Source organism: Dokdonia sinensis, assembly GCF_003688895.1.
Lineage (GTDB): Bacteria > Bacteroidota > Bacteroidia > Flavobacteriales > Flavobacteriaceae > Dokdonia > Dokdonia sinensis.
Genome location: NZ_REFV01000010.1, coordinates 57,672 through 115,342 on the forward strand (window position 1 = coordinate 57,672; position 57,671 = coordinate 115,342).

The window sequence follows — 57,671 nt, forward strand, 5'->3', positions numbered from 1 at the left end:
TTTTGTGAGCTTGAGCGCTAAGCACTAAAGTTTCGGCGGCGAGCTTTGTTTCTCCATAATGTGAGGCTGGTCTAGGGACTTCAACTTCTGTAGATGTTGCATGCAGTCCATAAACTGATGAAGTTGATATATTTACAAATAGTTTAAGGTCAGGTTGACAATCTGTAACCCATTTAATTAAATTTTTTGTAGCCTCAATATTATTGCGCTCATAATCTTCTAAAGGGGTATCTGCAGAAATTCCAGGTTGAGCTGCAAAATGATATAATACATCTATCTTCTCTGGAAGAATCTGGGACAGATTATCTAGTAAATCTCCTTCTATTAACCGCACTCCCTTATTGGTAATATCCTGAGCATTTATGCGCTTGAGATTGACATCGTAATAAGATGAAAAATTATCTATTCCAAAAACCTGATGCCCTAATTCTTGAAGTTTTTCAGAAAGGTGAGATCCTATAAAGCCAGCCGCCCCGGTTATAAGAATTTTCATAATTCGCCTGCGTTTTTATCTATACCATAGTAGGTAAAGGCGTATTGTTTTTTTCGGGTGTGTTTACGGATAGCTGTATTTTTTCTAAGTGCTTCTTCATTTACATAACTACGTAAATGGTCTAAATGTATACAGAGAGCGCTGTAGCGTATTTGTTTAGATTTAATCCCAAGATTAATCAATCGCTCTCCCATTTCTCGGTCTTCACCGCCATACTGCATACGTTCGTCAAAACCGTTTACAGCAAGAATATCTTTTTTCCAACCACTAGCATTGTGCCCGTTCCAACTTGCCGTTGTCGGTGTAAGTGCGTTTAAAACTTCTGCCCCTTTACCCGCTGTCAATTTATGATTTTTATAGGAGGACTTTAAACCTTTAGACTTAAGCCAATTTATTTCAAAACAGCGTTGAGAAATGATATCCTCGTTTGTAATGGCAGTTGATATATCTAGCGGTAATTTAAAATAGCCACCAGAGAGAAAATATCCCTCTTCCCTATAGTTCATATGCTGCTCTACAAAATCATTTTTTGGGATACAATCGCCATCACTAGTGATGATATATTTGGCATTGCAAGATTGAATAGCTTTATTAAGTATCCTGGTTTTTTGAAAACCATCGTCCTCCTGCCACACGTGAATAATAGGTACAGGAAAATTTTCTGAAATATTATCTAATAATGTTTTCGTTTCAGGACCGGACCCATCATCTGCAATAACAATTTCAAAGTCAAAGGTGGTTTGCACCGCATATCCCCAAAGCGTTTTTTTTAACCACTCTACAGCGTTATACGTACTTATTATTACTGATATGGATGGTTTAGATTGCATTGTATAGGCAACAAAATTACACTTTTATTCTTAAAAAAGTTAGTAGCTTTGTCATCCAATATATTCTATGGAGAAACTAACCGCCATCGTTCCTACAGGAAACGAGGAACATAACATTCGCGAGGTACTGGAGTCCGTCGCTTTTGCAGATGAGATCATGGTGGTAGACTCATATAGTACCGATAAAACTGTGGAGATTGCACGAGAATTTACGGACACTATTCTCTCTCGCAAATACGGATACTCTGCCTCGCAAAAGAACTGGGCTATACCGCAAGCAACACACGAGTGGATTTTACTCGTAGATGCCGATGAACGTGTTACTCCAGAGCTTCAAAATGAAATTAAGGAAATTTTAAAAAACCCACCAACCGATGGCACAGTAGCCTACTGGATTTACAGAATGAACCATTTTATGGGAAAACGTGTAAAGTATAGTGGATGGAAAAACGATAAAGTAATACGCCTTTTTAGAAAGAGCTACTGTCGTTATGAAGATAAGATGGTACACGCAGAAATTATCGCCGATGGAAAAGTTGGGTATTTAAAAAACAAGTTTAGCCACAACACTTACATATCACTAGATCATCATATCGAAAAGCTAAATCGTTATGCTGCGTGGCAAGCCCGGGACTATGACAAGAAAACTAACAGACTCACCGTATTTCATTTTATAATAAAACCCTTTTGGGGCTTCTTCAAGCATTATATAGTACAAATGGGTTTTAGAGACGGTGTCGTGGGACTCGTAATAAGTTACCTACAAGCATACGCCATCTGGATGCGCTATGCTAAATTATGGCTCTATAGAAGAGGTTTAAAATAATTTAACTACCCGCGTTTTCTCTTTTAACTAAATTCTCAATATGTGCATAATGATGATTACTGTGCCAAGCATATTGTCCCACGTTTTGTCGTAGGCTTATTGTAGATTTTCCCTCTGGATGTCTAAAAGTGCGTTCAAACTGCGCATTCGTCATGCCTTTGAGCAAGCGCACTAATTTGAAATGTACAACCTCGATGTGCTTTAAGGACCATTCTATGGGAGCATATTTAGCATCATCGAGTTCTGCCCACTCTTTTTCCAGGTATGGCTTTATGAGTGGGTTATCCTCAGTAAGTGCCCACTTAAATCTGATATAACTATGATGATGGCTATCTGAAATATGATGAACGAGCTGTCGCACGGTCCAGCCACCATCCCTGTATGGAGTGTCGAGTTGCTCATCTGACATATCACTTACTAGAGTGCTCAATCGTACAGGAAGAAGTTCCAGTGTAGTTATCCACTCTTGTAATTTTTCTTCAGAAATTTCAGTAGGAATAGATGCTTTTCCTATAGGGTATTGAAGATGAGTGATGTCAGACATAATGTTTATATTGTGGATACTCTTCAAAATTATAAGATTGAACATCCTCACCCCATCTCGAGCCTCATTTTTAATTAAAAAGATGTCAACAAAAAAGTGCTGTGATTTGACTCACAGCACTTCTAATTTTTATGCTTTCGCGAAATTTACTCTAAACTTGTTTCGCAAGCGAAAAAGATCTACTTCACCGCAACTAGCTCTACATCAAAAATCAATGTAGCATCTGGAGGGATCACGCCACCAGCACCAGCGCTACCATAAGCTAGGTCCGAAGGAATAACAAGACGTGCCTTGTCGCCCTCTTTCATAAGACCAATACCTTCATCCCAGCCTGGAATTACCTGCCCCACGCCTAGTTGAAAATCAATAGGTGCGTTGCGCTTGTATGAACTGTCAAATACAGTCCCATCAGAAAGCTGTCCTTTATAATGTACAGAAACCGTTTTTCCTTTCTCGGCAGCTTTTCCAGTTCCTTTTTGGATGATTTGGTAACGTAAACCGCTATCAGTCTCATCAAATCCAGTCGCGAGCTTATCAAGCTCTGCTTTTTGAGCCTCTTTAATTGCTGCTATTCTCTTCTCTCTTGCTCCTTCAAAAGTACGGAAGGCCTCAACAGCATTCCAATTTTGAGCTTCGTCACCTATTCTAACAATCTCCACTTTGTCCATCGTGTCTCCCTGTGCAACGGCATCTACAACATCCTGTCCATCTACCACTTTACCAAAAACGGTGTGCTTCCCATCTAACCAGTCTGTAGGAATATGTGTGATAAAAAACTGACTCCCATTTGTTCCTGGACCAGCATTTGCCATACTTAAAACTCCAGGCGCATCGTGCTTTAAATCTGGATGAATCTCATCGTCAAATTTATATCCAGCATCTCCAGTTCCTGTTCCCTGAGGACAACCTCCCTGAATCATGAAGTCTGGAATTACACGGTGGAATTTAAGTCCATCATAGTATGGTGTTCCCTGTGGTTTTACCGAGTTTTCTAAATCCCCTTCGGCTAAGGCTACAAAGTTACCTACTGTTCCAGGTGTTTTTTCGTGTTCTAGTTTTACTGTTATTTCGCCTTTTGGCGTATGAAATTTTGCGTAAATCCCGTCTTGCATTGTTGTCTATTTTAATGAGCCGCAAAGATACCATATAGTAAGAAGTTAGACGAATGAGTGTGGAGATTTTTCGGCTCTTGAAATGAGTTCTGAGTCAATTTCGCGAAAGCGAACCCCTATCCACTATATAGAACTGATTTTTTGTAGTATTTTTAAAATCCGACGTTTAACCAAACACTATTACACAATGCGATTACTACTTTCTCTATGTCTTTCTCTTCTATTTGCTACCGCCTATGCTCAAACCGGTGAGGTCGATATGGAGTACTATTTGCCAAAAGATATTACCTATAACCCCAACATCCCGACACCAGAAAGTGTGATAGGCTATACCCCTGGAGAATGGCACGTAAGCCACGACAAGCTCTCGGAATATATGCGCACGCTTGCGGCTGCGAGTGACCGTATGACCATAGAAAATAGAGGGACAACTTTTGAAGGGCGACCTATCCTACTGCTCACGGTTACATCACCATCAAACCACGCAAACATAGACAACATTAAAAAAGAGCACCTAAAACTTGTGGAAGATGGTAGCGCTTCTCTCAATACTGAGAATATGCCCATTGTTGTGTATCAAGGACTTTCTATACACGGAAACGAGCCTAGTGGCGCAAATGCTGGACTCGTAGCCGCCTACTACCTTGCCGCTGCTCAAGGTCAGAAAATAGATGAATTACTTAAAAATACGGTCATCCTTTTTGACCCCTCATTTAATCCTGATGGCTTACAACGCTTTGCATATTGGGCAAACACTAACAAAAGCATAAACATAAACCCAGATCCTCAGGATAGAGAATATGATGAAGTATGGCCTGGTGGTCGTACAAACCACTATTGGTTTGATATGAATCGTGACTGGTTACCGGTACAGTTGCCAGAATCGCGTGCGCGCATTGCAACATTTCACGATTGGTACCCAAACATTTTGACAGACCATCACGAGATGGGAAGCAATTCCAGCTTTTTCTTCCAGCCCGGGATACAGTCTCGCACGCACCCACTTACTCCTGCTCTCAATCAAGAACTTACAAAACAAATAGGTAATTATCACGCAAAGGCGCTGGATAAAATAGGAAGCTTTTATTATACGGAGGAAAGCTTTGACGATTTTTACTATGGAAAAGGGTCTACGTTTCCAGATATTAATGGTGGTATCGGGATTTTATTTGAGCAAGGAAGTAGTCGCGGGCACGCTCAAGAGACGGTAAACGGTCTTCTTGAATTTCCGTTTACCATACGCAATCAGTTTACCGCCATACTCTCTACGCTAGATGCTGCTCAGGGTATGAGAAAGCAATTGCTGGACTATCAACGCGACTTCTTTAAAAATGCTCGTGGTGAAGAAAAAGGTGGTGCATATGTTTTTGGCAATGAAAAAGATGCGGCAACAGCCTATCATCTAGCCGAAGTACTTAAACGTCATAAAATAAAAGTGCACGATGTAAAAGGCAGCTTTCGCGAAAGCGGTAAAAATTTTAAAAGCGGTTATTCCTACATAGTTCCCAAAAACCAGAGACAAAGCAGACTCATCAAGGCGATGTTTGAAAAGCGCACAAAGTTTCAGGACAGCTTGTTTTATGATATAAGTGCCTGGTCTTTCCCGCTGGCCTTTGGATTGGATTTTTCTGAAAATGCCTCATTAAGCAATGCTGGAAACGAAATTCAAGATTTGAAAATGCGCACGCCTAAAAATGTATCTCAAAGTAACTACGCCTACTTAATGGAATGGCACGAATACTATGCCCCAAAGGCGCTGAATATGATTCTGGAAAAAGGACTGCGAGCAAAAGTGGCGATGGAAACATTCTCGCTCGCAGGTACTTCCTATGATTATGGGACAATTATGATTCCTGTTCAAAACCAAGAACTCTCGGCTTCAGAAATGGGAGCCTTTCTTAACAAAGTAGCTCAAGAAGCACATATTGATATCACAGCTGTGGCTACTGGACTTACTGAGGGTATCGATTTAGGAAGTAATCAATTTAGACCACTCTCGCCAGCAAAAGTGGCTATTCTCGTAGGAGAGGGTACAAATAGTTATGATGCTGGAGAAATCTGGCATTTATTTGATACTCGATATCAAATGAAAATTACAAAACTCGACGTGAAGGATTTTAATCGGGCTGACATAAGTAAGTATACTGATATTATCCTGCCAGCTTCTTACGGAGCTTATGATAAAACTATAGCCGATAAATTAAAGGGCTGGGTGCGCAATGGTGGAACATTAATAGGCTACCGCAATGTTGCAAACTGGCTGGAGAATAACAAAATGCTCAATATCGACTTTGTCAAAACTGAAAATCCTGCTAAAAATGTAACTTTTGAGCAGCGCAGGGATTTTAGCGGTGCGCAGGTTATAGGAGGAGCGATTTTTGAAGCAAATCAGGACAGATCACATCCTATTAATTTTGGGTACACTAATGACAAAATTTCTTTATTTAGGAATACCACAATATTTGTAAAAGCCGATTCTACGAGTTATAAAAACCCTATAAGATATACTAAGAACCCATTACAAGCAGGATATATCTCTACAATCAATCTGGAAGCAATTCCAGAAACCCGCCCTTTTGTACATCAAAGTTCTGGACGAGGAGAGGTCATTTTATTTACAGATAATACCAACTTTAGAGCGTTCTGGTATGGTACAAACAAGTTGCTTATGAATGCTATTTTCTTTGGAGATCAAATGTAATTACCTGTGAGCACAGACTTTATCTGGTTATCAAAGCTTCTTGTTGATTTTGGGCTGGTTGTACTTATCCTTATGGTACAGCTCATTGTTTACCCTAGTTTTAAGTTTTATGACCGCGAGTCCCTGCTGTATTGGCACAAGTTATATAAGACACGATTAGCAGTTATAGTAATTCCTTTAATGTTTGCGCAAGTCATCCTGAGTGTTATTATAGTATGGAACTTGAGCACATACGCTATAATTAATGGAATTCTCGTCGTAGGTGTTTGGGTTTCTACCTTTATACAGTTTGTGCCTATTCATAACCGTATAACTAACGAGAGCTATAAGGAACTAGACTTAGAATTACTTGTAAAACGTAATTGGGTGCGTGTTGCAATTTGGGTTGCAATATTCTCAGTTTCACTATTGCAGTACAATACGATTTAGGATTGTCGTAAAGACTATTTTAGAGCTTGTTGCGCCACTACTTGCGACAGTACGATTTGCGTTTTACTTTCACCATAACTTATGATCTTATCTATAAACTCTTCAAGGTGCTTCTGATTGCGCAGGACGACTTCCATCACGATATTTTCATTTCCGGTAATGCGATAGCAGTTTACAACTTCTTCCCACTTTACAACTTCTGAGAGGAAGGGTTTCAGTTTTCCCATAAATGCGCGCAACGTGATAATAGCTTTGAGCTGATAATCTAACTGCAAATGAGAGACTTGAGCCTTATAACCCAAGATTACCCCAGTATCCTCCAACTTTCTGATACGCTCTGCTACCGCCGGTGATGAAATCCCTACCTCACGAGCTATCGCTGCATTAGTCATTCGGGCGTTTTGCTGAAGGCAGCTCAAGACTTTAATATTGATAGAATCTTTCATTTATTAAGTTTATAACAATAATTCTTTACATTATAAATAAAATTAACGTATTAACCTTATTTATTAAATTATCAAAACCTTAAAGGTAATTACATTTGCTATAATTATGCGGTCAAATTTGCAACCTTTTACAATTCATAACGAGCCTTTTTTTAAAAAGGCGTTAGAGATTAATGGACTGGTGAGATCTATCGTAAAGAACCTAGCAAGCTCTGCATCTATATTTGATCTTAGGGATTCTGTACATTTATCAGAGCGCTGCCTTGACGCCTTACAGATCTCTGCATTACAACTCCCTTCTGCAATTGCTGAAGCAGAAGTCGCAGCAGATTATCACAAAAAAATCAGATTTCAGGAGTATATATTTCAGATGACAGAAGATTTAGAAGTTTATTGTAGTGTCATAAAGGGAAATAGAAAAAAGACAAAAGGTCTTAATAAGCTAATTAAAGCCGTAGGGGACTTTAGAAATCTCCGTCACCATTGGGAATTAAAAATTACTCAACAAAACTAACTTTCCTAAACGTATTGTGTTATTAGAAATCATTAGCGATAATGTGCTGGGTTAAAGTCTGTTAATTTATACAGTTTTGAAAAATGGGTTCCTATATTTAGTACTCTAATCAAAACTATACTATTATGAGAGACATTATTTCACTCCTTATTGTATTACTTATTATCGGGTGGCTCGTAGGCTTTTTTGGATTTGGGGACGCCGTGGGAAGTTTAATTCACATACTTTTAGTTCTCGCTGTGATTGGTATACTATACAGACTTGCAACTGGAAAGAAACTATAATTAACAATAAACGAAATATTAAAACCAATTATTATGACAAAGAAATTTTTTACACTAGCCGCAGTAGCACTTTTTGCCGTTTCAATTAGCAGTTGTAGAGAAAAAACTGCAGGAGAAAAAGCTGGAGATGCTATAGAAGACGTAGCAGACGATGTGGAAGATGCTGTAGATTAACAAATATGAATCACAAAATTATTTCAAAAGGCCTCCTTAAGGGAGGCTTTTTCTGTTTGTAACAGAGTGATGTTCCATTTTCATTCTCATTATTCATAGTATCTTTGATCGTTTACAAATTTTAAATTCTATGTTATTGAATTACAGAATTCTTTTTATACTCTTTTGCGCATTTTCAATAAGTAAATCTGTTTATTCGCAAACTGCGATTCCTTCTAATGTACAAGACACATTAAGCATTTGGCAACTTGCAAAATATGATGCTAAAGCAGCAGTTTTAGGCGTAGGCCACGCCTACTCAAGACCATTATACTGGGATGGAAAAGACTGGACCACGTTTGGAATAGTCGCTGGTGGTACTGCACTACTCTATTTTGTAGACGATGAAACAAGCTCCTATTTTAGACGACAACGCGATAGACTCCCGAGACCTCTTAGAGAGTTTGGTGATAGATTTGGGAGTCCACAAGTGGCCTATGGCTTGACAAGTTCCGTATATCTTTTTGGCCTTTTTACTAAAAATCAAAAGGTAAGAGAAACAGGGGTACTGATGATATCCTCAGCAACAGCGGCCGGGTTTCTACAAACGGTTCTTAAAGCAAGTGTAGGAAGGTCAAGACCTCAGAATGGTCAAGGTAAATTTGATTTTAAACCATTTAGCGGGCAAGCGGGATGGCGTTCTTTTCCTTCTGGACATACAATTCTGGCTTTTACAGCTGCATACTCTATTGCAAAACAATTTGATAATCCTTGGGTAAAAGCAGGCATCTACGCCGTAGGTTTAATCTCACCATTATCTCGCGTTTGGGATGGCGCCCATTATCTTACAGACGTTGCACTCAGTATGGCGATAAGCATCGCAACAGTAGATGCTATAGATAATTATCTGAATAAAAATAATCTATATCCAGACGGTCGGAAAAAACCCGGGATTTCTTGGAATCTTCACCTCGGCTTAGGCAGAGTGGGCATTGTCGGTTCATTTTAAAATTATGACCTCTTACGATTTTATCATTGACCTTCTTTATCCCCTCGAGTTACGGCAGCGTAAGATGTTCGGTGTAGATGCATACTATATAGAGGATAAAATGGTGTTTGCCTTGCGCGAAAAAAACCACAATATCATCGATAATGGTATTTGGATAGCTACAACAAAGCAGCATCATCAAAAACTTAAACATACGTTTAAAACCATAAAACCGATTGAAACTATCGGAATCAAGAGCTGGTTAATGCTCCCCGCCTCTAGCGACATTTTTGAATATGAAGTACAATTGCTTGTTCATCTGATTCGAATGAGAAGTCCACTCATAGGCATTATACCAAAGTCTCAAATTTCTAAAAAATAACCTTCTTCACTCTTCTTGCTTCTAATATTTAAGTTTACGCTTTCGCGAAAGCGTAAAAAGAACCACGCAACATACTGTATTTAAGAATATTAAGTGTTTGGCACGTTCATTGGTTTCTTTAAACCAAATCGTACGCCGAAAGTCGGTAACGTAATAACCCTAATATTTTTATTATGAAAAAGCTATTAGCACTCGCCGTAATTCTTCTAGGAGGAATCACCGCACAAGCAAACCAAGTGACGGATCTCGATCACAACAAAAAACCAGGGATACGTTACAACCACTCACAGCCTATAACTTTTGTACAAAAAGGTATCCGTTTTTTTGTTTACACAAATGGGACCTTTGACTTTGAACTACCACAGCATTTTAATAGCGGTCGTCGAGGGTATGGAAATTATAATGCTCCGGGCACAACTTATGGTGTGCGATATCCTTATAGATCTAATAGACTCGTACGCCACGACATTTATGGTAATATCACTCAAGTAGGTAGAAATGTAGTTTTTTACAACCGCCGAGGTGCTGTTAGGCAGATAGGTAGTGTCGCAATCAGATACCACAAAGGGCGTCTAGATCGTATTGGGAATATGCACGTAAATTATGATAGATGGGGTCGTATAAATGAGCTTTCTGGACGTATCTATCACGATCATACATCTTGCGGTATATGCGGAATAAATGGGTGTACTGCAAATCATTTTGATTACGGATATAACCAAGGCTCATACCAGAACTGGGATTACCACGGGAATCTAGGTGAATGGGGACGAAGAGACGCGCATCACAACGATGATAAAAAGAATAAAAAGAACCGTCGTGGTGATTAGGATTATGACGCCTCAGAAGATTAGTTAGTTATTAGAACCCTCAGAAAAAAACGCTGAGGGTTTTTTCTGGGATAAAAATGGAGGCTCGTCTTGTACAATTTCTAAAATAACTTGTACAATTAAAAATGGTCTTCCATTTATTCTTCTATTTGACCGTTTACAACGTCCAATTATATAACGTACTGATATAGAGTGATATTTGCGTAATACAAACAGTACTATATGGAGGTTTTACCGAAGAACGCACGCATTTTCCAAGGTATTCTTGGAATCTTAATGATAACTCACGCTGGCTATACAGTCTTACATTATACGCGATTTTTATCAGATGTAAATAAGAGTTTAATAAGTGCGGATTTAGAAAGCTATAATATTTTGGGGATTTTTCTTTCTCTGTTTCCTTTTATAGAATTTTTCCTTGGAGCACTGCTCATACTAGCACTTTACATAAGAAAAACGTTATGGTGCTCTATATTGCTATTTGGACTGATCGTTGCTTTTCTTGCTCTTGCAGATGCCTACACGAGCTTAATTATATGTTCAATCTTTTTTCTTTCACTAGTCTACTTACTCGTAAATAGTAAAGGGATCCAGCGGCCAAGATTTCCTAAAGATACTTTTTACTTATAAAATGGCATTCAAGGAGATTAGCCTCATTGAAACTTGTTATTAAGATACCTGCTGCTGTATAATTTCTGAAGTAATCGTTTTTATTTAGTGAAAATGGCTAGAAACTCCGAACAAAATATAAGTATTCCCACTTATACTTGTAAGCATCCGTTTATTACTTGGGATTATATAATGTACGATTTGTAACGCACCTTTGTACTATTAAAAAATATTGGTTTTAGAGAGGCTCTGAGAATGTCCCCCAATTTATTCCCCCAAGAGTAACAGAGCCTCTTTTTAATAGAAGAATTTTCATAATAGATTGGTTTTAATAAATAGTTTGATTTTTATCTAAAATGCGCGGAGTGGTTACCGCGCATTTTTTTTGTCTCACTATTTTAAAAGAGCAAGCGCAGCTTTATAATCTTCCTCGGTATCTATCCCCACGGTAGCTTTATCTGTCTCTACCATCTTAATACGGTCTCCGTTTTCTAAAAAACGAAGTTGTTCCAGTTTTTCGGCGATTTCTAGGGTGGTTTGGGGCAAGGATGAAAATCGTATCAAAGCTTCCTTATCATAACCATAAATGCCCAAGTGACGATACACATTGACTTCTTCCGGTAATTTATCCTCTGCTTGCCACGCTATCATTTCATCTCTGTAATAAGGAATGGGAGCTCTGGAGAAATAGAGCGCTTCATTATTTTTGTCGATAACTACCTTTACGGCATTGGGATTCAGTAATTCAGAAACCTCTTTTATACGAAACATACCACTCACTACGGCAATTCCCTTCTGATAGCCCGCTATGATGTCCTCAATGAGGTTTGGGTCTATAAAAGGTTCATCGCCCTGTACATTTACAATGAAGTCGGTTTCCATTTGTCTCGCCACCTCAGCGATCCTATCTGTACCAGATTGGTGACTTTTACTGGTCATCATTACGCTCTCCATAAATTGTTTGCAGTGTGAGAGAACTTTATCATCGTCTACCGCGATGATTATGGTATTCACTCCACGTACCTTTAGGCATTGTTCATACACACGTTGCACCACACTCTTTCCTTTTAAATCTAAAAGGATTTTATTAGGCAATCTAGAGCTATTGAGCCTTGCGGGAATAACAATGGTAGTGTGCATTTCCTAAATTTTTATGTCGTGCAACTGGATGACTCCCTTTAGATCTGTCGCGGTCCCTACGAGCAATGAGGTTATCTTGCGCTCTACCATCATTTTTTGAGCAGTGTCCAGTCTTTCTGTGTGGTCAATAAACTTCGGCATTTTCGTCATTATTTCGGCAGGGTTAAGGTCAAAGAAATGCTTCTGATGTTTCTCCATTGCACGGCGCAGGTCACCGTCAGTAATGATGCCTTCCACATTATCTTGCGTACCTACAACACATAATCCTATCCTTCCATTATTTATTTTGTAAATACAATCCGTCATCGATGCATTACTTGCAACTAGCGGGACACCTTCGGAAGACATAAAGTCGACTACTTTAGAGAGTAAACGTTTTCCTAAACTTCCGCCAGGGTGATATTGTGCATAATGTTCTTCTTTAAAACCACGACCTTCCATTAATGCTACTGTAAGTGCATCTCCTAATGCTAGTGTGAGCGTAGTAGATGTAGTAGGTGCTAACCGTAGCGGACAAGCTTCTGTAAGCGGTCCTATATTAAGGTGCACGGTACTATTTCGCGCAAGCGTAGAATTAGGATTACTCGTTATGGATACGATATCAATCTCATTGTCAATTAAATAAGGCAATAATCTCAAAATCTCATCTGTCTCGCCAGAGTTTGCAATGGCGAGGACGCTATCTTCTTTTGTAATCATTCCTAAATCCCCGTGAAATGCTTCTGAAGGATGCACAAAAAAGCTGGAAGTACCTGTACTGGCAAAAGACGCCGCAATCTTGGTTCCGATGTGTCCCGATTTTCCCATACCCGTGACAATCACTTTCCCAGGCGCTTTTAAGAGAATCTCTACGGCCTTTGTGAAGCTCTCATCTATGTTATCCTTTAATTGCGCAAGTGCTTTTGCCTCAATATCCAGTACGCTTTGTGCAATCTTAATGTAATCCATTTTAGGCTTTCAGTTTTGCTATAAGACCTTCTAATTCATCTATTTGTAACATATTGGGGCCATCACTTTTAGCAATATCTGGATTAGGGTGGGTTTCTATAAAATAACCATCGGCGCCCCAAGCCTTTGCGGCCATTGCCATATACGGCACAAATTCGCGGTTGCCCCCAGTCTTCCCTCCTGCTCCACCTGGGCGTTGCACGGCGTGCGTACAATCCATCACGATAGGCACGTCAAAGGCTTTCATATCCCGAATGTTTCTAAAATCAACCACAAGATTATTGTAGCCGAACATATTGCCGCGTTCCGTGAGCACTACTTTATCGTTTCCAGACCCACGAACTTTCTCCACAGGGAACTGCATATCTTCTCCAGAAAGGAATTGCGCTTTCTTTATGTTTACAATCCGACCTGTTTTTGCAGCTTCTACGAGTAAATCTGTCTGACGACAAAGAAATGCCGGAATCTGTAAAATATCAATGACCTCGCCAGCGACTGTAGCTTGATGTGGTTCGTGTATGTCGGTCGTAACTGGGAGATTGTATTTGTCCTTAATGACTTTAATCATCTCCAGTCCTTTCTCAAGTCCTGGCCCTCTAAAAGCGCCCAGAGAAGTTCTATTTGCCTTATCAAAAGAAGCTTTAAATATCACCTCAACACCCAAATTCTCTCGTATCTCAACCAATCGTCGTGCAACGGTATCCAGCAGTTCTGGAGATTCAATCACGCAAGGTCCAGCGATGAAAAAGGGTTCGGTTTGAAATTTTTTATATAGATCCATAGTATTTATTGCCATTGTTCGAGGTACCAGTCAATGGTTTTCTCGATACCTGATTCAAAATTTTCGGCGGCTTGCCAGCCTAGACGGCTCTCGATTTTTGATGCGTCTATTGCATACCTCCTATCGTGCCCCGCTCTGTCTTTTACAAAGGTAATGTATTGTTTATAGCTTGCTCCTTCGGCGAGCGGGTGCTTTTTATCGAGGAGCTCACAGATGTGATTTACGATAAAGAGATTATCCTTCTCATTGCGACCGCCTATGTTATAGGTTTCTCCTGAGTCCGCTTTCGCGAAAGCGGTATCTACCCCCACACAATGATCCTTTACATACAACCAGTCACGTATATTCTTGCCATCACCATAAATGGGGATAGGTTCCTGCGCCAAAGCTTTGCGCAGTATCGTCGGGATGAGCTTCTCTTTGTGCTGTTTGGGTCCATAATTGTTTGAGCAATTTGTAATGATCGTATTCATCCCGTAGGTGTGATGGTAACTGCGCACAATCATATCGCTCGCTGCTTTTGAGGCGCTGTACGGTGAGTTAGGTGCATAAGGGGTTTCTTCGGTAAAAAGCCCTGTTTCCCCTAGTGTACCGTAAACTTCGTCTGTACTCACGTGCAGGAAACGCGCATTTTCAAAACCATCCTTATATGTAAATGGTGCTTTCATCCAAAATTTATAAGCTACATCCAGCAACGTAAAAGTCCCGTTTACATTAGTCTGTATAAAAACCTCCGGACCTGTTATGGAATTATCCACGTGTGACTCCGCTGCAAAGTGAATAACGCCAGATATGTTGTGCTTTTTAAATAGATTCTCAATGAGTTTTCTATCATTTATGGAACCTTCAATAAATGTGTATCGCTCGTTTTTAGTAATCTCAGAAAGATTTTCCAAGTCGCCCGCATAAGTAAGCGCATCTAGATTAATAATGTGCACATCTGGGTGGGCTTCCAGATAATAAGGTATAAAATTAGAACCTATAAAACCAGCACCGCCGGTAACGAGTATATTTTTCATTAGGATTGTATTCTAGATAACGCTTCTTGTAACGCAACGTCCCATAGACGTATTGTGATTTTGAAATCGGTTTCGGTTTTAGTGGTGTCTAGCACGCTATATTTTGGTCTTTTGACTTTAGTTGGGTATGCAGAGGATGGAACGGGTTGTACGCTACAGTTGGGGTGGGTTGTTTTAAGTATCGCTTTCGCGAAAGCGTACCAACTCACTTCCCCATTATTTGCATAATGATAAATCCCGGTTTTACCGTCCTTCATTTGAGGAATCATTTCCAAAATCGCCATCGCCAAATCCCGTGCATAGGTAGGTGATCCTACTTGATCCTCTACCACAGAAATCGAATTTAGTTCCTCACCCAACCTGAGCATTGTTTTTACAAAATTATGTCCAAACTCAGAATACAACCAAGAAGTACGGATGATCAAACTGTTTTCTGGATGTATCTCCATAATTGCCTCCTCACCTTTGCGCTTGCTTCTGCCATAGTTTCCCAACGGTTCTGTAGGAAAATCTGTTTTGTACGGTTTTTCTCCTTTGCCGTTAAAAACATAGTCTGTAGAAATATGTATGAGACCAATATCTTTCTGAGCACATATACTTGCTAGGTTTCTTACGGCAACTGTGTTAATCAAATTTGCTTTAGGGCCTTCGTCCTCGGCTTTATCTACATTAGTGTATGCGGCGCAATTAATGATGTAATCGCAGTCGTTTACTTTAAAAAACTCTTCTAAAGCTGTAGCATTAACTAGGTCTAACTTTGCTCGCTCAACAAATACAAATTCAAAACTCGTATAAAGTGATGCAATCGCCTGAAACTCTTGCCCCAGCTGCCCACCTGCGCCTAGAACTACAATATTTCCTATCATAAAGTATTGTATTCAAAGACATCTGCATCTTGCAATAATGGAAGCATCTTATCTTTTTCTGACAGAATAAAGGTTTCTTGATCTCCCCATTTTAAATGGAGTGCAGGATCGTTAAAAATGATACCTCTTTCACTCGATGCATCGTAATAATTATCGCATTTGTATGAGAATATGGCTATGTCGCTCAGAACAAGAAAACCGTGTGCAAATCCTCTAGGCACTAGCATTTGGTGCTTGTTTTCTGATGATAAAACGGCTGTTACGTGCTTGCCGAATGTCGGGCTTCCCTTCCTAATGTCTACTGCAACATCCAGCACTTCGCCCTGAAGAACCTGAACTAGCTTTGCCTGTGCCCGCTCTCCTATCTGATAATGTAATCCTCGAAGCACGCCTCGAGTTGACTGTGATTGATTATCCTGAACGAAATTATAGTTTCCTACAAGTTCTGTAAATCGCCTCTTATTAAAAGATTCAAAAAAATAACCACGTTCATCCTTAAATACTCGAGGAGCAATGATCTTTACGTCCGGAATAGCTGTTTGTATAATTTCCATTATTTTACTCCTGCGCGTTTAAGTAAGTAAGTCCCATAACCGCTCTTCTTAAGCTTGTTTCCGTGTTCTATAAGTTTCTCCTTTGTTATGTAGCCCATTTCGTAAGCTATTTCCTCAAGGCAAGCTACTTTAAGACCTTGGCGTTTTTCGATGGTTTCTATGAACGTTCCTGCTTCTAGCAGAGACTCAAAGGTTCCAGTATCTAGCCACGCATAACCACGTCCCATTGTGACCACTTTAAGGTCACCTTGTTCTAGGTACACTTGATTTACGCTTGTGATTTCGAGTTCACCACGTTTTGAAGGCTTTATATTCTTTGCAATTTGCACCACTTCATTAGTATAGAAATATAAGCCTGTAACAGCATAATTTGATTTTGGCTTCTCTGGTTTCTCTTCTATCGAAGTAACATTTCCTTTGTCATCGAAACCTGCAACACCGTAGCGCTCAGGGTCTGAGACATAATAGCCAAAAACCGTTGCCTTCTTCTCCTCTTGTGCATTCTGTCTTGCATTGCGGAGCATCTGTGGGAGTCCGTGACCGTAAAATATGTTGTCTCCTAAGACCAAACATACATCGTCATTACCGATAAAATCTTCACCTATAATAAACGCCTGTGCTAGTCCGTCTGGACTCGGCTGTGTCTCAAAAGAAAGTGACAGTCCTAAATCCGACCCGTCACCTAATAATTTTTTAAAATTTTCTTTATCTTCTGGGGTTGAGATAATAAGCACTTCCCGTATTCCTGACAGCATCAGTACTGACAAGGGGTAATAAATCATAGGCTTGTCATACACTGGGAGCAGTTGCTTAGAAACTCCTTTCGTTATGGGATATAATCGTGTGCCGCTGCCTCCAGCAAGGATAATTCCTTTCATAGTTATCTTCTATATGCACAAAGAAACGAAAAAACTAAGAGTCTTATCGACTAACTCCCTCTGATTCCCGACGATCGCTAGATTCTAACTAAAAACACTAGTGTTAGCATAAGTTTATAATCAAATAAATTTCTAGATTGTATATTTAACGTAATAACCTTAAAACAATAAAATTATGGTAAAGTCAAAATATCAGAATGTTCTCGAACTAGGAGAGCAATTAAACATTCAGAATGGAGATGTTAAAGAGGAGAATGGAAAACTTCACATCACCGGGACTGCAAGCAATCAATATGAGAAAAACCAACTTTGGGATGCAATAAAGGCATCTGGAGGTGAAAATCCTCAGGACATTATGGCCGACATTAAAGTTGCAGATACTTCGTATTATGCAAAGCATACCGTACAGAGTGGTGAAAGTCTGAGTAGAATTGCAAAGCATTACTATGGAGACCCGATGAAGTATAATGCTATTTTTGAGGCTAACAAAAACATTCTTAAAAACCCAGATGTCATTCATCCAGATCAGGAATTAGTGATTCCAAATATCTAAAATTAGGTGTTCGCTTTCTTGAGTCAAGCTCAGGATGTATCGCGAAAGCGCACTATCAAAAAAGCCCTCAATTATGAGGGCTTTTTTATTTTTAGTTGAATCTAAATATTTAAAATAATTCTATCTAAATCAACTACTTATAATCACAAATTAATCCAATAATTTAAATTAACCTAATCCAGAAATATAGCTTCCATAAAGGTCGTTAAATCTCATTCCAGTAGTCAATTTGTACTTGGAAAGCTTCTTGTACTCCACTAATCCAAACAGCACAAACTCCATTAAAAAGTAACGATCTTCCTCTGGAATTTCTGGTTGATATTTGGCAACTAGATCAACTAATGGCGTGATACTATCCAGCATTCTTTTGTACTCATTATCGGTTAGGTTATCCTCTAGTTCAAAACCGCTTTGTTCAAAAAACCAAGCGAGCACATTTTCATAAGGATCTTTATCCTCCTCTTTTTTGAGTTTCTCAATTTTTGGGAAGTAATCGTCAAAGAGAGATTTTGTAGCATCGCCTATTAATATTTTGGCAACTTCATCTGCTCCCTCCTGCTCTCCTTCATATACTAACTCTACTTTTCCTGTAATGGCAGGAATGATTCCCATAAGGTCAGAATAGCGAACAGAAGTCTTCTTATCTCCGTTAAGCAACATTCTACGCTCAGCCGTACTCATTAAGTTTTCAAAAGCCGTAATGCTCATACGTGCTGAAATTCCACTCTTTTCATCTATAAATTCGCTCTCACGTGCTACAAAGCTTATTTCTTCAAGTAAATCTCTTACTAAGTTAGGTACATGAACCTTTTCTTTCTGACGTTCGTCTAGTTTTGCTTCTTGCTCTGTAATTGTTCGAGCTATTTCTATCGTTTCTGGGTAATGTGTAAGTATTTGAGAACCTATTCTATCCTTAAGTGGTGTTACGATGCTTCCACGATTTGTATAATCCTCGGGGTTTGCAGTAAACACAAACTGCATATCAAGTGGTAAGCGCAGTTTGAATCCGCGAATTTGGATATCACCTTCCTGAAGGATATTGAACAATGCCACTTGTATTCTCGCCTGTAAATCTGGAAGCTCATTAATCACAAATATGGATCTATTTGCCCGCGGAATCATTCCGTAATGAATTACACGGTCGTCTGCGTAGCTCAATTTAAGGTTTGCGGCCTTGATGGGGTCCACATCACCTATAATATCTGCCACAGTAACATCTGGTGTTGCCAGTTTCTCTGCAAAACGTTCTGAGCGGTGAACCCAAGCAATTGGGGTTTCAGCTCCCTTTTCTTCGATAAGCTCCGTGGCATATCGTGATATGGGATTGAGTGGATCATCATTAATCTCGGAGCCCTCTATTACGGGCATCCACTCATCTAAAAGATTTACCATCTGACGAGCCAATCTAGTCTTTGCTTGTCCCCTTAAACCTAAGAGGTTGATATTATGTTTCGATAAAATAGCGCGCTCTAATTCTGGAATAACCGTGTGTTCGTACCCGTGGATTCCAGTAAAAGATGGTTCTTCCTTCTCGAGTTTTGAGATAAGATGTTCTCGTAGCTCGTCTTTAATACTTCTAGATTTCCAACCCGAATTTTTGAGTTGGCTTAAGGTGTTTATTTCTTTGTAGTTCATAGTTTTTATTTCGTTTCCGCCGTGGCGGATTGTTCTGCAATTTCTTTTAGTATATATGCGATTACCTTACCCGTTTCTTTCGATTCACTTCATAATCCTGAAAAATCATTTCGCCCAGTCCTTTCAGGCCAGTGTAAAAAGCTTTTCCTTGATTTGCTTCGGTAAAATGGTCTACAAACTGCTGTAAATATGGGTCGTTTGCAATCATAAAAGTGGTAATGGGGATGCGTAGCTTTCGCGCTTGACGCGCCCTACTGTAACATTTATTTACAATGTGCTCGTCTAGACCATTGGGATTCTTATAATATCTTCCATCCTTAAGTTTGAGGCAGGATGGTTTTCCATCGGTTATATTAAAAATTTGTTTATTGGTATTGCGCTGGCGTCTTAAAATATCCATTGCGAGATCGAGTCCCGCGACAGTATTTGTATGATAGGGTCCAACTTGTAAATACGGTAAATCTTTAATTTTTATAGGCCAGGCGTCGTTTCCGTAAACAATAATATCTAGTGTATCCTTCGGATAACGGGTAGTAATCAATTGAGCGAGCGCCATTGCAACTTTTTTGGCAGGTGTGATTCGGTCTTCTCCATAAAGAATCATACTGTGAGAGATGTCAATCATCAGTACGGTACTCATCTGTGCTTTAAAGTGGGTTTCTTCGATAACCAGGTCACTTTCGCGCAAGCGGAAATCTTCTGCACCATTATTTATTTGAGCATTCCTAAGACTCTCCGTCATCGAAATACGTTCCAGCGGATCCCCAAAACGATATTCCCGATAATCGCCCGTATGCTCATCACCACGTCCAGTTTCCTTAGACCTGTGGTTTCCCTGTGCACTTTTCTTGAGCTTCCCAAAAATCTGATCTAATGCACGCTTACGGATAGCACGTTCTGTTTTCTCTGTAATAGAAGTACCCTTATTTCCGTCTGGAAGCACTTCCTCACGAATGTATCCCTTATCCTTTAATTCTTGTATAAAATCATCTAAGGTATAGTCCTCATTTGTGAGTTTATACTCATTATCCAATTGTTTGAGCCAGTCCATAGCCTCATCAAAATCTCCCGAGGTATGGGTTATCAATTCTTGAAAAATATCTAGTAATTGGTCAAACAGTGATTGTTCTGGAGCGTCGTATGTTTTAAAAACGAAACCACTCCTTTGTTGTTCTCTTCTCATAGCATTTTAAAAATACGGAGGATATATGCGATAACAAAAAAAAAGCCTCCCAAATGGGAGACTTTAATATTCTATTATGAAAAATTTATCCTTTCGGCATTATTACAGTATCGATAGCGTGTATCACACCATTTGATGCCGCTACATCTGTCATAATAATTACTGATTTTCCACCCTTAGCATCCTGAATCACGACATTCTCTCCATCCATCATTAATGTGATCCCTTCGCCCATTACTGTGTTTGTCATAAACTTGCCATTATTAGCTTTTATAGCTGCAACAACATCACCAGCCATATATTTTCCAGCTACCACGTGATATGTAAGAATATCTGTAAGCATCGCTTTGTTTTCAGCTTTTAGTAAGGTATCTACTGTTCCCGCTGGCAATTTATCAAAAGCTGCGTTTGTGGGTGCAAATACTGTAAAAGGTCCAGTACTACTTAATGTGTTTACTAGATCAGCTGCCTTAACAGCGGCTACTAGTGTTGAGAAATTTTCATTCCCTGCCGCTACACCTACAATATTAGGTGTTTGCACTTCTACTACTTCTGGAGCCTCTACTTCCATTGTAGATTCGGCATATACCTCTTCCGTTGCGTTAGTATCTTTTTTTTCTTGTCCACAAGAAGCAAGAACTAATCCAGCTCCTGTGATTAACATTAAAATCTTTTTCATAGCAATTCTTTTTATTAATTAGTTTGTTCAAAAATAATGTCAAATGATTAAACAAAATGCCAATTGATTGCTAATTCTAAGTTAATTATAATACAATTAGCTTTTTGTAGTATCGGTATTACGCTTTCGCGAAAGCGTAACATATTTAATTTCCTACCGCATCCCTTAACACCATTTTAAGAAATCACATTTCACATTTAGTTAACTTTAGCTTTTCCAAAAAATTAAGTCAAATAATCCGCCGAAAGTTAAACTGAAACAAATGAAAAAATTTCTCTCCTTATTCCTATTGTGTGCCTGCACCATCGCGAGCGCTCAAAAACTCGATATGTCCTTGCTCAAGGATATGGAACCTCGTAACATAGGTCCTGGTGGTATGTCTGGCCGTGTGACGGCTATAGATGTGGTGACAGATAATCCAGATGTAATGTATGTAGGAACAGCTTCTGGAGGTTTATGGAAATCCACTTCTGGTGGGATAAAATGGGATCCTATTTTTGATAACGAGCTTACCGCTTCCATAGGTGCGGTGGCGATACAGCAGTCTAATCCGTCTGTAATTTGGGTAGGAACGGGAGAAGGAAATCCTCGTAACTCTTTAAATGGAGGTTTTGGCGTTTATAAATCATTAGACGGCGGGAAAACCTGGAAGTCTATGGGGCTGGAGAAAACACGCCACATACATCGTGTGATTATAGACCCTACAAATCCAGATGTGGTTTATGTGGGTGCTATAGGTTCGCCTTGGGGAGAGCATCCAGAACGTGGTTTATATAAAACGACAGATGGTGGAGCCACTTGGAACAAAATCCTATTTGCAAACAATAAAACTGGAGTCGCAGACCTTGTTATGGACCCAACAAATCCTAACAAACTCCTCGTCGCAATGTGGGAACATAAGCGTGACCCGTGGTTCTTCAAGTCTGGTGGAGAAGGCTCTAGCCTTCAAATGACGCACAACGGCGGGAAAACTTGGAAAAAACTAACCGATAAAGACGGTTTGCCCAAAGGTGACCTAGGCCGTATAGGTCTTGCAATTGCTCCCGGAAGTCCAAATATCGTTTACGCACTTATAGAATCGAAAAAGAATGCCCTTTACAAATCTGAAGATGGCGGTTTTACTTGGAAAAATATTAACTCAAACGACGACATAGGAAACCGTCCATTTTACTACTCAGACATTCACGTAGATCCAGACAATGAAAACCGCGTGTTTTCTGTCTTTACTTATGTAAACGTGTCTGAAGATGGAGGGAAGAAATTTAACCAACTTATGGGCGCTTACGGTGTCGATAATGGTGTACACCCGGACCACCACGCCTGGTGGATTCATCCTAATAATGGAAAGTTTATGATGGATGGAAATGATGGCGGTCTCAACATTACAAAAGATGGTGGAAAAACGTGGCGTTTTATCGGGAATCTTCCCGTGGCGCAGTTCTATCATATTAATGTAGATAATGAGTTTCCTTACAATGTGTACGGAGGGATGCAAGATAATGGTTCTTGGAGAGGCCCAGCCTACGTTTGGAGAGCGCAAGGAATACGAAACGATTACTGGCAGGAAATCTCTTTTGGAGATGGTTTTGATGTAGTGCCAGATCCGGACGATAGTCAGTACGGTTGGACGATGAGTCAGCAGGGATATGTAAGTCGTTATGACTGGAAAACTGGGAATAACTATGGCGTGCGTCCTACGCATCCCGACCCAGATGTTTATTTACGATTTAACTGGAATAGTGCAATAAACATTGATCCATTTGACAGTAGTACGATTTATTTTGGGAGTCAGTTTGTACACAAGAGTACAGATAAGGGGCTCACTTGGGACGTGATTTCTCCAGATCTCACGACTAACGACCCAGAAAAGCAAAAACAAAGTGAATCTGGCGGACTCACAATGGACGCCACAGGAGCCGAAAACCATACGACTATCCTTGTGATTGAACCTTCGCCCGTAGAGCGCAATATGTTTTGGGTAGGAACAGATGACGGCCGTGTGCATTACACACAAAATGGTGGAGAATCCTATACCGAAGTCTCAAACAACCTTAAAGGTTTGCCCAAGGGAAGCTGGGTAGCACAAATTAAAGCCAGCAACAAGAATAAAGGAGAAGCGTTGCTTATAGCAAATGACTACAGACGATTTAACTACACACCGTATGCTTACCGCACCACAAACTACGGTAAAACGTGGACCCGTATTGTAGATGAGAACGATGTACAGAGCTACACTCTTTCCATTATCGAAGATCCAGAGGAGAAAAACCTCCTTTTCTTAGGAACTGATGATGGACTCTACGTTTCTGTGGATGCTGGGGATAACTGGCAAAAATGGACCAAAGGTTTTCCTACCACTTCGGTTAAGGACCTTGTGATTCACCCTAGAGAGCACGATTTGGTCATTGGTACTTTTGGCCGTGCCGCTTGGGTGCTGGATGACATCAGACCATTACGCGCAATTGCAAAGGATAGAAGTACGCTTTCGCGAAAGCTTACCCTCTTCCAACCTCCTACGGCTTACGATGCCGCTTATCAACAACCTACGGGTAGTCGTTTTGGTGGAGATGCACTTTACAATGGGGATAACCGTAGTGGTGGTGCTCCGATTGCATATTTTTTCACGAAAGTGGAAGAGTCAAAAAAATCAAAAGGTAGAGACGATGATGAGAGTGCTTCGCAGACTCGCAATAAGGAAGAAGAGACTGAAGATGAAGCTCCAGACGCCGACAATGAAAAAGATGACGACACACCGAAATGGGATTCCATACACTTAAAAATTTATGATGGAACACGCCAAATTCGTCATTTAAAATGGAAAACTCCAGACAGTACAGGATTGCACAAAACCACATGGTATATGCGCGAGGCTGGTGGAGACCGCCCTTCCAGAAGCACACGAGAACGTAAAAATGAGCCAGGTGGAGTTTCGGTGAAGCCAGGGACTTATAAACTGGTGATGGAGTATGGCGACCAGTCTAGTGAATCTTCTATTACGGTAAAAAGTGATCCGAGATTTGAAACTCCGCAGAAAGCTATAAACGATGCTTACGACGCTGGAAAGAAACTCGAGGGTTACACACAAACCGCCGCAGATGCCGTAAAACAACTTGTCAAAAGCAAAACCATTGCCGAGGATTATAAGAAAATGATCAAAAAGCTAGATGATGATAAAAAATATAAAGATGATTTAAAGGAGATAGGGAAAATGACGAAGAAAATTGATTCTGTCATTGCGCTCTATCTCGGTACCGAAGACAAGCGTCAAGGTATTACTCGTAATCCAGAAATTACTGTAATGAACCGCATAGGCCTTGCAAGTCAGTACGCGCGCAGTCGTCCTAATGGCCTTACAGCTACAGAAAACACATTACTTATGCACGCCAAAAATGAGCTTGAGAGTGCGTTAGAAAAAACTAATACTTTCTTTATGGAAGATTGGAAACCTTTTCAGGCAAAATTGGAAGGAATGGAATTAAGTCCTTTTGACGAGATTAAGACTTTTAAATTAGACTAAGATTTTAAACCCATTGCGTCCCATATTTTGGGACGCTTTTTTATAGCCTATTATGAAAAAAATAACACTGCTTATTTCAGTATTTCTAATGACCATTACTATCTCTGCCCAAGAAACAGGAGAAGATAAGTGGGGTTCGTGGGCAATGATTTTCACAAATAACCGTATTTCAGACAAACTCAGCATACACGCGGAGGCCCAGTATCGAAATTATGAATTTGGAAATAATTTCAATCAGCTATTATTGCGTACCGCCCTTAACTACGACATATCGGAGAATGCGATGATTTCCTTTGGGTACGGAAATATAACTACAGACCCAACTTTTATTGATGAGGACATTGACGGCATTGGCAATTTTAATGAACACCGTATTTATCAGCAGCTCGTGTTGCGCAATTCCGTAGGAAAGTTAAAGTTTAGTCATCGTTACCGATTGGAACAGCGATTTATCGAAGATTTAGATACGCAACACAGAGCGCGATATTTTCTGAGAGTCACCTATCCTCTTAACGAGAAGTGGTTTTTAACGGCTTATGACGAAGTATTTATTAACTTACAAGAACCTTTATTTGGCCAGAACCGTTTGTACGGAGCCGTGGGCTATAATGTAAATGCAAATATTAATTTTCAAGTGGGTTATCTAAAGAATCACTTTACGGGTGCAAATTTTGACCGTTTTCAAGCGGCTTTGTTTATTAAAACAGATTTGAGGAAGAAAGGCCGTGATGATGTGAACTAAGTACTTATTGACCTTTTTAGGACAGTCAAGAGTAAAAGTATGCAATAACAAATATTATAGGTGCGGCATGAATTCCGAGCCTATGATTTGCATAAGGCCTACTTTAAAATAAAGTTTCATTTATGGGAAGTATATGTCTAAAATCTGAACGCTTGACTTTACGGCTAATCATTGGCTCAGACCTATACAACATCCACAACCTACACTCCTGTCCTGAAGTTGATGCTTACAATACTCTCGGAATCCCTAAAGACATTGACGAAACAAAAGCAATCATTGAGCCTTGGATAGTAGAGAATGAACAGGAGATTATCAAGAACTATGTATTTGCCATTGAAAGGACGGAAGACGCTCTGTTTTTAGGCTTATTTGGTTTAAAACTCAATCATCCCAAAACTAAGCGTGGCGAGATTTGGTACAAGATACATCCTGACTTTTGGGGTAAGGGATATGCAACAGAGTCCACAAACCTAGTCTTAGACTATGCGTTTGACAAGTTAGAACTGCATAGACTTGAAGCAGGATGTGCCGTTGAAAATACAGGCTCCATAAAAGTGCTCGAAAAAGTAGGAATGACCCAAGAAGGCAGATGCCGGAAAATCCTCCCTTTAAAAAGTGGCTGGTCAGACAACTTTCAATATGCAATTCTTGAGACTGATAAGCGTATGTGATAAGAAAAACAATCTCTTACCCTTCTCAAATTTTAACCTCTACCTTAACACCAAATACTATTTTCTATATTTCTCAAACCAAGCTAGGGTATGCGCCACCTTTGTAATAAGGTTACTTGGTCTTGAAGCGATGCCGTGAGAAGCATCTGGAATCTCAACCAACACAGTTTCTATTTTCCTGATTTTTAGAGCGTGATACATTTGCTTTGCTTCAGATGGTGGGGTTCTTAAATCGTTCATTCCCACCATTACCATCGTAGGAGTTTCAATATTACCAACTAATGAAATCGGGGAAAATTTCCAGTAGGTTTCAAAATTCTCCCACGGTTGGCCTGGATATCTTGAGTTTGCATAGCCATAATAATTATCTGCGACAAGAGTTTTACTTATCCAGTTCATTACGGGTTTTGCGACTACGGCCGCTTCAAAGCGATTATTCTTTCCTATCATCCAGGCAGTCATAATACCTCCTGCGCTTCCTCCTGTGACGTAGAGTTGGTCTTCGGAGGTGATACCTTTTGCTAGGCAGGCATCTACACCGTCCATCACATCATTATAATCTTCTCCGGGATAGTTGTTATATAACAGGTTTCCAAATTCCTCCCCATAACTCGTGCTCCCGCGCGGATTTGGATAAAAAACCACATAGCCAGCAGAAGCATATAACTGAATCTCAGCACTAAAACGGTCTCCGTAATTCAAAATAGGTCCTCCGTGATTTTCTACTAAAAGTGGGTATTGCTTTCCTGTTTCATAATTAGGTGGATACACAATCCACCCTTGAATATCACGACCATCTACAGAGGATTTATACCATATCTCTTCTACTTTTCCTAAGGTGCGATAGTCTAATAAATCGCTATTTAATGCAGTAAGAACTGCCAGTCCCTCTTGCGACTCGGTTTTTCCTTCTATTCTGTTTTGAAAGGTTCGCTTGGGGATTTTCGTTTTTACTCCTTTTCCTATCACGGTAACTTCGGCGGGGCGGTCGGGTTGTGAGTATGTAAATGCTATGGTCCCATCTTTTGATACGCTGTAACTTCCGCTGGCGTATGGACGGCCTAGTGTGGTTCCTCCCATATCATCTGCCAGCTTAGTCACTTTTCCCGAAAGGGAAACCTTCCCAATTTTTGAATTGCCTTTGTCATCATAAGTAAAATACAAATCATTGCTGTTACTCGCCCACTCGATGTTGTCTATGCTTCGGTCAAGATTTGTAATTATTTCTTTTTTATCTGAGCCATCTAGATTCATTACATACAACCTGGTTACTTGGTACGTTTGCACCTTGTCGTCAAAACCTAAATAAGCAATTTTCTTTCCATCTGGAGAAACTATTGGGTTTCGATCTGGGCCGTTTCTGTCTGTTAATGCGGTAATTGCTCCACTTTTGGTATGAACACTATAGATCTCGCTATTGCGAAAGTCATACTCCCACGCTTCACTCCTATTTCCAGAAAAATAAATGTGTCGTCCATCTTGCGACCAACTCAAATTCCCACCGTGATTAAAATCACCACTGGTCATCTTGCGTGGTGAACCGCCATCTGAAGGAATGACATAGATGTGTCTGAAACCTGGTTTTAAGTAGCCCTGGCCGTCTGCTTCGTGTTTAAAGCGGTCTGTGATTCTAGGTGCGTCTGCCCACTTTGCACCTTTCGGTTTTTTGGGCATTTTGGCGATTACTGGCGGTGCGGTATATTCCATTGCAGAGAATGCAATCCACTTTCCGTCGGGCGACCAGCTCAGATTGCTGGGGCTGTTTTCGAGTTGGCTCAACTTTGCCGTCGCTCCCGTATTCATCCAGCGCACAAAGAGTTCGCTACCCTCTTCTGTGCTTGCCGTATAAGCAATTCTATCACCGCTGGGCGACCAGCGAGCGCTACTTTCATTGCCCTCGTTTACCGTCAACTTTTGGTGCAAGGAGCCATCTGTTTTTACCATCCAGAGATTGCCTTTGGACTTATCTTCCATAATATCAAAACCCGTTCGGCGATAGATGACGGTGCTTCCATCTGGAGAAATTTGGGGATCGCTAGCGTATTCTAATTGAAAGACATCTAGCGTTTCAAAATTTCGTTGCGATAGACTAATGAATGTAGTCAGACAGGCTATAACGAGAGTAAGTAAGCGCATAATTCTAGGTTTTACTGTGAAAATAAGGATAAATACGCTTTCGCGAAAGCGTAAAAATTCCTGTTAACCTAAACCAAAAAAATCCTTGCATTAAAAACCTTTTCCCGAAATTGTAGGCTTATGAATAAACTTTACACCCAACTGAGATTATTATATAGTCGCATTACTGGCAATATTGCTTTTTACCCGAGTGTAATTGCGCTTTTAGGGCTATTCTTTGCGCTATTTATGCTTTATGCAGAGGAGCGTGGTATTTCAAAATACCTCATTGAAAACACGCCGTGGCTCGTAATAAATGATGCAGATACGGCACGTACGCTTCTCAGTACGTTTATAGGAGGGATTATTTCTCTTATGGTTTTTAGCTTTTCTATGGTGATGCTGTTGCTTAATCAAGCATCAAGTAATTATTCCCCGCGTATTTTACCAGGATTAATTTCCAATAAAAAACATCAGTACGTACTTGGTTTTTACATCGCTGTTATCATTTATTGTATCATCGTTTTATTGAGTATTGAGCCTACGGAAAATAAGTATCAACTTCCTGGATTTGCTGTGTTAATAGGCATTATTCTTGGGATTCACGTTCTGGGTGCTTTTATTTATTTTATACACTCTATCTCGCAAGCCATACAAATTAATAATATAACAGACCGCATCTTTGAAGTTGCCCGTAAGCGTTTACAGACACTTATAGAGAAAGAAAAAGAAGTTTCTGGAATTGAAAATTTTGAAGATATAGACGGCTGGCACGGCTATAAAAGTACGGAGTCCGGTCACCTGAATGATATTGCCTTTGACTCCCTAGCTAAGCTTGCTACAGATTGCGATGTGAAGGTAAAAATGCTGGTTGCCAAAGGTGAATTTGTCCTTGCAGACGTCCCAATAGTGAAAGTGAGCAAGGAGCTTAATGAGGAAAATCAAGAATTGTTGCAGTCGTGTTTTGGCTTTTCTCGTAGTGAGATTGTAAGGCTTAATTATGTTTTGGGCTTTAAACAACTTACGGAGATTGCCCTAAAAGCAATGAGTCCTGGAATAAATGACCCCGGGACAGCAATCACATGCATAGATTATCTTACTGAACTTTTTGCACTGAGAATGCTTAAAAGAGACAAGAGTTATATCTTGAATAAAAATAAGGTTGCTTTGGTTTCTCTAGATACAGTAGATTTTGACCAACTGCTCTACTTTATTTTTGCCAGCCTCCGTCAGTATTGTAAAGCAGACTTTGTGATGATGCACAAAATGTTGATTTCGCTCTATTATCTTAAAAATGTCGATTGTGTGGATGATACTTATAAAAAGGAAATCGCTGAGCAGGCCCATCTTATTCTGGATGATGCACGTGCCTACATAAAAAATGAATCTGATTTAAAAAAGTTGGAAGAATTTACAGATAAGTTTGATGCTTAGATTTTAAGTGATTTCAGTTTCCCATTTCTTATTTTTAGAATTCAAACTAGTGGTATGAAAATATTTAAAAAACTCTCTGTCTTCCTATTTTTCTTCTGGACAATTATAATCGCAGCTCAAACCGACACTCGCTGGCAAATAGCCGATAACAATTCTATAGAGTGGATTATTGAAGGTTCTGCCCTTCCCCACTCCGATAATATTGAGATGGCAGGTCGCAAAGTCGCTGGTATCGTACATTACAAAGTAGACAGTCTTGGGATATTAAGCGTTGAGCGTGAAGTTATCTTCCCACAATTGCATCCATTTATCAAAGAAACCGACCCGTGGTGGCAAAAATATAGAGCCTACCTAAGAGAAACATTTACAGATGATATCTTGCCAAAATTCTACATAAACGACAAGCAGTTTGTTCCCGGAAAACTCAAGAAAGTAACCATAGATGGTATGATAACCTTTGAACACGAACCTAGTTTGAGTGGGATTACGCTTTCGCGAAAGTTTTATCCTTCGACGAGTAACCGTCTATTTGTAGAAGAGTTAATTTTTAAAAATGAAACTCAAAATATAATTGATATTAGTGAAACTCACAGCGGAGTTGGGATTGAGGCTCTAGGAAAAAAGGGTACTTTTAACATACAAATCATTCCACAGACTGGTTTAAATAAATTTGATGGATTTACGTTAAAATCGAACGAAAAACAATCTATTAATGTTTATTTTTTGGCAGGTCTAAATCAGGAAGACCCTTTAGAATATAACACTCAAACTAAGGTAAGATTAGATCGACAATCCTTCCTCAAAGAAATGTCCTCAAACCTAATCCTAGAAACCCCAAACCCAGTTCTAAATCAGCTCTTTGAATTTTCAAAAATCAGGGCGTCCGAAAGTATTTTTGATTCTAAGCTTGGGCCTATTCACTCCCCAGGTGGAGGACGTTACTACGTAGGAACTTGGGCAAATGACCAAGCGGAATATGTGAGTCCTTTCTTTCCTTATCTTGGTTATGAGCTGGGGAATGAAAGCGCGATGAATACCTACAAAGCCTTTGATAGCGTAAAGTCGCCCGATTATGAAAAAATCCAATATGCCTTTGAGGTAGAAGAACTCGCACCGCCTGCTAAACTCGACCGTGGTGACGCCTCAATGATAGCTTATGGAGCCAGCCAGTACGCTCTCGCCAGAGGAAATCGTGAGGAAGCCGAAAGAATATGGGAGCTTATAGAATGGTGCCTGGAATACAACCATCGTAATTTAAATGATGAAGGTGTCGTAAAATCTGAAAGTGACGAGATGGAAGGCCGCATTGAAACCGGAACGGCAAATCTCTCTACTTCATCCTTGTATTACGGAGCCCTCACAAATGCAAGGTATCTTGCCAAAACCCTAGGCAAATCAAACAGACTCATCAAGACTTACGAAAAGCGTCAAAAAAACCTTTACAAATCCATCGAGAGCTATTTCGGTACAAATGTGGAAGGACTGAATACGTATAAATATTTTAAAGAACATAAAAACTTGCGCCATTGGATCTGTCTCCCGCTCGTAATGGATATTGATGAGCGCAGGGATGAAACGGTTGAGGCGCTTTTTGACAAACTCTGGGGAGACAATGGAGTATATGTAGAACGCTCGCATCCCGATCCTGCAAACTCAGAAATCTTTTGGGACCGAGGAACTCTGTATGCCTTGCGAGGAACTTTTAGAACTGGTGCGACAGAAAAATCCTTACAACGCCTAGAAGAATTCTCTAAAACAAGATTATTAGGTGAACGCGTTCCCTATGTGGTAGAAGCCTACCCTGAAGGCGCGATGGCACACCTTTCTGCAGAGAGTGGCTTGTATTGCCGTGTTTTTACAGAAGGTCTCTTCGCTATAACACCCACAAGCTTTAACAGCTTCACAATGCAACCCAGATTACCCAATGATTGGAATGCGATGGCATTGCGCAAGATCAGATTATTTGGGAAGGATTTTGATATTGAAGTAAAACGTATCGGAGATAAATATAACATCAAGGTTCTGGATAATACTACGGGAACTCTCCTAATGGATAAGAATGATGATCTGGAGAAAGCAATTTCTTTTAAATTTTAGAACGAAATAGAAGAGTCGTACGTGTTAAGATTATGAATAAACAACCTGAATTTGCATATTTAATAACGATTTTTGCACAATGGAAAAAAACGAATTTTTAACGCAACATCTATTTACCGATTTAAAGAACCTCAATGAAACGGCAGAAAATGCAGAAGACTACCGTTTTTCTGAAGAGGACTTCAGTACTATCATTGAGCGGGCAGAGCATTTGGGTATAGGATTTTATACCATCGAAACTAAACTGGACGGGGAAAAATATGCCAGCACCACCCACGAAGACCTAAAAAAGAAAGCTACAGATCCGAGCTGGTACAAAAAGGCATTCTTAACCTTTAAATCGGGAAACCCAGAACTTACCTACTCTGGGACGTACAAAATTTCTATGAAGCTATTGGCAAAGGATATATTTAAGGATGAGGAAGAGTAGTTAGTAAATTTTAAAACACATTACAAAAAATAAAAGCCTATTAGAATTAAGATTCTAATAGGCTTTTTTTGATACTGCTTTCTGAAGCTTTAATCCCTACTCATCCAAATTCCCAACGTGCTCTTGTCAAAAGAATAGCCGAGACTAAAGCTATTCTTATCCATCACAATCGTTTTTCCCGGAGCAGGAATTACACCTTCTTTATGCAATACAGTGTTCCAACGTTTAGTTTCTGCTTCAGATAGTTTTTTACCATTTTCAACCACAGATGTGCCGTTGATTTGGATAACAAACTTTGATTTTGTGATTTCAATCAAACCTTCATCCTCTAGTTCTTCTAGCAGATCCTCGAGGTCATCTGGACCATCTAGGACGACGATGTGGTTTCCTTGTTTGTAAAAACTGATATCCCCTATGCGACCAAAATCATACTTGCGAAAGAGATTGTTATACTTAGACCACATTGCTGGCCCCATTTTTTCCCCATTTACATAAATTCCATTATCTTCTTTTACAAAGACAATATCCTCCCCTTCACTTACAAGCCCATTTTTTACAAGCTCCGTAATTAGGGCATTTTGCATAGCGGGCCATTTCCATCCATTGTTACTCGAAGTATTCATATCATACTTTGTAGACGGCTCACGCAACACATCGCGCACATACCCATCTATACCGCCACTTCTTTTAGAAACCCGTGAGAGTTTCTCTGCTTCTCGTTCTAGCAATGACGCTTCTCGAGAAAGACGCTCTGCGTCCCTTACAGACATTGCTCTTAATCGCTCTGCCTCACGTTGCATACGCTCTGCATCACGACGTGCGCGGTCTGCATCGCGCTCTAATCGCTGAATCTCCTGACGCTCATTACCTCCAGAAATCAACGTTCTTAAGATATTCCCCATATCCTCAAATTTTGCAATCATATCCGGAGACGCAATGGTTTTGTCCAGTTCTATGTTTAGTTTACTCTCGCTCAACTCAATTTCATAAACCGTGTCATCGTCTCCCTCAAGGCTCCACGCGATCGATTTTCCGTTTGCCTGCATATGTTTAGTACCCATTTCAGCCATTAAAAAGTCTTTTACCGCAGGGTAGCGGTTATCAGGATAACGCGATTTCACACGATATTCATTGTTAGAATTACTTACCGAAAATGAGGTATTTCCCCCTTTCCCATAATTTCCACTCTGTGTAATTACAGACGTATTACTAGAAGTGGAACTCGATGTTGTATTACTAGGAGGTGCTGGTGGCTTTGGCGGTTTAGTCTGTGCTATTGCTGTTGTAACTCCTGCTAATATCGCTACTTTTAGTATGTTTTTTAGTGTTTTCATTTTAATAAAATTTCCGCGAACCTGCCTGCCGGCAGGCAGGGGCGGATCCCGATAGCTATCGGAACATCCAGCCATTCGCAATTGTTAATACTTGATTTTGTCCTCCCGCTTACGCAAAAGGTTTTGATTGTTCGTTTTTTGATATTAATGTTGATTCTTACGCTCCTGCCTGCCGGCAGGCAGGTTCGCAAAAGCGTAAAAAAATTCCTAATAATTAGTAGATCTCTCTCAGAAGATTAGACAAATACATAAGTATTTACATTTTTCCGAAGAGATACCTGCCTACGCAGGTAGTAATTTAAAAGTCAACCCCACGCCTCTCGTGCTAGCAATCGAGATGGCTGGATCGTCCTTAAAATATTTCCGAAGCCGACTGATGAAGACGTCCATACTGCGACCTGAGAAAAAGTCGTCGTTTCCCCAGATTTTAGTAAGTATATCCTCTCTTCGGAGCATTTGATTCTTATTTTCATAGAAAAAATGAATCAGTAACGCTTCCTTTTCTGTGAGGGATTGTACGGTCTCTCCCAGGGTAAGCGTATGGTTTTGAGCGTCAAAGTGATAGTTCCCTATCGCATAAACGCTAGTACTTTTATTATTTGCAACAGTGACAATCTGCCTGTCACGCTGTGACCTTTTTAAAATATTATTCAACCGCAATACGAGAATATCTGCCTCAAAGGGTTTTACGATATAATCGTCTGCTCCCAGTTTTAATCCTTGTATTCTGTCCTCCTTCATTTTACGGGCAGTGAGGAAAATAAATGGAACTTCAGGATCAATCTCGATGACTTTTTCGGCGAGGGTAAATCCGTCCATTTTGGGCATCATTACGTCTAAAACACAGATATCGAATAGGTTTCCGTCTGAGTAAGCTTTCGCGAAAGCGTCCCTTGCCTCCTCCCCATCTTTACACCACGTCACATCAAAATTGTGAATCTCCAGATATTGTTTGAGAATGCTCCCAAAATCAAAATCGTCTTCGGCCAGAAGTACCTGATGATTTTTCATAATTAAATAGGTAGTTTTATGCTAAATGTTGTGCCCTTTCCTTCTTTGCTCTGTAACCTAATTGTCCCATCGTGAGCTGTGATGATTTGGTGCGTAAAATACAACCCCAATCCTAAACCTTTTACATTGTGAACGTTACTATCTCCCGCGCGATAAAATTTATCAAAAATCGCCTTCTGATCTTTCTCTGAAATTCCGATACCATTATCTGAAATCGTAATCGTGTACTGACCGTTTTGTACAGCCGTTTCCACCTTTATCTCCACCGATTCTTTTCCGTATTTGACCGCATTTTCTAAGATATTAAGCAATGCCGTCGTGAGATGAAAACGGTCTATGCGCAACAAAACCTCTGGTTCATAAACCGCATTTATAACTTTTAAATCCGAATGTTGAGTGGCAGTTTCAAAGTCAAAAAGTAGATCCTTAAAGAACGTATTATCAGAAACCTGTTCTTTGTTAAGCTGTAACTCCTCTGCACTCAGACTGTTTGTGAGCACTTGGTCTATGAGTTTTTGCAGTCGACTATTTTGACGCTCTACAATACCCAAAGTGTTGTCAAAGGCTTCTGGATTGTTCTTTATCGCCTCATTCCTTAAGCTCTTTGTGGCGATTCCCAAGGTTGCGAGCGGAGTTTTAAGTTCGTGAGTCACATTGTTTATAAAATCAGTTTTTACTTCGGCGATTTTCTTTTGGGTGATTAGGTTTTTTATGGAATAATAGAGCAGTCCAATCACAAATAGAAACAAGATGATACTCCCCACAATAAGCACCCACATCCTTTTAAGTACGATGGTTTTCCAGCCAGGCACTTGTATGAGTTGGCGCGAGCGAACCTCAAAGTCGTAGGAGCTGGTTGTGATTTCGTCTCCGTTAGTTTTAATATATTGGTTGGTATCGTACGTGCGCGAACTGTTAATCACCCTAGCCTCACCGTTTTCCATACGCTCGCCAAACATTTGTTTACGCTCCCCTTCCCGTCGCGCAAAAATAGTGTCAGTTTCTGGAAAATCTATGAGTACAATACGCTCTAGGTCATAACTATAATTGAGCTCATAACTTAAATCCAAATCACTTACTAATTCCTTAAATCGCGGTAAGAATTGCTCATTAAGCGCATCTGCCTTTCTAAAAAAACGTTCTACCGCTTGACGTTTTGTTATTCTGTTATTAAGATAATCTACAAGGTGATTTTCGAGATCTTCCTCAATGAGCTCATCATATAAAGAATCCAAAATCCGCTCATTACTTAGCTCAGACACCGCACGGTCTGCCTCTTCCATAAAAGCAGTTTTCTTAAGCTCGTACGTGTTCCCTATTAAATACGCCTGTATACCACACAGCGCCAGCAACGCAAGTGCTGATATTAAGATTAATAAGGAGAATTTGCTTTTCATTTTGTTGGTTCGTTCGGGTTCGGAGGTTTCGATAAAATTTTCTTTTTTCACTTTCGTGAAAAAGGAAAATCACTCAACCACCTTGGCTTAGGCTTTTGTATTTTCGTTTTCGATTTCGATTTGTTGAGGGTAAAAGTAATTGTAAAGTCCATTGTCACATAATTTTATGGAATCGTTAACCGAGCATTAACCTTGAGAGCTTCCGTAGCCTTTGTTATACTTGGTTTTGTGGTTTATGTTAATGAGGGGAGTTTTGTTTGCACGAAAATGACATTAACCTTGATCTAAGGTATTCTTCTTGTGTATTGAATCATATTTAAAAGAACGTACACTTTGTAACAAATTCGATATTTCTATCACTAACTAGGTACATGTATAAAACCATTTTTAAGAACATTGCAAATCAAGAAAACGGTACGTCTTACTTCACAGATAATGATATAAGCATAGGTATGGGTGTACGAAGTCCTCACGTGGTTTATCTTTTAAAGATTCCGCACAAGGAATTTGAGATTATTGTATACAACACAACGGGAACTCAATTTACAGGCGAAATCTATGTAGTTCTTCCAAAGCAAATACAGAACAACAATTTTAAAATTGAAACGATTTCCCATTGGAAAAGCTTATTCTTTCCTAAGTCAAAACGTTTTAAAATAGAAACAAAAAATAAGAATTTGGAGTACTTCATTCAAAATGATATTGGTCTAGAATATCTTTCAAAAATTGCAGATAGAGATAAATTTCAACCTAGAATTACAGGGCTAAACGAAAAAGACCAGTATAGACTAGAAATGAAATATCATTTAGAATTTTCTGATTGGACAGACCCAATTTTGCCGGCAATCCAATTCTTTAGGAACCTCATAGATGAATTTGCACAACTCAATGGCAATATTCCTATTAAGAGTTACATCAAGCTATTTGATGAATCTAGCGTTGTGAATAAATAGATTTATCTTTAAAAATATGAAAACACTAGCTACAATAATACTATTCCTCCTCCCACTCCTTATGACCGCCCAAACGCCATCCCCAAACCCAGAACCCATCGTTCAAGCAAATCTAGACGCATACAACGCCCACGATATCGAGGCGTTTATGTCCTATTTTTCAGAAGACGTGATGATGTACAATTTTAATGACGGGAAACAAACAGCAAATGGTATAGAAGAAGTTCGCGCTATTTATGAACCTTATTTTGAGGCATCGCCAGATTTACATTCCAAAATTTTAAAGCGTACCGTGTTTGACAATAAAGTCATAGACCACGAATATATCACAGGTGCTCGTGGTGGTGCACCCTTTGAAATAGTCCTTATATATGAGGTTGAGGATGAAAAGATCGTCAAGATGACGGCCATAAGAAAACGCTCCTAATTCTCCCAACACAATCACAAACTCAGCTATAAACTTAAATAGATACTATAGCTTTGATAAATGAACCAACCCACCAAACACCTCGCCATCGTAGGCGGAGGACCGCGCGGACTTTACGCGCTGGAGAGTCTTTATCTCGCACTCCACAATAGCGATACTCACAAAAAACTTAAAATCACGCTTTTTGAGCCATTCCGCCATCGTGGTTCTGGCTGGGTATGGAGTCCCTCGCAGGTAGATACAAATTGGCTCAATATTACGGAGCGTGCGCTTCAAAACTTACCTGGTAGACCTGAAATGCGTATAGGGGAAACGATTATCCCGAGCTTCCCATCTTATACAGAATGGCTTCCTAAAGAAGAACAAAACCCGCCCGCGACGCATCCTGACCAATTTCCGCCACGGGCAAAAATGGGAACTTACCTCAACGCACGGTTTGAGACGATAGCTCAAACACTTATGGGTTCTGGATGGCTGGAAATAATAGAAGGTGGAGTGACGAAGCTGGATTATGATGGGAGGTTTTTTACCGCTTGCGCGAAAGCGAACAACACCCCAATCCACAATAACGACAATCAAGATGCCGAACATTTTGAAATATCTCATATAGACGAAGTCGTCTTAACCATAGGTCATCAAGACACCGAACTATCCGACCAACTAAAATCGTGGAAAGCACACGTCGCAAAAGCCAAAACCCCACTCCTATTTACGGAAGCCTACCCAATCGAAAAGATTTTGGAGGCAAAAATAGATGCAGAAAATACCGTTGCTTTCAGAGGGTTTGGACTAGCCATGATTGATCAGATTAGGGCGCTTACCTTAAAGAAAGGTGGTCGTTTTGAGGTCATAAATGAAGAAACTCAAGAGCTTACATATTATTCTTCGGCTGAGCATCCACAACAATTTGTGGCGTTTTCTCTAGATGGACTCCCGATGGTTCCCAAACCACTCAATGAAGCAATAGATAATCAATTTATGCCGAGTGATGAAGCATTGAAAACTTTCGCGAAAGCGGTACATCAAGGCGCCTGTGGAAAGCATTCGGCAGAACATCATTACTTTTTAATGGAAGAGATAGCGACGGTGGTCGTTCCAGTTTTTCAGAAATTGGGAGACAGCGCTTGGTCCCACGACCTAACTGACGAAGAGTTGTATTACCTCATCATCAATTATCTGAACGATCAAAGTTTAGAACACGAGCTCTTGCTCTTGCACAAAATACCCGTCATCGAGATGATGGAAATGCAGGTAGCAATGGCCACGAGCAACGGTAAAATAAGTCTGGATTATTGCGTGGGACAAGTTTGGCGTCATTGCCAGCCCTCGATTTACAGCGAGTTCTCTTATCCCGATCTTCGCGACAATGTCATCGCCGAGGTCATTGCTCTGGACGAAGCCTCAAAACGCTATTCCTACGGTCCACCGGTAGAAAGCATACAGCAATTAATAGCACTTCATAAAGCTGGGTTTTTAAATTTGGATTTTGTGAATAATCCTGATATCACGTTAGTAGATGATGGCTGGCAATTAGAGAGCAATGGTAAAAAAATCATTGTAGATGTGATGCTAAACGCGGTACTAGATCCGCCAAAATTAGTCACAGTTACCGCTCCTATCATAAAAAATTTGATGGAAAGTGACGTGATTGAAGCGTTGCACACGGACTTGGGCATACGCACAGATGATTACGGCTATGTGGAAACTCCAGAAGGAAAAAGTTTTATCCCGCTTGCGGTTTTGGGAAGGCTTTCTAAAGGGAGCGTCATAGGTGTAGATGCTATTTTAGAATGTTTCGGGGAGCGTATTAGGAATTGGGCGGAGCGGTCTGTTGCTCAAATGATAGATACTAAGAAAACGGATGGATAGAACGTTTTAAGCTACTGGGATCAACTTGATATATGCTTTCGCGCCTGCCTGCCGGACAGGCAGGAAAGCGTTAATATAAAATTAAACACGCTAAAATACTGAACTTTAGTTCTTACTTTTAAGACTAAGAATTTATCGTATGAAAACATTAGAATCACTCACCTTAAAGAACAATACGGAGAAGAAGCAATTTGAACTTTTGGTTGAAAATAATTTGGCCCGTATAGAATATATTAAAACACAGGATAAGATATACCTCACGCATACCGAGGTTCCGTCAGAATTAGAAGGAAAAGGTGTAGGCACCGCTATGGTTCATAAGACATTAGAATGGGTAAAAAATAATGATCTCACACTTATACCCTTGTGCCCCTTTGTTGCACTTTATATTAAAAAGAATCCTGAGTACAAATCCCTTGTACTTAAAGGAATAAACATCGCATAATTATGAGCAAGATAAAGGACTACAGCAACGGAGAGATTACAGTACATTGGGAGCCCAGTAAATGCTGGCATTTTGGTGCCTGTGTTAGAATGCTTCCTGACGTATATGACCCAGAGAAAAAACCGTGGATCACCCCAGAAGACGCGACCACAGAAGCACTTAAAAATCAAATTGCACAATGTCCGTCTGGAGCCCTCTCCTATTCTATGGACTCACAAACCATCACCAGCGCAGAAGAAGGAATACGACATTTGAACATCCTTAAGGATGGACCTATACTGAGTAAAAAAGAAGTCCTTGTGACGTATGAAGACGGTACGAAGGAAACCAAGTTTACCCGCAGGTCTTACTGTCGTTGTGGTGCGTCAGATAATCTGCCCTTCTGCAACGGAAATCATAATAAAAACAACTTTAAAGCAGAAGCGCACAATCCAGAATAATTTATGAAAACAGAAATCTATAAAGCAGACTCCCGTGGCCACGTAGACCACGGCTGGCTCACGAGTTACCACACCTTTAGTTTTGCAAATTACCACAATCCTGAGCGTATGAACTTTGGCGCAATGCGCGTGCTTAATGATGATAGGGTTGCTCCTGGACGGGGTTTTGATACCCATCGGCATCTCAATATGGAGATTGTTTCTATCCCGCTTTCGGGAGATCTTGAGCATAAGGATAGTATGGGGAATGAGACCATTATACGAGAGGGTGATATCCAAGTGATGAGCGCAGGTACTGGGATTAATCACAGCGAGTACAACAAAAATGACGACCAAGAAGTCAAGTTTCTACAGATTTGGATAATGCCTAATGCACGTCCCGTAGCACCTCGCTACGACCAGATGCGCATCAATGAGAATGGTGTAAAAAATGAATTTGTTCAAATTTTATCTCCAGATAAAGATGATGAAGGCGTGTGGATTTATCAAAAAGCGTGGTTTCATATAGGAGAATTTACCGAGGAGACGACTGCAATATACACACTCAAGAATGAAAATGACGGTCTTTTTGTTTTTGTGCTAGAAGGAACCATACAGATTGCTGGAGAGATACTGCGCAAGCGTGACGCGATAGGTATCTCTGACATTACCGAAGCAGAAATCTCGGCTCAGTCTGGCTCAAAAGTGTTGCTTATTGAAGTTCCGATGGATTTTTAATCGTTGGTCGATAGTTTAGGATTCAAATCTTCAAGGCTTGCCTTACAAAAGGCATTTCGATTAATACCTCAATGGTTTCATTGAGGTTTTCTTTTTCTGCTTTCGCGAAAGCGTAATAAACCCTATTTTCACAAGAGAAAAACAAAACAATGATTTTATCCACTACTGATACTATTCAAGGAAAGGAGATTCATACCTACTTAGGTTTAGTTTCTGCGACTATCTATACGAGTTCATTTAAGACAAAAGGGCTCTCGTTTAAAGACCAATTCAATAGCGAAAAGACCTATGAGAATTATGAGAAAGGTCTGGAAGCGGCAAAAGAAGAAGCTTTTATACGCTTAAGAGAGAATGCAAAGGCAATGCAAGCAAATGCTATTGTAGGTATTAGTATGGACGTTGAAACGATGGGACAAGTAAATCTAACAACGATATCTGTTATGGGGACGGCAGTCGCCCTTAAGTAATGAAAATAGAACGTACTTCATCTCAAAACCCAGCATTTCAAGGTCTTGTGGAACTGCTGGACAGCTATCTTGCTGAAATAGATGGCGATGAGAACAAATTTTATGCGCAATTCAATACCACAGCAACTTTAGATAATTGCCTTGTACTATATGATAATGGTGTTGCTGTAGGTTGCGGAGCCATACGTGAAATGGATAACCAAGCGTTTGAGATAAAACGAATGTTTGTGCATCCAACGGCACGAGGAAACGGTTTTGGAAAAGCCATCGTAAAAGCGCTAGAAGATTGGGCACGCGAGCTGGGCGTCACAAGATGCCTACTGGAAACTGGAAAACGTATGCCAGATGCCGTTGCGCTGTACAAGAAATTAGGATACACCCAGATAGAAAATTATGAACCTTACGTGGGTGTTGAAAATAGTGTTTGTTTCGAAAAACCCATATGTTAGAATACTCACATTTGTGAAGGAGTTAAGAAACTGGTCTTGCGTTAGATTGTATTTTGCAATGAACTAACCAAACCATTTACAACTTTGAAACTCAAGCATTTTTTACAAGGTTTTGGCATCCTTGCCGTAATCCTCACGCTATTACCACTCATTGCCATAGACTACTGGTGGATTCGGATTTTTGATTTCCCCCACGCACAACTCACTACCCTTACCCTTATAGCCATTGTAACTTATTTTATCAAGTTTGACATAAAATACTATAAAGACTACCTGTTTGTGTCTGTGCTTATCGCCTGCTTCGCATTTCAACTCACAAAAATTTACTCCTACACTCCTTTTTCAGGTAAAGAAGCTTTAGATAGTACTATCACCTCTCAAGATAGTTCCTTGACTATTTATAGCGCTAACGTTCTCCAAAAAAACGAGGAATACCAGCTAGTTCTCGACCAGATTGAGCAAAGAAACCCGGATATCGTTTTGTTAATGGAGACGGATACAAAGTGGAAAGATGGGGTAAATGGTACGCTTTCGCAAAAATATCCACACCACCTACTACAGCCATTTGATAATACCTACGGGATGCTACTTTACTCAAAACTCCCAATGACCGATGCAAAAATCAAATTCTTGGTAGACAAGGAAATTCCTTCAATGGAAGCGAAGGTCACTTTGCGTAATGGTGATAAATTTCAGCTTTATGCCATTCACCCCACACCGCCTATGCCACAGCATAATCCAATGAGTTCTGACAGAGATACAGAAATGATGAAAACAGCTTTTAGTGCAAATGAACGAACAATGCCGGTAATTGTAATAGGCGATTTTAACGATGTAGCCTGGTCAAACACTACTTCTCTTTTCAGAAAAATAAGTCGCTTACTGGACCCACGCATAGGTCGCGGATTTTATAATACGTTCAATGCAAAAAATATAATGTTGCGCTGGCCACTAGATCACTTATTCATATCTGAGGAATTTCGTGTACAAAGTCTGGAGCGTACAGATCATATAAAATCAGACCACTTTCCTGTATTCACAGAACTAACTTTTGAGCCCGAAAAGGCAAGTGAACAGAAAGCAGATGAGCCAAGTCCTGCACAAATAAAGAATGCAGAAGAACAGCTTAAAGAGCAAAATCTTTTAGATATGCAAATAAAATACTGAAAATAGACGCTTCCTATGTTACTGCTATTTTATAGATAAATATGTGACATAGCACTCAAATTCTGAATTTCCTCGGACAACTAATTTTTTTTATGCTTTCGCGATTCATCCTGAGCTTGTCTCAGGAAAGCGTACCCATTTCTAAAAAATACATCTATTTACATTTAGGTAACAGTAGTCGTAGTGACAAATAGTATTTTTGCAGTATCAATACAGTCTTATGAAAAAGTCCTTAGTTTTTGCTTTCCTATTATTATTTAGTGCCACCCTTTTTGCACAAGTAACTATAAATGAACTGGATTCAGACACTCCCAGTACAGATAGACTGGAAATCATAGAGCTTCTCACCGAGACCCCAGAAATGTCTTTAGATGGTTTTGTCCTAGTGCTGTTCAACGGTTCGGACAGCGGCGGGGATAGTAGTTATTTTGTACTGGATCTTGATGGGCTCGTGTCTGACGTAAATGGTATTGTACTTATAGGAAATAACGATGTATCTCCTGTTCCTGACTTTATCCTCTTTGACAGTACTATTCAAAATGGAGCAGATGCCGTGGCTATATACGCTGGCGACGATACTGATTTTCCTGAATTTACGGTGGCTACGACCACAAATCTTATAGACGCCTTAGTCTATGATACTAATGATAGCGACGATACTGATCTTCTGGCATTACTAGGAGAAACCGAACAAATAAATGAAGGCGGTAACGGTCCTTCTGACACCAATTCTATTCAAGCAGATGGTACCGGAGGATACAATGTGACATTACCAACACCAGGCGCGTTAAATGACGGAAGTGGTGTAATTTTTAATCTTGTGGGGTACACCGTTGCTCAGGAGCAATATGACGAAGGGGATGCCATAGACATTGTATTTACTACTACAGAAAATGTAACTGAGGATACCACATTTACCTTTACACTAGATAATGAAGGATTTGATACAGATGACTTTACTGGTGCTACGGAAATTATAATCCTAAGTGGGGAAAATACCGCCACCAGAACGATTACCACTATAGATGATAGTGAAGATGAAGGTGATGAGGTGATGAAAATTACCTTTGGCGATCTACCTGATGGTTTTAAGCGTGCAAATGATAATCTAGAAGTACGCATTGTAGATAATGACTTTACAATGGCCAGTTGGGGAACACCGCTTAATCCAACCTTTGATCAAGTAGAAAGCACACAGCCTAACGGATATTATGACCCTATAGACGGTTTAGCAGATGATGCGCTGGTACAAGCCATACAAGACATCATTGCAGACCCAGATGTGGTCCGTGCTCAAACTTATGCAGACGTTATTGATATTTTAAAGCGTGCAGACCAAAGCCCACTTAATAGTAATCAAGTTTGGCTCGTTTACACAGAGCAACAAAGACCTAAATTAGATTTTCAAACATCTGGCGGGAGCAATACTGGTTTATGGAATAGAGAACACACCTACCCGCGGTCCCGTGGTGGTTTTTTTGACATTGAAGCAGATGAGATTGCAGATGGAATTGATATATTCTTCCCGACCAAAGCAGACTCGCTACGTCACGCAAACAGCGATGCACACGGATTACGCGCCGCAGACGGTCCAGAAAATAGCTCTCGTGGCAATCAAGATTATGGAGAATATAGCGGTCCTACTGGAAACCAAGGCAGTTTTTACGGAGATGTAGCACGGAGTATATTTTTTCTCACGATACGATATAATGGAATTGATGTAGTTTCTGGTAACCCTGCAAATAGTACCGTAGGACAACTGGGCGATCTGGATGTGCTTTTAGAATGGCACCGCAATGACCCGCCTGATGATTATGAGATGAACCGCAATAACGTGGTTTATGAATGGCAATTTAACCGAAATCCTTTTATAGATATGCCCGACCTAGCCGAGTATATTTGGGGTAATAACGTAGGTGATACTTGGACAAATCCGCTACGTGTAGATGAATTTTCGGCGGTAGACGTTCGGGTTTATCCTAATCCCAGCAATCGCACTTTTACGATTACAGCACCACAACTATCTGGAGAAGCGATCATTTATGACCAGACAGGACGGCGTATACACAGCTATCCATTTAAGAACATTATGGTTCTCAACCACAATTATCCTTCTGGTGTATATTATGTCACTCTCACATCTGATATAGGCACCGTGACTAAAAGATTGATTGTAAGATAGAGGGCTGTTATTTTTAGGAGTACGCTTTCCTGAGACAAGCTCAGGATGAATCGCGAAAGCGTACCAATAATTACCACCTGTTTCTGTACTTTTACGTAAACTAACAACACAAAACAATGGCAAACATAACCTTGGGCGGAACCGCCACTAAAACAGTAGGAGAGCTCCCGAAAGTAGGAAGCACTGCACCAGATTTCACACTTTCTAAAAATGATCTTTCCACTTGCAAATTGAGTGATTTTAAAGGTAAACGTGTTGTCCTCAATATTTTTCCGAGCGTAGACACTGGAGTTTGTGCCCAGTCTGTACGCACTTTTAATGAAAAAATGGCCGGCGCATCAAACACAGAAGTACTTTGTATATCGCGCGACTTACCATTTGCACAAGCGCGTTTTTGTGCGGCCGAAGGTATCGAAAACGTGCATACTCTTTCTGATTTTAAAACAGGAAAATTTGGTACGGACTATGGCGTTACCATCGAGGACGGAGGTTTTTCTGGATTACATTCACGCGCAGTGGTTGTGATAAATGAGGACGGAAAAGTAGCTTACACAGAACAAGTTCCAGAGATAGGACAAGAACCTAATTATGAGGGTGCGCTAAATGCCTTAAAGTAATCTATGGCTCTCAAATTTATAAAAGGACGCCTCAAGGGAATGAAGTATTCATTTCAGGGAGGCATCCATCTTTTAAAGACTGAGGCAAGTATTCAGGTACAATTTGGGATTTTTGTATTGGTAACGATTGCCGGCTTTTTCTTTAAAATTTCAAACTACGAGTGGATAGCACAATTTCTATGCGTAGGACTTGTAATGACCGCAGAAGGTTTAAACACCGCTATAGAGGGCGTTGCAGATTTTATCCATCCGGATTATCACGAGAAAATAGGTCGCATTAAGGATGTAGCTGCGGGAGCCGTAGGTATTGCCGCACTTGTCTCTGTTATTGTGGCTGGAATTATTTACTTGCCTAAGATTTTTTAGCCCGTTTTGCTATCAACCTTATTTGTCCCATATGATTTGCTTGGTGTTCCATCACGTGATACCACGCCCAGTGATTGTTCATAGAGGATTGTTCTGGATTTTTTGTGAGCCACTGATCGTCTGTTGTTTTTAATAATCTTAAAGTTTCGGCTCTTACTTTATCCCATTCTTCGAGATAGTAGGATATCGGTTTTCCTACAAGAGCGCTTCTACCCTTATCCCCTAGATCCATTGCTGCACCCCATTTCTTAAGTTCCTCTTTATTCATTTCTCGACCTTCAAACGTATATGCTTGGTAATAAATCTCGGTGGCGGCGAGGTGCATAATCATCGCTCCAATCCTATTTGCATCATCATCCAATAAAAAATCTGTCTCCTCTTGCGATAAGTTTTGCACAGATCTCGTGACACGACCTTTTAAATCTTCCAGCATAGAAACAAGATTACCCACTTGTGGACTGTATCCTCTAGGAGCTTCAATTTTGTTTTGAGCGTTTGTTGTGATAAAGAATAGGCAGAGAGCACCTATAAATAATTGCTTTTTCATAATGAAATTTGATTAGATGAATTTACAAGTTACAGCATATCAGCACAAAAGGACAAAGGGGTAGGTGTTAAAAATTCATTCAAGCTCTGCGCATAAACGGCATTTTTTTCCGTTTCAAAATTGTATTTTTAGCACAAATCCAGACAATCCAATCGCTGCACGCTTTTATGGCAAAAAAGAAAACTACGACTAAAAAACCGGCAAACAAAAAAACGCCTAGAAAGCCCATTAATTGGAAACTCTCGCGGCAGCAGCAAATTATTCTGGGAAGCTTTTTGTTTCTTCTCGGGTTAGTGTTGCTCTTTGCCTTTGGCTCTTATCTTTTTACTTGGAAAGCAGATCAAAGTATCCTCGACGATGCCACACGTGACTCTCAAGCCGAAAACTGGATGAGTATTGTGGGCGCTCAGATAAGCCACTTTTTTGTTTATAAAGGATTTGGGATCGCTGCATTTATTCTCGCAGGCCTCACGACATTATCTGGAATCTATTTCTTCTTTGACTACGCAAAGAAGGCATTGCAACGCTTTTGGTTCTGGGGATTACTTTTAATGCTTTGGCTCTCTGTATTTTTTGGGTTCTTTAATGAAAAGAGCGACATTATAGGTGGTACGGTGGGTTATGAGGTAAACGATTTCCTTCAAGATTATCTAGGTCTCACGGGAGCGATCATCGTGATGGTCTTTCTCGCGATTGTTTATTTAGTTTTGCGTTTAAAACTTACCCCAGAAAAAGTGGGTGCATTTTTTAACAGAAAGAAGGATCAACTTTCAGATGAATTTTCGGCAGAAGGGGCTGCGATTGTGGATAATTCTCTTTCCTATGAGGCAGAAGCAATATTGAAAGATAATGAGGCCGCTTTCGCGAAAGCGGAAAAAGAAAACGCCCTCGTCCAGAAAGAAGGTAAAACCGCAATGGAACTCAACGTTGAGAACCTAGAACCTACGTTAACCCAAAGAGAACCGGCAAAATCATTTACCGTAGAAACCCCAACCGAAGAAACAGTGGATGTCCCAAAACACGACGAAGTCATAGTCGAAGTTGAAGAGACCATAGAGGAAGAGGAAGTAACGGACACTAAAAGTGCAAAGCTTGTAGAAGATTTTGGCGAATTTGACCCTACACTCGAGCTTGCCAAGTTTAAGTTCCCTCCTATTGACTTACTCAAGGATTACACAAAAGGGCAAGGAATAACCATAAATCAAGAGGAACTCGAGGAAAATAAAAATCGAATTGTAGATACACTAAACAATTACAAAATCGGTATCTCAAACATAAAAGCGACCGTAGGTCCTACGGTTACGCTGTATGAGATTGTCCCAGAAGCTGGAATTAGAATTTCAAAAATCAAAAACCTTGAGGACGATATTGCGCTTTCATTGAGTGCGCTCGGGATTCGTATTATCGCTCCTATTCCTGGACGTGGAACCATAGGTATTGAGGTTCCTAATAAGAATCCGCGTATTGTGAGTATGCGTTCTGCGGTGGCAAGCAAGAAGTTTCAGGAGGCAGAAATGGAACTCCCGCTTACACTAGGAAAAACCATTTCGAATGAAACTTTTGTTGTGGACCTTGCTAAAATGCCTCACCTACTTATGGCTGGAGCCACAGGACAAGGAAAATCCGTAGGACTCAATGCGATCCTCACTTCCCTACTCTACAAAAAACATCCCGCCGAAGTTAAGTTTGTTCTCGTAGATCCTAAAAAAGTTGAACTGACTTTATTTAATAAAATAGAGCGTCACTATCTGGCAAAACTTCCCGATACGGACGAAGCAATCATTACAGACAACTCAAAGGTTATCAATACGCTCAACTCACTTTGTATTGAAATGGACGCACGTTACGACCTGCTCAAGGATGCGATGTGTCGTAATATCAAAGAATATAACGTCAAGTTTAAGGCCCGTAAACTCAATCCAAACAATGGCCACAAGTTCCTACCATATATAGTACTTGTGGTAGACGAATTTGCAGATTTAATTATGACTTCTGGAAAAGAGGTAGAAACTCCTATCGCCCGTCTAGCGCAGCTTGCTCGTGCCATCGGTATTCACTTAATTATCGCAACACAACGCCCGTCTGTAAATGTGATTACGGGTATAATTAAGGCAAATTTCCCGGCCCGCATCGCCTTTAGAGTAACTAGCAAAATTGACAGTAGAACTATACTCGACACTTCTGGTGCAGACCAGCTTATAGGTCGTGGCGATATGCTCTACACTCAAGGAAATGATGTAGTTAGGATTCAGTGTGCCTTTGTAGACACTCCAGAAGTGGAGCGTATTGTAGACTATATAGGAAATCAAAAAGCCTATCCAGATGCCCATTTATTGCCAGAATATGTAGGTGAAGAGAGTGGCACAAGTCTTGATATAGATGCATCAGATAGAGATGCGCTTTTCCGCGATGCTGCCGAAGTTTTAGTCATTGCACAACAAGGAAGCGCTTCCTTATTACAACGTAAACTAAAATTAGGATATAACCGAGCAGGACGTATCATAGACCAGCTAGAAGCCGCCGGTGTTGTAGGACCTTTTGAAGGTAGTAAAGCACGACAGGTTTTAGTTCCAGATATTGCTGCTCTTGACCAACTGCTTGATAACGAATAAAGATTATGAAAAAGAAATTGATTTTTTGGCTCGCACCCATTTTGTTTAGAAGAGTGCTTGTTCCTGTTGCTAGGAAAGGATACCATAGCTTTGTAAAACGCACAATGCCAGTGGTGGTATTGCTGTTTATGGCCGCTTTCGCGAAAGCGCAATCCGCACAGACACTACTTAAAGAAGTAGATGCTAAGGTAAAAAGCTACGAGAATATCGCCATAGATTTTAAATACGGACTGAGCAATGATGCCGAAGGTATTAATCAAGAAACACGCGGAAACGTAGTGTTACAAGGAGATCTTTATAAACTTGATCTTATAGGAACGACGCAATTATTTGATGGAAAAAATGTGTATAGCATATCTCCAGAAGATGAAGAAGTAACTATAAGTCCTATGAGCGACCAAGATCCTGACGCAATTACACCATCTAAAATGTTATCATTTTTTAATGATGGATATAGACAGGAAATGGACATTTCTCAAAATGTACAAGGTCGTACCATACAATTTGTAAAACTCACTCCTATAGATTCTAATAGTGAAATAAAATCTACATTACTGGGAATAGATAAGCAAACCAAGCACATTTACAAGCTTATTATTTCTCAAAAAAATGGCTCTAAAATCACAATTACCGTAAACTCATTTAAAACAAACCAGCCTATGGCTAAAAATATGTTTGTTTTTGATGAGAGTAAATACAGTAACTACTACATCAACAAACTCTAGTTAATAGGGAAAAATATAATGAAATTGTTCTCAAGCATTCCTTAGTTTTGCGTGAGAACAATTTTTGTTTTGATACGTATGAAAATACTGGACAGGTATATTCTTTTTACATTCATAAAGACTTTTTTGAGCATCTTTATCATTTTGATGTTCATATTGATCTTGCAATCCTTATGGCTTTACATAAAGGAGCTTGCGGGTAGAGAATTGCCTATTTCTGTTATCCTAAAATTTCTTGTTTTTGTAATGCCTCGCCTTACGGTTATTGTATTGCCGCTAGCCATACTACTTTCTAGTATTATGGTGTTCGGTAATTTTGCAGAGAACTATGAGTTTGCGGCGATGAAGTCTACAGGTATCTCGTTACAAAGGGCAATGAAGAGCTTGATTATCTTTATTATCGGATTGGGCATTACCGCTTTTTTCTTTTCCAACTCCATCATTCCCAGAGCCGAGATAGAGTTTATAAATTTACGCAGAAATATTGCAAAGGTTAAACCAGCTCTTGCGATAACAACCGGACAGTTCAATGCTTTGGGCGAAACTATAAACATTAAGGTAGACGAAAAATTTGGTGAGAACGATGAATTTCTTAAAGGAGTTGTTATCCATAAAAAAGACCCGAATCGCATAGGAAATTATACCGTTATTATAGCCGAAGAAGGAGAGCTCATAAGTACAGAGGATGAGCCAGTATTGTCCTTAAAGCTTAAGAATGGAAATTACTATGATGAACTCTTACAGCGAGATTTAAAAAAGAAAAAACGTAAGCCGTTTGCAAAAAGTTATTTTGAGACCTATACCTTAAATATAGATATTAGTCTCCTAGACGATGTAGATTTTGAAGATAAACAAATAGACAACGCCTACACCATGCTTAATGTAGTCGAACTTGCCGAAGAAATAGATAAACAATCTGTCGAGATGACAGAGGACTATAAAAGCTTTAGCGATTCATTTATGAATAAAAGTGGTTTTACCCCTATTGAAGGTGCTTCTGGTGTTACCGTAAAAGATACGATTCAACCCGAATTATTAGATAATTATAGGTTAAAAGATCAGGTAGCGATTATAGAAATGGCTCGTTCTAATATCAAGAATTCTATGGTCACTCTCGATAACAGAAAGATTGCTTTTAAGCGTAAGGTTAAGACCATAAATAAGTATGAAATTGCGGTACATGACAAATATGTATTAGCTTTTAGCTGCATTATTCTCTTTTTTGTAGGTGCTCCTCTAGGCGCAATCATAAAAAAAGGAGGATTAGGCCTTCCCATTGTTATAGGTGTTGTGACATTCTTGACATTTCATTTTGTAGGTATTTTTGCAAAGAATAGTGCAGAGGATAATACGATTACTCCGTTTATTGCTTCTTGGCTGAGTTCGTTTATAATGCTGCCTATCGGTATTTATTTTACCTATCGCGCAACAACAGATCAAGGGATTTTGGGCTCAGGAGATTTTTTTGCCCCCCTCAAGAGAATGTTTGCTAAAAAGCAAAAGATTACCGCTGTTCCTGATATAAAAGACATCTCTTATACACTTACAGATCAAGAATCTGAAATGCTGGACAAATTTTCGTCCAATCAACTTAAAGATGTTGTAAAAAACTATAAGCAGTATGAATATTCTGAGGATGTGCGATTTGCTGCGATAGATCGATTGGGGCAACTTGGTATAACCTTAGAAAATCTTAAAGTTCAAGGGTATTATACTGATCCAGTCTAGGACTTAATCCATTTATTCTAAAGCGCCATTTTGTATCTTTGTACTATAAGCCTGAACTATGGATACAACGACTGCAAAGACCACAAAACTCAATACAATAGCTGAGGCTATTGAAGATATCAGAAATGGTAAGGTCATAATTGTAGTAGATGATGAAGATCGCGAAAATGAAGGGGATTTTGTAGCTGCCGCAGAGACTGTTACACCCGCAATGATCAATTTTATGGCAACGCACGGTAAAGGACTTATCTGTGCACCTATAACTGAAGAACGTTGTGAGGATCTGCATCTTAATATGATGGTAACCAGCAATACTGATCCTATGGAAACTGCTTTTACCATTTCTGTAGATTTAAAGGGTAAGGGTGTCACAACAGGTATTTCTGCCTCAGATCGTGCTCAAACTATTAAAGCACTCATCGATCCAGCTACTAAGCCCTACGACTTAAGCAGACCAGGTCACATTTTTCCGCTTAAGGCGAAAGAAGGAGGCGTCTTACGACGTGTGGGACATACAGAAGCAGCTATAGACTTTGCTAGGCTTGCAGGTTTTAAGCCCGCTGGTGTCATTGTTGAAATAATGAATGAAGATGGCTCAATGGCTCGTCTTCCTCAATTACTAGAAGTTGCAAAAAAATTTGATCTCAAAATTGTTTCTATAGAAGACCTTGTCGCCTATAGAATGAATCACGATAGTCTTATTGTAAAAAAGGAGGATTTTGAGGTGCAAACCCGATTTGGAGACTTTAGACTACGCGCTTATGAACAGACAACAAACGAACAAGTTCATATAGCACTAACCAAGGGAAGCTGGACTGTAGAAGAACCCGTTTTGGTAAGAGTTAATTCCACACAAATAAATAATGATATATTAGGAACGCTTACTAACAATGTGGACCAGAAACTGGATGACATGTTTAAGGCGATTAATGACGAAGGTAAAGGTGCGATTGTCTTTATAAATCAAGATAATGCGTCTCAAAATCTACTGGGACGCCTAAGCGAACTTAAAGAACGTCAAAAGGATGGTCTAATGAAAGCCCCCAATATCGTTATGGATGTTAAAGATTTTGGGATAGGCGCCCAAATCTTACACGATATCAATATTTCTAAAATTAAACTACTAAGCAATACCGAAGGCACCAAACGCATCGGTATTATTGGGTATGGACTGGAAATTGTAGATAGAGTTGGCTATTAAAATAAAATTGACTTAGACTCATTATGGTCGCCTGAGACTTTACTTTGAGAATTTTCTGTTTTATTTTATGCTTTCGCGAAAGCGGACTTTAAGAAGTTTTATATCTTAAGTCCATAATTAACAGTATATTACATAAATAATCATACTTGAATTTTGGGCACAAAAAAAGGCAAGCTACCTACATCACACTGCTACGACCGTCTACCCTTGCTGCGTTCCCACCCTGGGGGATTCAACAGGAGCTAGTTGTGTAGGACTTGCCGCTGCAAAAATACAGTTTTTCTATCTTCCTGCAATGTTTTATACCCCAATTTTTTCTCCTAAATTGTACCTCTAAATGATACTAAAGATGAATTTCTACAAGCAACTCGCATTCACATTATTAGGAACAATAGCTATCTCTTGTGGAGATAAAAAAAATCTGGATACTAATTATACGCTAACAACTTCGGCAGAGAAAAATAGCGTGATTAATGGTGGTGAACTGATGCTCTCAATACAGGAAAAAAAGAATTATATCATAGATTCTATCGTTTACACCTTAGACGGAAACCGACTGGCAAGTACTAAAAAAATAAACGGATTTAAGACAAAATTATCTTCGCCTACCTTAGGTCATAAAACGTTACAGGCCACTATTTATACAGAAGAAGGTAATGCTACGGTTACAGAGGACGTAGTGCTCCTTAATGACAAAGCACCAAAGGTGTATACATATAGTATAATAAACCGTTTTCCGCATCAAACAGACGCCTATACGCAAGGCTTGGAATTTGTAGGTGATACGCTTTACGAAAGTAACGGACAATATGGAGAGTCTACCTTACGTAAACTAGATTACAAGACGGGAGAAGTAATAAATGAAGTGGTTCTTGACAATCAATACTTTGCAGAGGGACTCACCATACATAACGGAAATCTATACCAACTTACTTGGAAAGAGGATATTGGTTTTAAATATGACCCAACAACTCTAGAGTTAAAAGGTACCTTTGACTACGGTAAAAGCAGACAGGGCTGGGGACTTACAAACGATGGAAACACTATTTACAAGTCTGATGGGACTAGTAAAATCTGGAAACTATCGCCCAATGCGCTAAAGGAACAATCCTACATTGAGCCTACTGATAATAGAAAGGTATACCAGAAATTTAACGAATTGGAGTTTATAAACGGTAAGATTTATGCAAATACCTATCAAAAACCAAGTATCGCTATTATTGACCCTGTTACGGGTGCTCTAGAGGGCATCATAGATCTAAGCTCGCTACCTAGTGAAGTTCAAGAAGGTCTAGATGAACAAAATGAAGTCCTTAACGGGATAGCCTTTAAAGCAAATGAAAATCGCTTGTTTGTCACTGGAAAACATTGGAACACGCTTTTTGAGATAGAGATTAAGGAGAAGTAGACCGTTTACTCAATGAGAAGTAGTGTTCCCTCAATGTAGCTTTTCTTTACAGCGTAATCGCTATAGATTTGATTTATCAAAACTCAAAGCGATGAAAAATTCAATAAAAATTACGATAGCAGATCCGTGTCACGAGGATTGGACACAAATGACCCCTCAAGAAAAAGGGAGACATTGCGATTCTTGTGACAAACTTGTCATAGATTTTTCTCAAACTACTGATGAACAATTGTACAAACGCGTACAACGAGGTGGCAAAATATGTGGTCGCTTTAAGCCAGAGCAATTAGATAGGGAAATTACGCTTTCGCGAAAGCGTAAAAATCCATTTTTAGACTATGCCGCTACCCTACTCATACCAGCAGCAATTTTTTCTACACAGAACATTAATGCTTCTAACGTATCTAAATCGCCACAAATCGAGACCTCGTCATATAAAAGTCTTAACATTTCGTCTTTAAATAGAACCCAAAAAAATGTTGTTGCCGAAAGTAATTCGGAAACACTTCTCACGATAAAAGGAACGGTTTCTGATAGTCACGGTCCCTTATCTGGAGCTATAGTTACAGTTAAGGGTACTGACAGATTTGTTAAGACCGATGAAAATGGCAATTACAAAATTGACATCAGAAAAGGGGATACACTAATTTTTGACCACATTGCTTACAATCGACGCGAAGTAATTATTGAAAAATGCCAAAAATATAATGTAGTCTTAGAGCAACATATGATCATGGGAGAGATTGGAATTATGGGCAGAGTTTCTATAAACAAATAACTGCTAAATCAAGTTAGACAGATAATCACTATAAAAAACCAAGTCCAACGACAATAATGCAAGATGCAAAAAGTTATATTTGTTATATAAAAATATGACTTTATGCGTTATTTATACACACTAGCTCTTCTCACTATTATAGTAGTTGTAAGCTCGTGCCGTAATGATTTTGAAACATCGACCAGTACTGGAGAATTAAGATTCTCTAGGGACACGATATACCTGGATACTGTTTTTACAAACATCGGGTCTAGCACCTACAATCTAAAAGTTTATAATCGAAGTGACGATGCGATAAATATTCCCACGGTACGATTATCGCGCGGTGAGGCGTCTGACTATAGATTAAATGTAGATGGTGTTGCTGGTCGCGAATTTAATGATGTAGAAATCCTAGCTAAGGATAGTATCTTCATTTTTGTCGAGACTACAATAGACATAAATGACTATACTAGTGATGATGTAGACTTTCTATACACCGACGCTATCGAATTTGATACAGGCAGCAATGCACAAAAAGTAGAACTGGTTACTTTAGTAAAAGATGCAACGTTTATTTTTCCTGATCGTGAGGATGCTACTGGAATTATAGAGACGCTCACAGTAAACGGAACGGAGACACAAATTCAAGGGAGATATCTTATGGATGATGAGCTTACGTTTACATCTGATAAACCATATGTTGTTTACGGCTATATGGCGGTAGGAGACCCTAACGGCGGAACTGCAAAGACACTCAATATTAATCCTGGGGCCAGAATACATTTCCATCAAAATAGTGGGATTATAGTTGCAAATAATGCTTCTTTAAAGATAAATGGAACACTAAGCGCTAGTCAGGAGGAGTTAGAAAATGAGGTAATCCTAGAAGGTGACCGCCTAGAGCCTGGATTCTCGGATATTCCAGGACAATGGGGAGCAATTCTTCTAACCACAGGGAGTGTGGATAATGAAATGCGTTACACCACTATAAAAAATGCCACCGTGGGTATTCTAAATGAATCTAATACCACGACTGGCAGCCCTAATTTAACTCTTGCGAATACTCAAATATACAATAGCGGTGCTGTAGGTTTACTCAACCGATTCTCTACCGTAGAAGCTTCGAATACTGTAATAAATAATGCTGGACAATTTGCAATGCTTGTTCAACTGGGAGGAAATTATAGCTTTGACCATTGTACGTTTACAAACTATTTTACTAGTGGTTCTCGCACCACCCCTGCTGTTTTTCTGGACAATACGCTTGCGGCTGGCGACCAGTTGTTTGTAGGGAGTCTAGAGAAAGCTACATTTAGAAATAGCATCATATATGGTAATCAAGGTGAAGAGCTTCTATTTAACCGTCACGAGAATGCAGATTTTAATTTTAAGTTTGAGAATACGTTAATTCGTTTTGACGATTCTTTTGGAAGTTTTGAAGAGTCAGAATTTCATCAGTTTGATGATGCTACTAGATATGAAAATATCATCATCAGTATAGAACCAGATTTTAAGGCACCCAACGATAATAAGCTTCAAATAGGAGATGCCTCTGCTGCAAATGGTCAAGGCAATCCTGCTGTATCGCAGTTATTTCCACTAGACTTAATTGGTACAAATCGCACCGTAAATCCAGATTTAGGAGCATATGAAAGTATCATCTTTAATGAAGATTAAAGACTCAAAAGGTTTAAAAACTATATTAAAAACGAGAAAGCCATCACAAATGTGATGGCTTTCTTATTTTAAGAATAGATGTTCAATTTATTTTTTTTGAAGTACTGCACTAATATCGTGTATTACCCCGTTTCTACTCAAAAAGTCCTTAGCAAGGATGTAACTCTTATTTCCTTGCGCATCTACAATAGCGTAGCGATTACCTCTTTTGAGAATAAGAATTTTTAGACCGCTAAGGGTCTTAAACTCAGCTCTTCCATTTCCTCCGTTAATGAGGCTTATAATTTTTTCTAAAGTATACTCTCCCTTTACAACGTGGTTTTTTATTAAATCATCGAGTTCTTCTTCATTTCCTTTTGAAGTAAGTTCACCTAACCTTCCATCAGGTAACTGTCTAAATGACTCATCACGAGGTGCAAAAATGGTGTACTTCTCACTATCTATGTTTAATAATTCCTCTTTCAAATCTGAGGCAACTAATCCCTCAGAAATAATTACGTGTAATTTTGATTTAGTAATGTTCTCTAATAAAGGATCATTTCTATCTACTCTAGCAGAACCTAATGTGTTTAAATTGAGTGTCCCTGTCTCTTTATCAAATATATTAAAAGAGCCTTTTTTTTCTTTTGCCGCCTCCTTCCTTTTTCTAATTTCCTTATCTGTAAGTTGTCCAAATCCTACAAAAGTGATGCATACTGAAAGTAGTATGGTAAATACGTATTTCTTTTTTAATGTATTCATAGTGTTATTTAATTGGCTGCAAAGAAAACATTTTTTTTCTAGAATATG

At 39.7% G+C, this 57,671-nt stretch carries 56 protein-coding genes and 1 other RNA gene (1 of these 57 only partly in view); 35 read left to right on the top strand and 22 right to left on the bottom strand.

The window, feature by feature from the left end; translation table 11 throughout:
* Nucleotides 1-493: the 5' portion of an NAD-dependent epimerase/dehydratase family protein gene (locus tag EAX61_RS10860; RefSeq protein ID WP_121917715.1), read on the bottom strand. It extends 452 nt beyond the left edge of the window; only the first 493 of its 945 coding nucleotides appear in the window; it begins with the start codon at nucleotides 491-493; its stop codon lies beyond the left edge, outside the window.
* Nucleotides 490-1,323: a glycosyltransferase family 2 protein gene (locus EAX61_RS10865; RefSeq protein WP_121917716.1), complete on the bottom strand. Its 834-nt coding sequence runs from the start codon at nucleotides 1,321-1,323 to the stop codon at nucleotides 490-492. Before EAX61_RS10865 ends, EAX61_RS10860 begins: the two co-directional genes overlap by 4 nt.
* 67 nt (nucleotides 1,324-1,390) lie before the next feature.
* Here EAX61_RS10865 and EAX61_RS10870 point away from each other — a divergent pair, with 67 nt between their 5' ends.
* Complete coding sequence (locus EAX61_RS10870; RefSeq protein ID WP_121917717.1) at nucleotides 1,391-2,149, top strand: glycosyltransferase family 2 protein; 759 nt, start codon at nucleotides 1,391-1,393, stop codon at nucleotides 2,147-2,149.
* A 1-nt stretch (nucleotide 2,150) separates the two neighbouring features.
* On the opposite strand, the gene EAX61_RS10875 is transcribed toward EAX61_RS10870, so the two are convergent.
* On the bottom strand, nucleotides 2,151-2,693 hold the full coding sequence (locus tag EAX61_RS10875) for a YfiT family bacillithiol transferase (RefSeq protein WP_121917794.1): 543 nt from the start codon (nucleotides 2,691-2,693) through the stop codon (nucleotides 2,151-2,153).
* A 179-nt stretch (nucleotides 2,694-2,872) separates the two neighbouring features.
* The gene (locus tag EAX61_RS10880; protein ID WP_121917718.1) at nucleotides 2,873-3,805 is read right to left on the bottom strand and encodes a peptidylprolyl isomerase; all 933 of its coding nucleotides are present in this window, start codon (nucleotides 3,803-3,805) and stop codon (nucleotides 2,873-2,875) included.
* Between the two features lie 187 nt (nucleotides 3,806-3,992).
* Here EAX61_RS10880 and EAX61_RS10885 point away from each other — a divergent pair, with 187 nt between their 5' ends.
* Both EAX61_RS10885 and EAX61_RS10890 read left to right on the top strand, forming a co-directional pair.
* Nucleotides 3,993-6,506, top strand: a complete 2,514-nt coding sequence (locus EAX61_RS10885; protein WP_121917719.1) for a M14 family metallopeptidase — start codon at nucleotides 3,993-3,995, stop codon at nucleotides 6,504-6,506.
* A gap of 6 nt (nucleotides 6,507-6,512) precedes the next feature.
* Nucleotides 6,513-6,935 (top strand): hypothetical protein, encoded by a 423-nt coding sequence (locus tag EAX61_RS10890; protein WP_121917720.1) that lies wholly within the window; start codon nucleotides 6,513-6,515, stop codon nucleotides 6,933-6,935.
* 14 nt (nucleotides 6,936-6,949) lie between these two features.
* Here EAX61_RS10890 and EAX61_RS10895 read toward each other — a convergent pair whose 3' ends face one another.
* Nucleotides 6,950-7,381, bottom strand: a complete 432-nt coding sequence (locus tag EAX61_RS10895; protein ID WP_121917721.1) for an Lrp/AsnC family transcriptional regulator — start codon at nucleotides 7,379-7,381, stop codon at nucleotides 6,950-6,952.
* Between the two features lie 106 nt (nucleotides 7,382-7,487).
* Here EAX61_RS10895 and EAX61_RS10900 point away from each other — a divergent pair, with 106 nt between their 5' ends.
* From EAX61_RS10900 to EAX61_RS10920, 6 genes are all read left to right on the top strand, one after another.
* Nucleotides 7,488-7,895, top strand: a complete 408-nt coding sequence (locus EAX61_RS10900) for a hypothetical protein (protein WP_121917722.1) — start codon at nucleotides 7,488-7,490, stop codon at nucleotides 7,893-7,895.
* 125 nt (nucleotides 7,896-8,020) lie between these two features.
* The gene (locus tag EAX61_RS10905; RefSeq protein ID WP_121917723.1) at nucleotides 8,021-8,179 is read left to right on the top strand and encodes a lmo0937 family membrane protein; all 159 of its coding nucleotides are present in this window, start codon (nucleotides 8,021-8,023) and stop codon (nucleotides 8,177-8,179) included.
* 33 nt (nucleotides 8,180-8,212) lie between these two features.
* Nucleotides 8,213-8,353: a hypothetical protein gene (locus EAX61_RS16560; protein WP_201739448.1), complete on the top strand. Its 141-nt coding sequence runs from the start codon at nucleotides 8,213-8,215 to the stop codon at nucleotides 8,351-8,353.
* Between the two features lie 130 nt (nucleotides 8,354-8,483).
* The gene (locus EAX61_RS10910) at nucleotides 8,484-9,341 is read left to right on the top strand and encodes a phosphatase PAP2 family protein (RefSeq protein ID WP_121917724.1); all 858 of its coding nucleotides are present in this window, start codon (nucleotides 8,484-8,486) and stop codon (nucleotides 9,339-9,341) included.
* A 4-nt stretch (nucleotides 9,342-9,345) separates the two neighbouring features.
* On the top strand, nucleotides 9,346-9,702 hold the full coding sequence (locus EAX61_RS10915; RefSeq protein ID WP_121917725.1) for a hypothetical protein: 357 nt from the start codon (nucleotides 9,346-9,348) through the stop codon (nucleotides 9,700-9,702).
* Between the two features lie 173 nt (nucleotides 9,703-9,875).
* The gene (locus tag EAX61_RS10920; protein ID WP_121917726.1) at nucleotides 9,876-10,532 is read left to right on the top strand and encodes a hypothetical protein; all 657 of its coding nucleotides are present in this window, start codon (nucleotides 9,876-9,878) and stop codon (nucleotides 10,530-10,532) included.
* 1,002 nt (nucleotides 10,533-11,534) lie between these two features.
* Here EAX61_RS10920 and kdsB read toward each other — a convergent pair.
* Genes kdsB through rfbA form a run of 7 tightly spaced genes read right to left on the bottom strand, consistent with a single transcriptional unit; the run spans nucleotide 11,535 to nucleotide 17,327 of the window.
* Nucleotides 11,535-12,281, bottom strand: coding sequence for a 3-deoxy-manno-octulosonate cytidylyltransferase (gene kdsB, locus EAX61_RS10930; RefSeq protein ID WP_121917728.1), 747 nt, complete (start codon nucleotides 12,279-12,281; stop codon nucleotides 11,535-11,537).
* A gap of 3 nt (nucleotides 12,282-12,284) precedes the next feature.
* A complete protein-coding gene (locus tag EAX61_RS10935) occupies nucleotides 12,285-13,229 on the bottom strand; it encodes a KpsF/GutQ family sugar-phosphate isomerase (protein ID WP_121917729.1) in 945 nt (314 codons plus the stop codon).
* A 1-nt stretch (nucleotide 13,230) separates the two neighbouring features.
* The gene (gene kdsA / locus EAX61_RS10940; protein ID WP_236642030.1) at nucleotides 13,231-14,025 is read right to left on the bottom strand and encodes a 3-deoxy-8-phosphooctulonate synthase; all 795 of its coding nucleotides are present in this window, start codon (nucleotides 14,023-14,025) and stop codon (nucleotides 13,231-13,233) included.
* Nucleotides 14,016-15,029 carry a dTDP-glucose 4,6-dehydratase gene (rfbB, locus tag EAX61_RS10945; RefSeq protein ID WP_121917730.1) on the bottom strand — a complete coding sequence of 338 codons (1,014 nt, stop codon included), beginning with the start codon at nucleotides 15,027-15,029 and terminating at the stop codon, nucleotides 14,016-14,018. The genes kdsA and rfbB overlap by 10 nt, the downstream gene beginning before the upstream one ends.
* Nucleotides 15,029-15,895, bottom strand: coding sequence for a dTDP-4-dehydrorhamnose reductase (gene rfbD / locus EAX61_RS10950; RefSeq protein ID WP_236642031.1), 867 nt, complete (start codon nucleotides 15,893-15,895; stop codon nucleotides 15,029-15,031). Before rfbD ends, rfbB begins: the two co-directional genes overlap by 1 nt.
* Complete coding sequence (gene rfbC, locus EAX61_RS10955) at nucleotides 15,892-16,449, bottom strand: dTDP-4-dehydrorhamnose 3,5-epimerase (RefSeq protein WP_121917731.1); 558 nt, start codon at nucleotides 16,447-16,449, stop codon at nucleotides 15,892-15,894. The genes rfbD and rfbC overlap by 4 nt, the downstream gene beginning before the upstream one ends.
* Entirely contained in the window at nucleotides 16,449-17,327 is an 879-nt protein-coding gene (rfbA, locus tag EAX61_RS10960) for a glucose-1-phosphate thymidylyltransferase RfbA (RefSeq protein WP_121917732.1), read from the bottom strand. The genes rfbC and rfbA overlap by 1 nt, the downstream gene beginning before the upstream one ends.
* Before the next feature lie 175 nt (nucleotides 17,328-17,502).
* Here rfbA and EAX61_RS10965 point away from each other — a divergent pair, with 175 nt between their 5' ends.
* Complete coding sequence (locus EAX61_RS10965; protein WP_201739449.1) at nucleotides 17,503-17,880, top strand: LysM peptidoglycan-binding domain-containing protein; 378 nt, start codon at nucleotides 17,503-17,505, stop codon at nucleotides 17,878-17,880.
* Nucleotides 17,881-18,048: 168 nt separating this feature from the next.
* Here EAX61_RS10965 and EAX61_RS10970 read toward each other — a convergent pair whose 3' ends face one another.
* The 3 genes from EAX61_RS10970 to EAX61_RS10980 all read right to left on the bottom strand — a co-directional run bounded on the left by EAX61_RS10970 (nucleotide 18,049) and on the right by EAX61_RS10980 (nucleotide 21,377).
* Nucleotides 18,049-19,515 (bottom strand): sigma 54-interacting transcriptional regulator, encoded by a 1,467-nt coding sequence (locus EAX61_RS10970; RefSeq protein ID WP_121917734.1) that lies wholly within the window; start codon nucleotides 19,513-19,515, stop codon nucleotides 18,049-18,051.
* Nucleotides 19,516-19,576: 61 nt separating this feature from the next.
* Nucleotides 19,577-20,698, bottom strand: a complete 1,122-nt coding sequence (locus EAX61_RS10975; protein ID WP_121917735.1) for a vWA domain-containing protein — start codon at nucleotides 20,696-20,698, stop codon at nucleotides 19,577-19,579.
* Between the two features lie 85 nt (nucleotides 20,699-20,783).
* On the bottom strand, nucleotides 20,784-21,377 hold the full coding sequence (locus EAX61_RS10980) for a fasciclin domain-containing protein (protein WP_121917736.1): 594 nt from the start codon (nucleotides 21,375-21,377) through the stop codon (nucleotides 20,784-20,786).
* 262 nt (nucleotides 21,378-21,639) lie between these two features.
* Between EAX61_RS10980 and EAX61_RS10985 the strand changes: the two genes are divergently transcribed.
* From EAX61_RS10985 to EAX61_RS10995, 3 genes are all read left to right on the top strand, one after another.
* Nucleotides 21,640-24,894: a WD40/YVTN/BNR-like repeat-containing protein gene (locus EAX61_RS10985; protein WP_121917737.1), complete on the top strand. Its 3,255-nt coding sequence runs from the start codon at nucleotides 21,640-21,642 to the stop codon at nucleotides 24,892-24,894.
* A 52-nt stretch (nucleotides 24,895-24,946) separates the two neighbouring features.
* Nucleotides 24,947-25,636, top strand: coding sequence for a DUF2490 domain-containing protein (locus tag EAX61_RS10990; RefSeq protein ID WP_201739450.1), 690 nt, complete (start codon nucleotides 24,947-24,949; stop codon nucleotides 25,634-25,636).
* Between the two features lie 122 nt (nucleotides 25,637-25,758).
* A complete protein-coding gene (locus tag EAX61_RS10995; protein ID WP_121917739.1) occupies nucleotides 25,759-26,307 on the top strand; it encodes a GNAT family N-acetyltransferase in 549 nt (182 codons plus the stop codon).
* Nucleotides 26,308-26,364: 57 nt separating this feature from the next.
* Here EAX61_RS10995 and EAX61_RS11000 read toward each other — a convergent pair whose 3' ends face one another.
* A complete protein-coding gene (locus tag EAX61_RS11000) occupies nucleotides 26,365-28,443 on the bottom strand; it encodes a S9 family peptidase (protein ID WP_121917740.1) in 2,079 nt (692 codons plus the stop codon).
* Nucleotides 28,444-28,563: 120 nt separating this feature from the next.
* Between EAX61_RS11000 and EAX61_RS11005 the strand changes: the two genes are divergently transcribed.
* The 3 genes from EAX61_RS11005 to EAX61_RS11015 all read left to right on the top strand — a co-directional run bounded on the left by EAX61_RS11005 (nucleotide 28,564) and on the right by EAX61_RS11015 (nucleotide 32,383).
* Nucleotides 28,564-29,856, top strand: coding sequence for a DUF2254 domain-containing protein (locus EAX61_RS11005; protein ID WP_121917741.1), 1,293 nt, complete (start codon nucleotides 28,564-28,566; stop codon nucleotides 29,854-29,856).
* Between the two features lie 54 nt (nucleotides 29,857-29,910).
* Nucleotides 29,911-31,953, top strand: coding sequence for a six-hairpin glycosidase-like protein (locus EAX61_RS11010; protein ID WP_121917742.1), 2,043 nt, complete (start codon nucleotides 29,911-29,913; stop codon nucleotides 31,951-31,953).
* A gap of 79 nt (nucleotides 31,954-32,032) precedes the next feature.
* Nucleotides 32,033-32,383, top strand: a complete 351-nt coding sequence (locus EAX61_RS11015; protein ID WP_121917743.1) for a hypothetical protein — start codon at nucleotides 32,033-32,035, stop codon at nucleotides 32,381-32,383.
* 89 nt (nucleotides 32,384-32,472) lie between these two features.
* On the opposite strand, the gene EAX61_RS11020 is transcribed toward EAX61_RS11015, so the two are convergent.
* The 3 genes from EAX61_RS11020 to EAX61_RS11030 form a co-directional block, all read right to left on the bottom strand.
* On the bottom strand, nucleotides 32,473-33,717 hold the full coding sequence (locus tag EAX61_RS11020) for a hypothetical protein (protein WP_121917744.1): 1,245 nt from the start codon (nucleotides 33,715-33,717) through the stop codon (nucleotides 32,473-32,475).
* 282 nt (nucleotides 33,718-33,999) lie between these two features.
* Nucleotides 34,000-34,728, bottom strand: coding sequence for a response regulator transcription factor (locus tag EAX61_RS11025; RefSeq protein WP_121917745.1), 729 nt, complete (start codon nucleotides 34,726-34,728; stop codon nucleotides 34,000-34,002).
* A gap of 2 nt (nucleotides 34,729-34,730) precedes the next feature.
* Nucleotides 34,731-36,125, bottom strand: a complete 1,395-nt coding sequence (locus EAX61_RS11030; protein ID WP_121917746.1) for a sensor histidine kinase — start codon at nucleotides 36,123-36,125, stop codon at nucleotides 34,731-34,733.
* Between the two features lie 371 nt (nucleotides 36,126-36,496).
* Between EAX61_RS11030 and EAX61_RS11035 the strand changes: the two genes are divergently transcribed.
* The 12 genes from EAX61_RS11035 (at nucleotide 36,497) to EAX61_RS11090 (ending at nucleotide 46,224) form a co-directional block, all read left to right on the top strand.
* Nucleotides 36,497-37,078, top strand: a complete 582-nt coding sequence (locus EAX61_RS11035) for a hypothetical protein (RefSeq protein ID WP_121917747.1) — start codon at nucleotides 36,497-36,499, stop codon at nucleotides 37,076-37,078.
* A 16-nt stretch (nucleotides 37,079-37,094) separates the two neighbouring features.
* Complete coding sequence (locus tag EAX61_RS11040; RefSeq protein WP_121917748.1) at nucleotides 37,095-37,505, top strand: nuclear transport factor 2 family protein; 411 nt, start codon at nucleotides 37,095-37,097, stop codon at nucleotides 37,503-37,505.
* A 60-nt stretch (nucleotides 37,506-37,565) separates the two neighbouring features.
* Nucleotides 37,566-39,374 carry an FAD/NAD(P)-binding protein gene (locus EAX61_RS11045; RefSeq protein WP_121917749.1) on the top strand — a complete coding sequence of 603 codons (1,809 nt, stop codon included), beginning with the start codon at nucleotides 37,566-37,568 and terminating at the stop codon, nucleotides 39,372-39,374.
* Between the two features lie 139 nt (nucleotides 39,375-39,513).
* The gene (locus tag EAX61_RS11050) at nucleotides 39,514-39,819 is read left to right on the top strand and encodes a GNAT family N-acetyltransferase (RefSeq protein ID WP_121917750.1); all 306 of its coding nucleotides are present in this window, start codon (nucleotides 39,514-39,516) and stop codon (nucleotides 39,817-39,819) included.
* Between the two features lie 2 nt (nucleotides 39,820-39,821).
* Nucleotides 39,822-40,259, top strand: coding sequence for a (4Fe-4S)-binding protein (locus EAX61_RS11055; protein ID WP_121917751.1), 438 nt, complete (start codon nucleotides 39,822-39,824; stop codon nucleotides 40,257-40,259).
* A gap of 3 nt (nucleotides 40,260-40,262) precedes the next feature.
* The gene (locus EAX61_RS11060) at nucleotides 40,263-40,976 is read left to right on the top strand and encodes a pirin family protein (protein ID WP_121917752.1); all 714 of its coding nucleotides are present in this window, start codon (nucleotides 40,263-40,265) and stop codon (nucleotides 40,974-40,976) included.
* Between the two features lie 149 nt (nucleotides 40,977-41,125).
* Complete coding sequence (locus EAX61_RS11065; protein ID WP_121917753.1) at nucleotides 41,126-41,443, top strand: YbjQ family protein; 318 nt, start codon at nucleotides 41,126-41,128, stop codon at nucleotides 41,441-41,443.
* Nucleotides 41,443-41,892, top strand: coding sequence for a GNAT family N-acetyltransferase (locus tag EAX61_RS11070; protein WP_121917754.1), 450 nt, complete (start codon nucleotides 41,443-41,445; stop codon nucleotides 41,890-41,892). The genes EAX61_RS11065 and EAX61_RS11070 overlap by 1 nt, the downstream gene beginning before the upstream one ends.
* 84 nt (nucleotides 41,893-41,976) lie before the next feature.
* Nucleotides 41,977-43,059, top strand: a complete 1,083-nt coding sequence (locus EAX61_RS11075; RefSeq protein ID WP_121917755.1) for an endonuclease/exonuclease/phosphatase family protein — start codon at nucleotides 41,977-41,979, stop codon at nucleotides 43,057-43,059.
* Nucleotides 43,060-43,279: 220 nt separating this feature from the next.
* The gene (locus EAX61_RS11080) at nucleotides 43,280-45,241 is read left to right on the top strand and encodes an endonuclease (protein ID WP_121917756.1); all 1,962 of its coding nucleotides are present in this window, start codon (nucleotides 43,280-43,282) and stop codon (nucleotides 45,239-45,241) included.
* A gap of 116 nt (nucleotides 45,242-45,357) precedes the next feature.
* A complete protein-coding gene (tpx, locus tag EAX61_RS11085; protein WP_121917757.1) occupies nucleotides 45,358-45,858 on the top strand; it encodes a thiol peroxidase in 501 nt (166 codons plus the stop codon).
* 3 nt (nucleotides 45,859-45,861) lie between these two features.
* The gene (locus tag EAX61_RS11090; RefSeq protein WP_121917758.1) at nucleotides 45,862-46,224 is read left to right on the top strand and encodes a diacylglycerol kinase; all 363 of its coding nucleotides are present in this window, start codon (nucleotides 45,862-45,864) and stop codon (nucleotides 46,222-46,224) included.
* Here EAX61_RS11090 and EAX61_RS11095 read toward each other — a convergent pair.
* On the bottom strand, nucleotides 46,211-46,771 hold the full coding sequence (locus EAX61_RS11095) for a mycothiol transferase (RefSeq protein ID WP_121917759.1): 561 nt from the start codon (nucleotides 46,769-46,771) through the stop codon (nucleotides 46,211-46,213). The genes EAX61_RS11090 and EAX61_RS11095 overlap by 14 nt on opposite strands.
* Before the next feature lie 167 nt (nucleotides 46,772-46,938).
* On the opposite strand from EAX61_RS11095, the gene EAX61_RS11100 reads away from it, so the two are divergent.
* The 4 genes from EAX61_RS11100 (at nucleotide 46,939) to ribB (ending at nucleotide 53,037) form a co-directional block, all read left to right on the top strand.
* Nucleotides 46,939-49,383: an FtsK/SpoIIIE family DNA translocase gene (locus tag EAX61_RS11100; protein WP_121917760.1), complete on the top strand. Its 2,445-nt coding sequence runs from the start codon at nucleotides 46,939-46,941 to the stop codon at nucleotides 49,381-49,383.
* Nucleotides 49,384-49,487: 104 nt separating this feature from the next.
* On the top strand, nucleotides 49,488-50,108 hold the full coding sequence (gene lolA1 / locus EAX61_RS11105) for an outer membrane lipoprotein periplasmic chaperone LolA1 (protein WP_430641070.1): 621 nt from the start codon (nucleotides 49,488-49,490) through the stop codon (nucleotides 50,106-50,108).
* 78 nt (nucleotides 50,109-50,186) lie between these two features.
* Nucleotides 50,187-51,836: an LptF/LptG family permease gene (locus tag EAX61_RS11110; RefSeq protein WP_121917762.1), complete on the top strand. Its 1,650-nt coding sequence runs from the start codon at nucleotides 50,187-50,189 to the stop codon at nucleotides 51,834-51,836.
* 58 nt (nucleotides 51,837-51,894) lie between these two features.
* Nucleotides 51,895-53,037 carry a 3,4-dihydroxy-2-butanone-4-phosphate synthase gene (gene ribB / locus EAX61_RS11115; RefSeq protein WP_121917763.1) on the top strand — a complete coding sequence of 381 codons (1,143 nt, stop codon included), beginning with the start codon at nucleotides 51,895-51,897 and terminating at the stop codon, nucleotides 53,035-53,037.
* Between the two features lie 164 nt (nucleotides 53,038-53,201).
* On the opposite strand, the gene ffs is transcribed toward ribB, so the two are convergent.
* An RNA gene (ffs, locus tag EAX61_RS11120) (signal recognition particle sRNA small type) lies at nucleotides 53,202-53,300 on the bottom strand.
* A gap of 74 nt (nucleotides 53,301-53,374) precedes the next feature.
* Here ffs and EAX61_RS11125 point away from each other — a divergent pair.
* The 3 genes from EAX61_RS11125 to EAX61_RS11135 all read left to right on the top strand — a co-directional run bounded on the left by EAX61_RS11125 (nucleotide 53,375) and on the right by EAX61_RS11135 (nucleotide 56,882).
* Nucleotides 53,375-54,445, top strand: a complete 1,071-nt coding sequence (locus EAX61_RS11125) for a glutaminyl-peptide cyclotransferase (RefSeq protein WP_236642033.1) — start codon at nucleotides 53,375-53,377, stop codon at nucleotides 54,443-54,445.
* Nucleotides 54,446-54,536: 91 nt separating this feature from the next.
* Nucleotides 54,537-55,223: a carboxypeptidase-like regulatory domain-containing protein gene (locus EAX61_RS11130; protein WP_121917765.1), complete on the top strand. Its 687-nt coding sequence runs from the start codon at nucleotides 54,537-54,539 to the stop codon at nucleotides 55,221-55,223.
* 102 nt (nucleotides 55,224-55,325) lie between these two features.
* On the top strand, nucleotides 55,326-56,882 hold the full coding sequence (locus tag EAX61_RS11135) for a hypothetical protein (protein WP_121917766.1): 1,557 nt from the start codon (nucleotides 55,326-55,328) through the stop codon (nucleotides 56,880-56,882).
* A gap of 87 nt (nucleotides 56,883-56,969) precedes the next feature.
* On the opposite strand, the gene EAX61_RS11140 is transcribed toward EAX61_RS11135, so the two are convergent.
* Complete coding sequence (locus EAX61_RS11140) at nucleotides 56,970-57,623, bottom strand: fasciclin domain-containing protein (protein WP_121917767.1); 654 nt, start codon at nucleotides 57,621-57,623, stop codon at nucleotides 56,970-56,972.
* Between the last annotated feature and the right edge of the window lie 48 nt (nucleotides 57,624-57,671).

Excerpts from the sequence above, each read along its gene's own strand:
- EAX61_RS10865 (WP_121917716.1), bottom strand. The coding sequence starts at position 1,323 with ATGCAATCTAAACCATCCATATCAGTAATAATAAGTACGTATAACGCT.
- EAX61_RS10870 (WP_121917717.1), top strand. The coding sequence starts at position 1,391 with ATGGAGAAACTAACCGCCATCGTTCCTACAGGAAACGAGGAACATAAC.
- EAX61_RS10875 (WP_121917794.1), bottom strand. The coding sequence starts at position 2,693 with ATGTCTGACATCACTCATCTTCAATACCCTATAGGAAAAGCATCTATT.
- EAX61_RS10880 (WP_121917718.1), bottom strand. The coding sequence starts at position 3,805 with ATGCAAGACGGGATTTACGCAAAATTTCATACGCCAAAAGGCGAAATA.
- EAX61_RS10885 (WP_121917719.1), top strand. The coding sequence starts at position 3,993 with ATGCGATTACTACTTTCTCTATGTCTTTCTCTTCTATTTGCTACCGCC.
- EAX61_RS10895 (WP_121917721.1), bottom strand. The coding sequence starts at position 7,381 with ATGAAAGATTCTATCAATATTAAAGTCTTGAGCTGCCTTCAGCAAAAC.
- EAX61_RS10900 (WP_121917722.1), top strand. The coding sequence starts at position 7,488 with ATGCGGTCAAATTTGCAACCTTTTACAATTCATAACGAGCCTTTTTTT.
- EAX61_RS10905 (WP_121917723.1), top strand. The coding sequence starts at position 8,021 with ATGAGAGACATTATTTCACTCCTTATTGTATTACTTATTATCGGGTGG.
- EAX61_RS16560 (WP_201739448.1), top strand. The coding sequence starts at position 8,213 with ATGACAAAGAAATTTTTTACACTAGCCGCAGTAGCACTTTTTGCCGTT.
- EAX61_RS10910 (WP_121917724.1), top strand. The coding sequence starts at position 8,484 with ATGTTATTGAATTACAGAATTCTTTTTATACTCTTTTGCGCATTTTCA.
- EAX61_RS10915 (WP_121917725.1), top strand. The coding sequence starts at position 9,346 with ATGACCTCTTACGATTTTATCATTGACCTTCTTTATCCCCTCGAGTTA.
- EAX61_RS10920 (WP_121917726.1), top strand. The coding sequence starts at position 9,876 with ATGAAAAAGCTATTAGCACTCGCCGTAATTCTTCTAGGAGGAATCACC.
- kdsB (WP_121917728.1), bottom strand. The coding sequence starts at position 12,281 with ATGCACACTACCATTGTTATTCCCGCAAGGCTCAATAGCTCTAGATTG.
- EAX61_RS10935 (WP_121917729.1), bottom strand. The coding sequence starts at position 13,229 with ATGGATTACATTAAGATTGCACAAAGCGTACTGGATATTGAGGCAAAA.
- kdsA (WP_236642030.1), bottom strand. The coding sequence starts at position 14,025 with ATGGCAATAAATACTATGGATCTATATAAAAAATTTCAAACCGAACCC.
- rfbB (WP_121917730.1), bottom strand. The coding sequence starts at position 15,029 with ATGAAAAATATACTCGTTACCGGCGGTGCTGGTTTTATAGGTTCTAAT.
- rfbD (WP_236642031.1), bottom strand. The coding sequence starts at position 15,895 with ATGATAGGAAATATTGTAGTTCTAGGCGCAGGTGGGCAGCTGGGGCAA.
- rfbC (WP_121917731.1), bottom strand. The coding sequence starts at position 16,449 with ATGGAAATTATACAAACAGCTATTCCGGACGTAAAGATCATTGCTCCT.
- rfbA (WP_121917732.1), bottom strand. The coding sequence starts at position 17,327 with ATGAAAGGAATTATCCTTGCTGGAGGCAGCGGCACACGATTATATCCC.
- EAX61_RS10965 (WP_201739449.1), top strand. The coding sequence starts at position 17,503 with ATGGTAAAGTCAAAATATCAGAATGTTCTCGAACTAGGAGAGCAATTA.
- EAX61_RS10970 (WP_121917734.1), bottom strand. The coding sequence starts at position 19,515 with ATGAACTACAAAGAAATAAACACCTTAAGCCAACTCAAAAATTCGGGT.
- EAX61_RS10975 (WP_121917735.1), bottom strand. The coding sequence starts at position 20,698 with ATGAGAAGAGAACAACAAAGGAGTGGTTTCGTTTTTAAAACATACGAC.
- EAX61_RS10980 (WP_121917736.1), bottom strand. The coding sequence starts at position 21,377 with ATGAAAAAGATTTTAATGTTAATCACAGGAGCTGGATTAGTTCTTGCT.
- EAX61_RS10985 (WP_121917737.1), top strand. The coding sequence starts at position 21,640 with ATGAAAAAATTTCTCTCCTTATTCCTATTGTGTGCCTGCACCATCGCG.
- EAX61_RS10990 (WP_201739450.1), top strand. The coding sequence starts at position 24,947 with ATGAAAAAAATAACACTGCTTATTTCAGTATTTCTAATGACCATTACT.
- EAX61_RS10995 (WP_121917739.1), top strand. The coding sequence starts at position 25,759 with ATGGGAAGTATATGTCTAAAATCTGAACGCTTGACTTTACGGCTAATC.
- EAX61_RS11000 (WP_121917740.1), bottom strand. The coding sequence starts at position 28,443 with ATGCGCTTACTTACTCTCGTTATAGCCTGTCTGACTACATTCATTAGT.
- EAX61_RS11005 (WP_121917741.1), top strand. The coding sequence starts at position 28,564 with ATGAATAAACTTTACACCCAACTGAGATTATTATATAGTCGCATTACT.
- EAX61_RS11010 (WP_121917742.1), top strand. The coding sequence starts at position 29,911 with ATGAAAATATTTAAAAAACTCTCTGTCTTCCTATTTTTCTTCTGGACA.
- EAX61_RS11015 (WP_121917743.1), top strand. The coding sequence starts at position 32,033 with ATGGAAAAAAACGAATTTTTAACGCAACATCTATTTACCGATTTAAAG.
- EAX61_RS11020 (WP_121917744.1), bottom strand. The coding sequence starts at position 33,717 with ATGAAAACACTAAAAAACATACTAAAAGTAGCGATATTAGCAGGAGTT.
- EAX61_RS11025 (WP_121917745.1), bottom strand. The coding sequence starts at position 34,728 with ATGAAAAATCATCAGGTACTTCTGGCCGAAGACGATTTTGATTTTGGG.
- EAX61_RS11030 (WP_121917746.1), bottom strand. The coding sequence starts at position 36,125 with ATGAAAAGCAAATTCTCCTTATTAATCTTAATATCAGCACTTGCGTTG.
- EAX61_RS11035 (WP_121917747.1), top strand. The coding sequence starts at position 36,497 with ATGTATAAAACCATTTTTAAGAACATTGCAAATCAAGAAAACGGTACG.
- EAX61_RS11040 (WP_121917748.1), top strand. The coding sequence starts at position 37,095 with ATGAAAACACTAGCTACAATAATACTATTCCTCCTCCCACTCCTTATG.
- EAX61_RS11045 (WP_121917749.1), top strand. The coding sequence starts at position 37,566 with ATGAACCAACCCACCAAACACCTCGCCATCGTAGGCGGAGGACCGCGC.
- EAX61_RS11050 (WP_121917750.1), top strand. The coding sequence starts at position 39,514 with ATGAAAACATTAGAATCACTCACCTTAAAGAACAATACGGAGAAGAAG.
- EAX61_RS11055 (WP_121917751.1), top strand. The coding sequence starts at position 39,822 with ATGAGCAAGATAAAGGACTACAGCAACGGAGAGATTACAGTACATTGG.
- EAX61_RS11060 (WP_121917752.1), top strand. The coding sequence starts at position 40,263 with ATGAAAACAGAAATCTATAAAGCAGACTCCCGTGGCCACGTAGACCAC.
- EAX61_RS11065 (WP_121917753.1), top strand. The coding sequence starts at position 41,126 with ATGATTTTATCCACTACTGATACTATTCAAGGAAAGGAGATTCATACC.
- EAX61_RS11070 (WP_121917754.1), top strand. The coding sequence starts at position 41,443 with ATGAAAATAGAACGTACTTCATCTCAAAACCCAGCATTTCAAGGTCTT.
- EAX61_RS11080 (WP_121917756.1), top strand. The coding sequence starts at position 43,280 with ATGAAAAAGTCCTTAGTTTTTGCTTTCCTATTATTATTTAGTGCCACC.
- tpx (WP_121917757.1), top strand. The coding sequence starts at position 45,358 with ATGGCAAACATAACCTTGGGCGGAACCGCCACTAAAACAGTAGGAGAG.
- EAX61_RS11090 (WP_121917758.1), top strand. The coding sequence starts at position 45,862 with ATGGCTCTCAAATTTATAAAAGGACGCCTCAAGGGAATGAAGTATTCA.
- EAX61_RS11095 (WP_121917759.1), bottom strand. The coding sequence starts at position 46,771 with ATGAAAAAGCAATTATTTATAGGTGCTCTCTGCCTATTCTTTATCACA.
- EAX61_RS11100 (WP_121917760.1), top strand. The coding sequence starts at position 46,939 with ATGGCAAAAAAGAAAACTACGACTAAAAAACCGGCAAACAAAAAAACG.
- lolA1 (WP_430641070.1), top strand. The coding sequence starts at position 49,488 with ATGCCAGTGGTGGTATTGCTGTTTATGGCCGCTTTCGCGAAAGCGCAA.
- EAX61_RS11110 (WP_121917762.1), top strand. The coding sequence starts at position 50,187 with ATGAAAATACTGGACAGGTATATTCTTTTTACATTCATAAAGACTTTT.
- ribB (WP_121917763.1), top strand. The coding sequence starts at position 51,895 with ATGGATACAACGACTGCAAAGACCACAAAACTCAATACAATAGCTGAG.
- EAX61_RS11125 (WP_236642033.1), top strand. The coding sequence starts at position 53,375 with ATGATACTAAAGATGAATTTCTACAAGCAACTCGCATTCACATTATTA.
- EAX61_RS11130 (WP_121917765.1), top strand. The coding sequence starts at position 54,537 with ATGAAAAATTCAATAAAAATTACGATAGCAGATCCGTGTCACGAGGAT.
- EAX61_RS11135 (WP_121917766.1), top strand. The coding sequence starts at position 55,326 with ATGCGTTATTTATACACACTAGCTCTTCTCACTATTATAGTAGTTGTA.
- EAX61_RS11140 (WP_121917767.1), bottom strand. The coding sequence starts at position 57,623 with ATGAATACATTAAAAAAGAAATACGTATTTACCATACTACTTTCAGTA.